52 protein-coding genes and 1 riboswitch (1 of these 53 running past the window's edge) are annotated in these 56,324 nt (G+C 72.1%); of the genes, 33 read left to right on the top strand and 19 right to left on the bottom strand.

The genetic code is table 11. The annotated features are described in order from the left end of the window. From glmS to ABD841_RS29350, 5 genes are all read left to right on the top strand, one after another. A protein-coding gene (gene glmS / locus ABD841_RS29370) for a glutamine--fructose-6-phosphate transaminase (isomerizing) (protein WP_344978566.1) crosses the window boundary here: on the top strand, positions 1-1,168 show its 3' portion. Its footprint begins 653 nt before the window's first position; the window shows 1,168 of its 1,821 coding nt (coding positions 654-1,821); the start codon falls outside the window, past its left edge; it ends in the stop codon at positions 1,166-1,168. A 149-nt stretch (positions 1,169-1,317) separates the two neighbouring features. Continuing rightward, positions 1,318-2,322: a tripartite tricarboxylate transporter substrate-binding protein gene (locus tag ABD841_RS29365; RefSeq protein ID WP_344978564.1), complete on the top strand. Its 1,005-nt coding sequence runs from the start codon at positions 1,318-1,320 to the stop codon at positions 2,320-2,322. A gap of 4 nt (positions 2,323-2,326) precedes the next feature. Next, positions 2,327-2,527, top strand: a riboswitch (cobalamin riboswitch). A 116-nt stretch (positions 2,528-2,643) separates the two neighbouring features. Then, a complete protein-coding gene (locus ABD841_RS29360) occupies positions 2,644-4,953 on the top strand; it encodes a ribonucleoside-diphosphate reductase subunit alpha (protein ID WP_344978562.1) in 2,310 nt (769 codons plus the stop codon). Between the two features lie 38 nt (positions 4,954-4,991). Continuing rightward, positions 4,992-5,987: a ribonucleotide-diphosphate reductase subunit beta gene (locus tag ABD841_RS29355; RefSeq protein WP_344978560.1), complete on the top strand. Its 996-nt coding sequence runs from the start codon at positions 4,992-4,994 to the stop codon at positions 5,985-5,987. A 78-nt stretch (positions 5,988-6,065) separates the two neighbouring features. Continuing rightward, a complete protein-coding gene (locus ABD841_RS29350; protein WP_344978558.1) occupies positions 6,066-7,190 on the top strand; it encodes a mechanosensitive ion channel family protein in 1,125 nt (374 codons plus the stop codon). 39 nt (positions 7,191-7,229) lie between these two features. Here the strand turns inward: ABD841_RS29350 and ABD841_RS29345 are convergent, their stop codons facing one another. Both ABD841_RS29345 and glgC read right to left on the bottom strand, forming a co-directional pair. Further along, on the bottom strand, positions 7,230-8,249 hold the full coding sequence (locus tag ABD841_RS29345; protein WP_344978556.1) for a DUF5685 family protein: 1,020 nt from the start codon (positions 8,247-8,249) through the stop codon (positions 7,230-7,232). Positions 8,250-8,575: 326 nt separating this feature from the next. Then, positions 8,576-9,802 (bottom strand): glucose-1-phosphate adenylyltransferase, encoded by a 1,227-nt coding sequence (gene glgC, locus ABD841_RS29340; protein ID WP_344978554.1) that lies wholly within the window; start codon positions 9,800-9,802, stop codon positions 8,576-8,578. A gap of 48 nt (positions 9,803-9,850) precedes the next feature. On the opposite strand from glgC, the gene glgA reads away from it, so the two are divergent. After that, positions 9,851-11,044 (top strand): glycogen synthase, encoded by a 1,194-nt coding sequence (glgA, locus tag ABD841_RS29335; RefSeq protein WP_344978552.1) that lies wholly within the window; start codon positions 9,851-9,853, stop codon positions 11,042-11,044. 44 nt (positions 11,045-11,088) lie between these two features. Here the strand turns inward: glgA and ABD841_RS29330 are convergent, their stop codons facing one another. Further along, positions 11,089-11,454 carry a PH domain-containing protein gene (locus tag ABD841_RS29330; RefSeq protein ID WP_344978550.1) on the bottom strand — a complete coding sequence of 122 codons (366 nt, stop codon included), beginning with the start codon at positions 11,452-11,454 and terminating at the stop codon, positions 11,089-11,091. A gap of 96 nt (positions 11,455-11,550) precedes the next feature. On the opposite strand from ABD841_RS29330, the gene pgeF reads away from it, so the two are divergent. Next, the gene (pgeF, locus tag ABD841_RS29325) at positions 11,551-12,237 is read left to right on the top strand and encodes a peptidoglycan editing factor PgeF (protein ID WP_344978574.1); all 687 of its coding nucleotides are present in this window, start codon (positions 11,551-11,553) and stop codon (positions 12,235-12,237) included. 22 nt (positions 12,238-12,259) lie between these two features. Here the strand turns inward: pgeF and ABD841_RS29320 are convergent, their stop codons facing one another. The 3 genes from ABD841_RS29320 to ABD841_RS29310 all read right to left on the bottom strand — a co-directional run bounded on the left by ABD841_RS29320 (position 12,260) and on the right by ABD841_RS29310 (position 14,455). Further along, positions 12,260-12,667 carry a nitroreductase family deazaflavin-dependent oxidoreductase gene (locus ABD841_RS29320; RefSeq protein WP_344978548.1) on the bottom strand — a complete coding sequence of 136 codons (408 nt, stop codon included), beginning with the start codon at positions 12,665-12,667 and terminating at the stop codon, positions 12,260-12,262. A 147-nt stretch (positions 12,668-12,814) separates the two neighbouring features. Further along, positions 12,815-13,630, bottom strand: coding sequence for a sirohydrochlorin chelatase (locus ABD841_RS29315; RefSeq protein ID WP_344978546.1), 816 nt, complete (start codon positions 13,628-13,630; stop codon positions 12,815-12,817). Between the two features lie 267 nt (positions 13,631-13,897). Next, positions 13,898-14,455: a GNAT family N-acetyltransferase gene (locus ABD841_RS29310; RefSeq protein WP_344978544.1), complete on the bottom strand. Its 558-nt coding sequence runs from the start codon at positions 14,453-14,455 to the stop codon at positions 13,898-13,900. 175 nt (positions 14,456-14,630) lie between these two features. Here ABD841_RS29310 and ABD841_RS29305 point away from each other — a divergent pair, with 175 nt between their 5' ends. Then, positions 14,631-15,710, top strand: a complete 1,080-nt coding sequence (locus ABD841_RS29305; RefSeq protein ID WP_344978542.1) for an alpha/beta hydrolase fold domain-containing protein — start codon at positions 14,631-14,633, stop codon at positions 15,708-15,710. A gap of 44 nt (positions 15,711-15,754) precedes the next feature. On the opposite strand, the gene ABD841_RS29300 is transcribed toward ABD841_RS29305, so the two are convergent. After that, positions 15,755-16,180 (bottom strand): Lrp/AsnC family transcriptional regulator, encoded by a 426-nt coding sequence (locus tag ABD841_RS29300; RefSeq protein WP_344978572.1) that lies wholly within the window; start codon positions 16,178-16,180, stop codon positions 15,755-15,757. Between the two features lie 150 nt (positions 16,181-16,330). On the opposite strand from ABD841_RS29300, the gene ABD841_RS29295 reads away from it, so the two are divergent. Further along, the gene (locus ABD841_RS29295; RefSeq protein WP_344978541.1) at positions 16,331-17,185 is read left to right on the top strand and encodes a tryptophan 2,3-dioxygenase; all 855 of its coding nucleotides are present in this window, start codon (positions 16,331-16,333) and stop codon (positions 17,183-17,185) included. Positions 17,186-17,289: 104 nt separating this feature from the next. On the opposite strand, the gene ABD841_RS29290 is transcribed toward ABD841_RS29295, so the two are convergent. Beyond that, a complete protein-coding gene (locus ABD841_RS29290; RefSeq protein ID WP_344978539.1) occupies positions 17,290-18,099 on the bottom strand; it encodes an Fpg/Nei family DNA glycosylase in 810 nt (269 codons plus the stop codon). 50 nt (positions 18,100-18,149) lie between these two features. Next, positions 18,150-18,569 carry a ribosomal maturation YjgA family protein gene (locus ABD841_RS29285; protein WP_344978537.1) on the bottom strand — a complete coding sequence of 140 codons (420 nt, stop codon included), beginning with the start codon at positions 18,567-18,569 and terminating at the stop codon, positions 18,150-18,152. Between the two features lie 135 nt (positions 18,570-18,704). On the opposite strand from ABD841_RS29285, the gene ABD841_RS29280 reads away from it, so the two are divergent. From ABD841_RS29280 to ABD841_RS29255, 6 genes are all read left to right on the top strand, one after another. Beyond that, positions 18,705-20,192, top strand: coding sequence for a mannitol dehydrogenase family protein (locus ABD841_RS29280; protein ID WP_344978535.1), 1,488 nt, complete (start codon positions 18,705-18,707; stop codon positions 20,190-20,192). 168 nt (positions 20,193-20,360) lie between these two features. Beyond that, positions 20,361-21,824, top strand: a complete 1,464-nt coding sequence (locus ABD841_RS29275) for an extracellular solute-binding protein (protein WP_344978534.1) — start codon at positions 20,361-20,363, stop codon at positions 21,822-21,824. Next, positions 21,825-22,757 (top strand): carbohydrate ABC transporter permease, encoded by a 933-nt coding sequence (locus ABD841_RS29270; protein ID WP_344978532.1) that lies wholly within the window; start codon positions 21,825-21,827, stop codon positions 22,755-22,757. Next, positions 22,754-23,704 (top strand): carbohydrate ABC transporter permease, encoded by a 951-nt coding sequence (locus ABD841_RS29265; RefSeq protein WP_344978530.1) that lies wholly within the window; start codon positions 22,754-22,756, stop codon positions 23,702-23,704. The genes ABD841_RS29270 and ABD841_RS29265 overlap by 4 nt, the downstream gene beginning before the upstream one ends. 11 nt (positions 23,705-23,715) lie before the next feature. Next, complete coding sequence (locus tag ABD841_RS29260) at positions 23,716-24,744, top strand: NAD(P)-dependent alcohol dehydrogenase (RefSeq protein ID WP_344978529.1); 1,029 nt, start codon at positions 23,716-23,718, stop codon at positions 24,742-24,744. Between the two features lie 92 nt (positions 24,745-24,836). After that, positions 24,837-25,952 carry an ABC transporter ATP-binding protein gene (locus ABD841_RS29255; RefSeq protein WP_344978527.1) on the top strand — a complete coding sequence of 372 codons (1,116 nt, stop codon included), beginning with the start codon at positions 24,837-24,839 and terminating at the stop codon, positions 25,950-25,952. A gap of 110 nt (positions 25,953-26,062) precedes the next feature. Here the strand turns inward: ABD841_RS29255 and ABD841_RS29250 are convergent, their stop codons facing one another. From ABD841_RS29250 to ABD841_RS29235, 4 genes are all read right to left on the bottom strand, one after another. Further along, positions 26,063-26,398 carry an L-rhamnose mutarotase gene (locus tag ABD841_RS29250; protein ID WP_344978525.1) on the bottom strand — a complete coding sequence of 112 codons (336 nt, stop codon included), beginning with the start codon at positions 26,396-26,398 and terminating at the stop codon, positions 26,063-26,065. 74 nt (positions 26,399-26,472) lie between these two features. Then, positions 26,473-27,174: a Mut7-C RNAse domain-containing protein gene (locus ABD841_RS29245; protein WP_344978524.1), complete on the bottom strand. Its 702-nt coding sequence runs from the start codon at positions 27,172-27,174 to the stop codon at positions 26,473-26,475. Positions 27,175-27,326: 152 nt separating this feature from the next. Next, complete coding sequence (locus ABD841_RS29240; protein ID WP_344978522.1) at positions 27,327-28,124, bottom strand: class I SAM-dependent methyltransferase; 798 nt, start codon at positions 28,122-28,124, stop codon at positions 27,327-27,329. A 192-nt stretch (positions 28,125-28,316) separates the two neighbouring features. Further along, complete coding sequence (locus ABD841_RS29235; protein ID WP_344978570.1) at positions 28,317-29,303, bottom strand: helix-turn-helix transcriptional regulator; 987 nt, start codon at positions 29,301-29,303, stop codon at positions 28,317-28,319. A gap of 259 nt (positions 29,304-29,562) precedes the next feature. On the opposite strand from ABD841_RS29235, the gene ABD841_RS29230 reads away from it, so the two are divergent. From ABD841_RS29230 to ABD841_RS29170, 13 genes are all read left to right on the top strand, one after another. Further along, positions 29,563-29,931 carry a hypothetical protein gene (locus ABD841_RS29230; protein WP_344978520.1) on the top strand — a complete coding sequence of 123 codons (369 nt, stop codon included), beginning with the start codon at positions 29,563-29,565 and terminating at the stop codon, positions 29,929-29,931. 157 nt (positions 29,932-30,088) lie between these two features. Further along, entirely contained in the window at positions 30,089-30,250 is a 162-nt protein-coding gene (locus ABD841_RS29225) for a hypothetical protein (protein ID WP_344978518.1), read from the top strand. A 67-nt stretch (positions 30,251-30,317) separates the two neighbouring features. Continuing rightward, on the top strand, positions 30,318-31,616 hold the full coding sequence (locus ABD841_RS29220; RefSeq protein WP_344978516.1) for a lysine N(6)-hydroxylase/L-ornithine N(5)-oxygenase family protein: 1,299 nt from the start codon (positions 30,318-30,320) through the stop codon (positions 31,614-31,616). Positions 31,617-31,670: 54 nt separating this feature from the next. Then, positions 31,671-32,036 carry a cupin domain-containing protein gene (locus ABD841_RS29215; RefSeq protein WP_344978514.1) on the top strand — a complete coding sequence of 122 codons (366 nt, stop codon included), beginning with the start codon at positions 31,671-31,673 and terminating at the stop codon, positions 32,034-32,036. After that, positions 32,033-33,568: a class I tRNA ligase family protein gene (locus tag ABD841_RS29210; protein ID WP_344978512.1), complete on the top strand. Its 1,536-nt coding sequence runs from the start codon at positions 32,033-32,035 to the stop codon at positions 33,566-33,568. Before ABD841_RS29215 ends, ABD841_RS29210 begins: the two co-directional genes overlap by 4 nt. Further along, complete coding sequence (locus ABD841_RS29205) at positions 33,565-34,824, top strand: ATP-grasp domain-containing protein (RefSeq protein ID WP_344978510.1); 1,260 nt, start codon at positions 33,565-33,567, stop codon at positions 34,822-34,824. Before ABD841_RS29210 ends, ABD841_RS29205 begins: the two co-directional genes overlap by 4 nt. Beyond that, positions 34,821-35,669: a dimethylargininase gene (ddaH, locus tag ABD841_RS29200; protein WP_344978508.1), complete on the top strand. Its 849-nt coding sequence runs from the start codon at positions 34,821-34,823 to the stop codon at positions 35,667-35,669. Before ABD841_RS29205 ends, ddaH begins: the two co-directional genes overlap by 4 nt. Continuing rightward, positions 35,666-36,019, top strand: a complete 354-nt coding sequence (locus ABD841_RS29195; protein WP_344978507.1) for an avidin-fold protein — start codon at positions 35,666-35,668, stop codon at positions 36,017-36,019. The genes ddaH and ABD841_RS29195 overlap by 4 nt, the downstream gene beginning before the upstream one ends. Then, positions 36,016-37,821, top strand: a complete 1,806-nt coding sequence (locus tag ABD841_RS29190; RefSeq protein ID WP_344978505.1) for an ABC transporter substrate-binding protein — start codon at positions 36,016-36,018, stop codon at positions 37,819-37,821. The genes ABD841_RS29195 and ABD841_RS29190 overlap by 4 nt, the downstream gene beginning before the upstream one ends. Before the next feature lie 3 nt (positions 37,822-37,824). Then, a complete protein-coding gene (locus ABD841_RS29185) occupies positions 37,825-39,177 on the top strand; it encodes a cation:proton antiporter (protein WP_344978503.1) in 1,353 nt (450 codons plus the stop codon). A 1-nt stretch (position 39,178) separates the two neighbouring features. Further along, positions 39,179-40,414: an ATP-grasp domain-containing protein gene (locus ABD841_RS29180; RefSeq protein WP_344978501.1), complete on the top strand. Its 1,236-nt coding sequence runs from the start codon at positions 39,179-39,181 to the stop codon at positions 40,412-40,414. Continuing rightward, positions 40,411-41,700, top strand: a complete 1,290-nt coding sequence (locus ABD841_RS29175) for an MFS transporter (RefSeq protein ID WP_344978499.1) — start codon at positions 40,411-40,413, stop codon at positions 41,698-41,700. The genes ABD841_RS29180 and ABD841_RS29175 overlap by 4 nt, the downstream gene beginning before the upstream one ends. A 1-nt stretch (position 41,701) precedes the next feature. Then, positions 41,702-42,748: an NAD(P)/FAD-dependent oxidoreductase gene (locus ABD841_RS29170; protein ID WP_344978497.1), complete on the top strand. Its 1,047-nt coding sequence runs from the start codon at positions 41,702-41,704 to the stop codon at positions 42,746-42,748. Here the strand turns inward: ABD841_RS29170 and ABD841_RS29165 are convergent. Genes ABD841_RS29165 through ABD841_RS29155 form a run of 3 tightly spaced genes read right to left on the bottom strand, consistent with a single transcriptional unit; the run spans position 42,732 to position 44,589 of the window. Further along, positions 42,732-43,385 (bottom strand): hypothetical protein, encoded by a 654-nt coding sequence (locus ABD841_RS29165; RefSeq protein WP_344978495.1) that lies wholly within the window; start codon positions 43,383-43,385, stop codon positions 42,732-42,734. The genes ABD841_RS29170 and ABD841_RS29165 overlap by 17 nt on opposite strands. After that, positions 43,382-44,221 carry an AfsR/SARP family transcriptional regulator gene (locus ABD841_RS29160; RefSeq protein ID WP_344978493.1) on the bottom strand — a complete coding sequence of 280 codons (840 nt, stop codon included), beginning with the start codon at positions 44,219-44,221 and terminating at the stop codon, positions 43,382-43,384. The genes ABD841_RS29165 and ABD841_RS29160 overlap by 4 nt, the downstream gene beginning before the upstream one ends. A gap of 29 nt (positions 44,222-44,250) precedes the next feature. Continuing rightward, positions 44,251-44,589 carry a hydroxyisourate hydrolase gene (locus ABD841_RS29155; RefSeq protein ID WP_344978491.1) on the bottom strand — a complete coding sequence of 113 codons (339 nt, stop codon included), beginning with the start codon at positions 44,587-44,589 and terminating at the stop codon, positions 44,251-44,253. A 261-nt stretch (positions 44,590-44,850) separates the two neighbouring features. On the opposite strand from ABD841_RS29155, the gene ABD841_RS29150 reads away from it, so the two are divergent. Both ABD841_RS29150 and ABD841_RS29145 read left to right on the top strand, forming a co-directional pair. Then, positions 44,851-44,994: a hypothetical protein gene (locus ABD841_RS29150; protein ID WP_344978489.1), complete on the top strand. Its 144-nt coding sequence runs from the start codon at positions 44,851-44,853 to the stop codon at positions 44,992-44,994. Between the two features lie 361 nt (positions 44,995-45,355). Continuing rightward, positions 45,356-48,523, top strand: a complete 3,168-nt coding sequence (locus ABD841_RS29145; protein ID WP_344978487.1) for an AfsR/SARP family transcriptional regulator — start codon at positions 45,356-45,358, stop codon at positions 48,521-48,523. Between the two features lie 50 nt (positions 48,524-48,573). Here the strand turns inward: ABD841_RS29145 and ABD841_RS29140 are convergent, their stop codons facing one another. Beyond that, positions 48,574-50,214: a DUF885 domain-containing protein gene (locus tag ABD841_RS29140; RefSeq protein WP_344978485.1), complete on the bottom strand. Its 1,641-nt coding sequence runs from the start codon at positions 50,212-50,214 to the stop codon at positions 48,574-48,576. A gap of 177 nt (positions 50,215-50,391) precedes the next feature. Next, positions 50,392-52,287: a heparinase II/III domain-containing protein gene (locus ABD841_RS29135; protein WP_344978483.1), complete on the bottom strand. Its 1,896-nt coding sequence runs from the start codon at positions 52,285-52,287 to the stop codon at positions 50,392-50,394. A gap of 375 nt (positions 52,288-52,662) precedes the next feature. On the opposite strand from ABD841_RS29135, the gene ABD841_RS29130 reads away from it, so the two are divergent. The 3 genes from ABD841_RS29130 to ABD841_RS29120 all read left to right on the top strand — a co-directional run bounded on the left by ABD841_RS29130 (position 52,663) and on the right by ABD841_RS29120 (position 55,813). Beyond that, positions 52,663-53,739 (top strand): helix-turn-helix transcriptional regulator, encoded by a 1,077-nt coding sequence (locus tag ABD841_RS29130; protein WP_344978481.1) that lies wholly within the window; start codon positions 52,663-52,665, stop codon positions 53,737-53,739. A 440-nt stretch (positions 53,740-54,179) separates the two neighbouring features. After that, the gene (locus tag ABD841_RS29125; protein ID WP_344978479.1) at positions 54,180-54,989 is read left to right on the top strand and encodes a hypothetical protein; all 810 of its coding nucleotides are present in this window, start codon (positions 54,180-54,182) and stop codon (positions 54,987-54,989) included. Between the two features lie 194 nt (positions 54,990-55,183). Beyond that, positions 55,184-55,813, top strand: coding sequence for a hypothetical protein (locus ABD841_RS29120; RefSeq protein WP_344978477.1), 630 nt, complete (start codon positions 55,184-55,186; stop codon positions 55,811-55,813). A 76-nt stretch (positions 55,814-55,889) separates the two neighbouring features. Here the strand turns inward: ABD841_RS29120 and ABD841_RS29115 are convergent, their stop codons facing one another. Further along, positions 55,890-56,180: a VOC family protein gene (locus ABD841_RS29115; protein ID WP_344978475.1), complete on the bottom strand. Its 291-nt coding sequence runs from the start codon at positions 56,178-56,180 to the stop codon at positions 55,890-55,892. Between the last annotated feature and the right edge of the window lie 144 nt (positions 56,181-56,324).

Below are 56,324 nucleotides of genomic sequence, written 5' to 3'. Positions count from 1 at the left end.
GTTCAACACCTTCGCCAGCGACGCCCGGGAGACGGCCAAGGAGCCGCTGACCGTCGACTGGGAGGCCGGCCACTACGACACCGGCGGCTACGAGCACTACCTGCTCAAGGAGATCTCCGAGCAGCCCGAGACCGTGGCCAGGACGTTGCGCGGGCGCCTGGACGACCGTTTCCACATCGCCCACCTCGGCGGTCTCAACATGGACGCGCGGGAGACCCGCTCGTTCCGCCGGGTCAAGATCATCGGCTGCGGGTCCGCGTACTATTCGGGGCAGATCGGCGCCCAGCTCATCGAGGAGCTGGCGCGCATCCCGGCCGACGCCGAGCCGGCCAGCGAGTTCCGCTACCGCAGCCCGGTGGTGGAGGCCGACACCCTCTATGTGGCGATCAGCCAGTCGGGGGAGACCTACGACACCCTCGCCGCGGTCCAGGAGCTCAAGCGCAAGGGCGGCCGGGTGCTCGGCATCGTCAACACCGTCGGCAGCGCGATCGCCCGTGAGTGCGACGGCGGCGTCTACCTGCACGCCGGACCCGAGGTCTCGGTGGCGAGCACGAAGGCGTTCACCTCGACCGCCGTGGCCTTCGCCCTGCTCGCGCTCCACCTGGGCCGGGTGCGCGACCTGTCCCCGGCCGACGGCCGCCGCATCTGCGAGGGCCTGCGCAGGCTGCCCGACCAGATCAAGGAGATCCTCGCGCTGGAGCCGCGGATCGAGGAGCTGGCGCGGAAGTACGCCGAGGCGCCGAGCATGATGTTCGTCGGACGGGTCCGGGGCTACCCGGTGGCCCGTGAGGGCGCGCAGAAGCTCAAGGAGATCTCCTACGTCCACGCCGAGGCCTACCCGGCCAGCGAGCTCAAGCACGGGCCGCTGGCGCTGATCGGCCCGGAGATGCCGACCGTGGCGATCGTCCCCGACGACGAGCTGCTCGACAAGAATCTCACCACGCTGGGTGAGATCCGCGCCCGGGGCGGGCGGGTGCTCATGGTCGGGCACCGCGTCGCCGACCCCAAGCTGGCCGACGACTGCGTCGTGGTGCCCAGGAACGAGACCGAGCTGGACCCGATCCTGCTGACGATCCCGCTCCAGCTCTTCGCCTACCACGCGGCCGTGGCGCTGGACCGGGACGTCGACAAGCCCCGTAACCTGGCCAAGAGCGTCACGGTGGAGTAGATCCACCCACCCCGGATCCTCCAGGTGGGACCTTCCCGGTAAGACCTCTCCGATAAGACACCCTCGCGTGTGACAGGAGGTGTCAGGAGGGTAATTCGAGTTATAGGGGGTATTGGGGGGAAGGGGCGCTTATGCGCCGTAGGGGGTTTTTGGCGCTTGTTGCGGGGATGATGGCCGCCGCGGGCTGTGGCTCGACGAGCGGCTCGGCCGGCGCGGCGGTGGACCGGCTTTCCGTCGTCGCGCCCGTCTCCCGCGGTCAGAGCTGGGAGGCGGTCCCCCGCACGCTGGCCGCGGTCCTGACCCGGTCGCGCCTCGCCCGGACCGTCCAGGTCGTCGACCGCCCGTCCGGGGCGGGCTCCGCCGCCACGGACGGGCTCGGCCCCCTCCGCGGCCCCTTCGTGCGCGAAGGCAGGGTGCTCGTCGCCGGGATGTCACTGGTGGCCGGCGCGGAGATCGCCGGCTCCGTCCCCCTGGTGAACGCCACCACCCCCCTCGCCCGCCTCGTCGGCGACTGGGCCTCCCTCGTCGTCCCGGACGACTCCCGCCTGCGCTCCTTCGACGACTTCGCCGCCGAGCTCCGTCGCGACCCGGCCGCGCTCTCGGTCGGCGGCCGGCTGGAGGGGGGCTCCGACCACGTGCTCTACGGCATGATCGGCAAGTGCCTGGGGGTCGACGCCCGGCTGCTCGACTACGCCGGGTACCTCACCGCCGCCGACGCCGTGGAGGCGCTCCACCTCGGCCGGGTGGCCGCGCTCCTCGGCTCGGTCCGGTCCTTCCGGGCCGGGATCGCCGCGGGCCGCCTGCGGCCCCTGGTGGTCTCCTCCGGAGAGCGCGTCGACGGGGTCGACGCGCCGACGCTCCTGGAGCTGGACGTCCGCCTCGAGTACAGCGACTGGTGCGGCCTGCTCGGGTCGGCGCGCATGGCGGAGGAGGACCGGGACGCGGCGCTCGCCCTGTGCGACGGGATCGACGCCGACCCCGCCTGGCGCGCCCGGTGCGCGGCCAACGGCTGGAGCCGGGTCTACCTCGGCGGCGACGGCTTCCGCCAGTGGCTGTCCACGGAGACGGCGCGCACCCGCGAGGTCCTTCGCGATCTCGGCCTGCTGAAGTCTTCCGACACAACCTGTTGGGGCGGTTGCGTCGGGCGGTACTAGATGTAGGATCCTGCTCGTTGCTGGTTCGCCTCGGGAGAGGCGAGGAAAGAGGGAACCCGGTGCGATTCCGGGACTGCCCCGCAGCGGTGAACGGGAACGAAAGCCGTCATTGAGCACTGGGTGAACCATGCCCGGGAAGCGACGGCCGGTAGGCGTGTGCGCGGTGCCCGTGAGTCCGAAGACCTGCCGGTGACGTGAGTGTCCAGGGCCTCGTGGGAGGGTCCGCGGACGAAGCGGTCCGGCGTGCCCGGAATCGCTCGCTGCCGCGTGCCCGTCCCCGGAGAGGCGTACGGGGAAGTTCGAGCGAGCGAGGGGCAGGACGTGACACAGACCGTGGTCGGCGCCACCGGGAAGACCGCAGGGGAGAGCATCGGGCAGGACGCGGGCGCTCCGGGTCCTTCCGGCGGCGCGCGGGGCCCGGGTGAGGCGCGCGGGCAGGACGCGGCGCGGACCGGTGCGGCATCGGCCGATCGCCGGCTGGCCATCGACGAGGCCGCCGCCCGGGTGATCACCGACCCGGAGAACTCCAAGGTCGCCGCCGGGCTGCTGGCCGAGCTGATCGCCGAGGAGGCCGCCGGGCACGGCGTCCGGAGCTTCTCCGACTCCGTCGCCGCCACCCACGCGGCCGGGCTGGTCGCCGACCGGCTGGCGGAGTTCGTGGCCGCCGACGCCGGGACGCTGGACGCGCTGATCGACCCGGAGGCCGACGCCCGGTTCGAGTACTTCGGGCTGCGCACGGTCTACGACCGCTACCTGCTGCGCCACCCGGAGACCCGCAAGGTCCTGGAGCGCCCGCAGCATTTCCTCCTGCGGGTCGCCTGCGGCCTGTCGGAGACGGTCGAGGAGGCCGCCGAGCTCTACGGGCTCATGGCCGCCCTGGCCTACCTGCCCAGCTCGCCCACCCTGTTCAACGCCGGGTCACGCAGGCCGCAGCTGTCGTCCTGTTTCCTGCTCGACTCCCCGCGCGACGAGCTGGAGGCCGTCTACGAGCGCTACGGCCAGGTCGCGCGCCTGTCGAAGTACGCCGGGGGGATCGGGATCTCCTGGAGCAGGATCCGCTCCCGGGGCTCGCTGATCCGGGGCACCAACGGCCACTCCAACGGCATCGTGCCGTGGCTGCGCACACTCGACGCCAGCGTCGCGGCGGTCAACCAGGGCGGCCGGCGCAAGGGCGCGGCCTGCGTCTACCTGGAGACGTGGCACGCCGACATCGAGGAGTTCCTGGAACTGCGCGACAACACCGGCGAGGAGGCCCGCCGCACGCACAACCTGAACCTGGCGAACTGGATCCCGGACGAGTTCATGCGCCGGGTGGAGGCCGACGGCGTGTGGTCGCTGTTCGACCCCAAGGAGGTCCCGCACCTGGTCGACCTGTACGGCGCCGCGTTCGACGAGGCCTACCGCGCCGCCGAGGCCGAGGGCCGCTTCACCAGGCAGATCCCCGCCCGCACCCTGTACGGCCGGATGATGCGCACCCTCGCCCAGACGGGCAACGGCTGGATGACGTTCAAGGACGCCGCCAACCGCACCTCCAACCAGACGGCGCGCCCGGAGAACGTCATCCATCTGTCGAACCTCTGCACCGAGATCCTGGAGGTCACCGGTGACGCCGAGACCGCCGTCTGCAACCTCGGCTCGATCAACCTCGCCGCGCACCTGACCGCCTCCGGCGACGACGTCGACTGGCCGCGGCTGCGCGCCACCGTCCGCACCGCGGTGCGTTTCCTCGACCGCACCATCGACCTGGGCTTCTACCCGACCCCCGAGGCCGAGGCCGCCAACCGGCGCTGGCGCCCGATCGGGCTCGGCATGATGGGCCTGGCCGACGTGCTGTTCGCGCTGCGCCTGCCCTTCGACGGCCCCGAGGCCCTGGCGCTGTCCACCCGGATCTCCGAGGAGATCGCGCTCGCCGCGTACGCCACCTCCGCGGACCTGGCGGTCGAGCGGGGCCGCCACCCCTCCTACGAGGAGACCAGGGCCGCCGCCGGGGTGCTCCACCCCGACCACTACGGGGCGGCGACCTCCGCGGAGTGGACCGCGCTCCGCGAGCGGATCGCGGTGACCGGCCTGCGCAACTCGCTGATGATCGCGATCGCCCCCACGGCCACCATCGCCTCCATCGCGGGCTGCTACGAGTGCATCGAGCCCCAGGTCTCCAACGTCTTCAAGCGCGAGACCCTGTCCGGGGAGTTCCTCCAGGTCAACCGTTACCTGGTCCGGGACCTGGCGGCCCGGGGGCTGTGGACCCCGCGGATCCGCGACGCGATCAAGCGCGCGGACGGGTCCGTCCAGGACATCCCGGAGATCCCCGCCGACCTGAAGCTGCTCTACCGGACCGCCTGGGAGCTGCCGCAGAAGGCGCTGATCGACCTGGCCGCCGCGCGCACCCCGTACATCGACCAGTCGCAGTCGCTGAACCTCTTCATGGCCACGCCGACCATCGGCAAGCTCTCCTCGATGTACGCCTACGCGTGGCGGTCGGGCCTGAAGACCACCTACTACCTGCGCTCGCGCCCGGCCACCCGGATCGCGCAGGCCACCGTGGCGGCGCCCGCGGCGCGGACCGCGCCCGATCCCGAGGCCGTCGCCTGCTCCCTGGAGAACCCCGAGTACTGCGACGCCTGCCAGTAGGCGACCCGGTAGCGACCCCTTCGAAAGGCCCTCACCTGATGCTGCTCGACCCCGGCATGGACCTGACCCTGCGGCCGATGCGCTACCCGGAGTTCTACGAACGCTTCCGGGCCGCGATCCGCAACACCTGGACCGTGGAGGAGGTGGACCTCGCCTCCGACCTGGCGGACCTGGCGAAGATGACGCCCGAGGAGCGCCACCTGATCAACCGCCTCGTCGCCTTCTTCGCCACCGGCGACTCGATCGTGGCCAACAACCTGGTCCTCAACCTCTACCAGCACCTCAACGCGCCCGAGGCGCGCCTGTACCTCAGCAGGCAGCTCTTCGAGGAGGCGGTGCACGTCCAGTTCTACCTGACCCTGCTCGACACCTACCTGCCCGACCCGGACGAGCGGGTCAAGGCGTTCGCCGCGGTCGAGCACATCCCCTCGATCCGCGACAAGGCGGAGTTCTGCTTCCGGTGGATCGACTCGCTCGGCGGGCTGACCCGGCTGGAGACCCGCGAGGACCGGCGGGCCTTCCTGCTCAACCTGATCTGCTTCGCCGCGTGCATCGAGGGGTTGTTCTTCTACGGCGCCTTCGCCTACGTCTACTGGTTCCGCTCCCGCGGCCTGCTCGGCGGCCTGGCCACCGGGACGAACTGGGTGTTCCGCGACGAGTCCCTGCACATGGAGTTCGCCTTCGGCGTCGTGGACACCGTACGGGCCGAGGAGCCGGACCTGTTCGACGGCAGGCTCACCGAGCAGGTCACCCGGATGATGGAGGAGGCGGTGGCGGCCGAGCTGGCCTTCGCCGAGGACCTGTGCGGGGACGGGCTGCTCGGCATGAGCGTGGACCGGATGCGGGAGTACCTCGAGTACGTCGCCGACCAGCGGCTGGTCCGGCTCGGGATGCCCGTCCGGTACGGCACGGCCAACCCGTTCGCGTTCATGGAGCTGCAGGACGTGCAGGAGCTGGCGAACTTCTTCGAAAGGAGGGTCTCCGCCTACCAGGTAGCGGTTGAGGGAAATGTGACGTTTGATGAGTCCTTCTGATTAGCTGGTCGTTCAGGGGAAACCCTCTCCTCTGCAGAGAACCGGTCAAGGATAGAGACGACGAGGGGGACGCCGTCAGTGTCCGAATGGCTCATCATGATCATCTCCGTGCTCGCCGCCGTCGTGGCCGTGGAGGTGGTACGCCGGATCCTGCGGTCGCGGCTGATCGGCGAGAGATGGGCTCTCGCCGGTCCGCTCGTCCGCCGCTGCACGTGGCCCGGGTTCGCCTCGGCCACCGTGGCGACCGCCTACACGGTCTACGAGCCGGGCATGGCGGAGGGCTCCATCAGCGTGATGATCGAGCGGATTCTCAGCCTGCTGATGATCGGGTGCGTCACCTGGCTGTTCATCCAGGCCGCCTACGCGGTCACCGACGTGGTCCTGGAACGGCTGATCACCATCGAGGGGGAGGGCAACCGCAAGGCCCGGCGGATCCGCACCCAGATCGCCCTGGTCCGCCGGGTCGCCTCGGCCGTCATCATCGTGGTGGCGCTGGGCGCGATGCTCTTCACCTTCCCGCAGGTGCGCGCCCTCGGCGCCGGGCTCCTGGCCTCGGCCGGGATCGCCGGCGTCGTCGTCGGCATCGCCGCGCAGTCCACCCTCGGCAACATGCTCGCGGGCCTGCAGCTCGCCTTCAGCGACGCGCTCCGCCTGGACGACGTCGTCGTGGTGAAGGGCGAGTGGGGGCGCATCGAGGAGCTCAGCCTCACCTACGTGGTGCTGCGGCTCTGGGACGAGCGCCGGCTGGTCCTGCCGGTCTCCCACTTCGCGTCCAACCCGTTCGAGAACTGGACCCGGCACAGCAGCCGGGTGATCGGTCACGTGTACCTCCGGGTCGACTGGTCGGTGCCGGTAGAGGAGTTGCGCACCGAGCTCTACCGGGTGCTGCGCGAGCACCCGCTCTGGGACCAGAAGGACTGGACCCTGCAGGTCACCGACACCCTCCCCAACGGGCTGCTGGAGCTGCGCGCCCTGATGAGCGCCGCCGACTCCGCCAGCGCCTGGGACCTCAAGTGCGACATCCGCGAGCACATGGTGACGTTCGTCCGCGAGAAGTATCCCGAGGCGCTGCCCCGCTTCCGGGTCGAGACCGAGCCGCCCCCCGGGACCGTGCCCGAGCTGCTCGCCGGGCGGGGCGGCGGCCGGGGAACGGGGCACCGGGACGGCACCTCCGGCGCGGACGGCGACCCGGACCCCTCCTGAGGGCCGCGTCCGGGCCCCGCCCGCCCGGGGTTCCCGCGTTCAGGAGCCGCAGTCGCAGCAACTGCAGCAGTCGCAGCAGTCACAGCACTGGTCCAGGATGCACCGGTTCTTGCACGGCCTGTTCCGCTTGGAACTCCATCGAGGCCGCCAGAGACCGCAGGTGAGCAGGGTCCCGACCCCGGCGGCGGTCCTGCGGAACACCCCCGGCCGCTCGTACGACATGCCGAACGTCCGCTCCACGGCCCGGCGCACCTCGGTGCCGAGCAGCACGTCCACCAGGTGCCGGTCGGCGAGCTCCAGTTCGCGCAGCGCCAGCTCCAGGCCGTGCGCGGCGTCCTCGCAGAGCCGTCGCGCCTCCCGGAGCGGGGTGCCGGTCGCGGTGAGCGGGTTGAACGCCCCGCGGGCGGCGTCGTCCTCCAGGTCCTCCACGGCGTCCAGCAGGTGGGCGATCCGGCCGAAGAACCGGCCCGCCTCGGCCAGGGCCGCCGCGTTGCCGGGCACGCCCGCGAGGGCGGCGGTGTGCGCGAACGCGGCGGCGACGGCCTCCTCGGTGGGGCCGGTCAGCTCCAGCAGGGCCGCCCCGGGGCGGCCCTCCAGGTCGAGCTGGCGCTCGACCGTCGAGGTCAGCACGGCGGTGTCGAACCCGATCCCGGCGCCCATCCTGGCCCCCGCCGCCTCCCAGCGGGCCGCCAGCCGCCCGCGGGCCGACGCGGTACCGCGGGCGGAGTCGCCGTCGGCCACGTGGTCGCGCAGCCTGCCCGCGGCGAGGACCAGCGAGACCGTGGCGGCCAGCCGCGCCCCCTCCGCCCGCGCGTCCACCACGTCCGCCGAGCGGAACCCGCGCAGCGCGCAGGGTCCGGCGGTCCGGTGCGGGGACGTCGCGGGGCTCTGCGCCTCGGTCAGCACCGAGAGGATCAGCCCGTCGTAGTTGGTGGCCAGCCGCGCCCCGTGTCCCTGCCCGTCACGGAGGGTCAGGCACAGCCCGCACAGGTGCGCCAGCCAGGCGCGCTGCAGGCTCGGACAGGAATGGGCGCTACACGGGCGAATTATGCCGAACATCCGGTCTCTCAGGCTTCGATGTGGCCTTGCCACAAATTGGGGGAGTGACCGGGAAAATCTATCCGGTAGGGATCTCCTGAGGTTTCGAGCCCCTCGTCGATGGCCGGGTCGCCACCCTGCGGTCGACCGCCCCGGCAGGCGCGACGCGACGAGCGCCGCCATGCGCCCGCCGCGCGCCCGGGGCTGCCGAGCGGCGCCGCCCGGCCGCCACACCGGCCGGCGGGCCCGCGGGTGAGGCGCCGAGCCCGGCGTCGGGTACGGAACCGGACCGGTGATCCGGGCCCGTACCCGACGCCGGGACCCCGCGGCGGGCCGGATGACCCGGGTCAGCGCTCCACGATCTCGTTCTTGCCGATGACCACGACGCCGCTGTTGGTCACCGCGAAGCGGCTGCGGTCGTACTCGGGATCGAAGCCGATCCGGGCGCCGTCCGGGATGATCACGTTCTTGTCGATGATGGCCCGGCGGACGATCGCGCCCCGGCCCACCTTCACGTTGCCCATCAGGACCGAGTCCTCGACCTGGGAGTGGGAGTGCAGCACCACGCCCGGGGAGAGGACGGACCGCTGGGCCAGGCCACCGGAGACGATCACGCCCGCGGAGACCAGGGAGTCGATCGCCCGGCCCACCCGGTCGCCTTCGTTGTGCACGAACTTGGCCGGCGGGAGCGGGTCGTGGCCGGTGTAGATGGGCCACTGGCCGTTGTACAGGTTGAAGACCGGGTGCGCCGAGATGAGGTCCATGTGGGCCTCGTAGTAGGCGTCCAGGGTTCCCACGTCGCGCCAGTAGCCCCGGTCACGCTCGGTGGAGCCGGGCACGACGTTGTTGGCGAAGTCGTAGACCTCCGCGCTGCCGGACTTCACCATCATCGGGATGATGTTCCCGCCGAGGTCGTGCTTGCTCGTCGGGTCGAGCGCGTCCTCCCTCAGCGCGTCGATCATGGCCTGGGTCTTGAAGACGTAGTTGCCCATCGACGCGTAGATCTGGTCGGGCGCGTCGGCCAGGCCCACGGCGTCCTTGGGCTTCTCCCGGAAGGCGACGATGCGCCGCCCCGCCGGGTCCGTCTCGATCACCCCGAACTGGTCGGCCAGGGAGAGCGGCTGCCGGATCGCCGCGACGGTGACGTCGGCACCGGTCTCCACATGCTGCTGCACCATCTGCCGGGGGTCCATCCGGTAGATGTGGTCGGCGCCGAACACGATCACGTGGTCCGGCATCTCGTCATAGATCAGGTTCAGGTTCTGGAACAGCGCGTCGGCCGAACCGGAGAACCAGTGCGGTCCGAGGCGCTGCTGGGCGGGTACCGGCGTCACGTAGTTGCCGAGCATCGCCGACAGGCGCCATGTCCGGGAGATGTGCCGGTCCAAGCTGTGGTTCTTGTACTGCGTCAGCACGACGATCTGCAGGTAGTGACCGTTGGCGAGATTCGACAGCACGAAGTCGATGAGCCGGTATATCCCCCCGAACGGCACCGCCGGCTTGGCCCGATCGGCCGTCAGAGGCATGAGCCTCTTCCCTTCACCACCGGCGAGCACAATCGCGAGGACTCTCATACCTGGACCTTAACCTGACGAACAGGGCTGAAACACTAGGCTGATCGTATGCGAGTGGATCTGCTGACCCGTGAATATCCCCCCGACGTCTACGGAGGGGCCGGTGTTCACGTCGAGTACCTCGCCCGGGAGCTGCGCAGGCTCGCCGACACCCGGGTCCGCTGCTTCGGGGCCCCGCGCGCGGAGGAGGGCGTGGAGGCCTACCGGGTGCCCGGCGGGCTGGAGACGGCCAACGCCGCGCTCCAGGTGCTCGGCGTCGACCTGGAGATGGCCGCCGCGTGCGACGGCGCGGACCTGGTCCACAGCCACACGTGGTACGCCAACTTCGCCGGCCACGTGGCCAAGATGCTGTACGGCACGCCGCACGTGGTGACCACGCACAGCCTGGAGCCGCTGCGGCCATGGAAGGCCGAGCAGCTCGGCGGCGGGTACACGCTGTCGTCGTGGGCCGAGCGCGGCGCGCTGGCCACCGCCGACGCGATCATCGCGGTCTCCGAGGGCATGCGGCGCGACGTGCTCGCCGCCTATCCCGAGATCCCGCCGGAGAAGGTCACCGTGATCCACAACGGGATCGACACCGGCGAGTACGCCCCGGACCACGGCACCGACGTCCTGGCCCGGCACGGCATCGACCCCGCCAGGCCGTACGTCGTCTTCGTCGGCCGGATCACCCGGCAGAAGGGCCTGGTGCACCTGCTGCACGCGGCCCGCGACTTCCACCCCGACGCCCAGCTGGTGCTGTGCGCCGGCGCGCCGGACACCCCGGAGATCGCCGCCGAGGTGACCGGGCTCGTGCGCGGGCTCGACCGCGAGGGCGTCGTCTGGATCTCGGAGATGCTCCCCCGGCCCGAGGTGATCCAGATCCTCACCCACGCGACGGTGTTCGTCTGCCCCTCGGTCTACGAGCCGATGGGCATCGTGAACCTGGAGGCGATGGCCTGTGAGACGGCGGTCGTGGCGACCGCCACCGGCGGCATCCCCGAGGTCGTGGCCGACGGCGAGACCGGGCTGCTGGTCCCGATCGACCAGGGCGCCGACGGCACCCCGCACGATCCCGGCCGGTTCGCCGCCGACCTCGCCGAGCGGGTGAACCGGCTGCTGGCCGACCCGGACCTCGCCGCCCGGATGGGCCGGGCCGGGCGGGTCCGCGCCGTGGAGCACTTCTCCTGGGAGCGGATCGCCGAGCGCACCACGGACCTCTACCTGCGGGTCGTCGGCAAGGAGCCCCCGGCGGCCTCCTGAACCGCCCGCGGGCGACCGGCCCGGCCCCGGCGACGGTGGGGTTCCTAGGCGGAGATGAAGTGCAGGATCACGTTGTGCACGTGATGCGCCTTCTCGTCGCCCCGGAACTCCACCTCGTAGGTGTGGGTGCCCACGTGGATGGCGATGGCCCCGGAGGAGAAGAACGACCCCCCGATCGACTTGTTGCTCACCACGCTGACCGCCGAGACCTTGCCGTACGGGATGCTCGTGATGGCGGTCTTCTTGCCGACGAAGGACTTGTCCTGCACGATCACGCGCTTGTCGGTGAGGCCCAGGAAGCCCGTGCCCGCCCCGATGGCGTCGTAGACGGCGATGATCTGCTCGCCGGGCAGCAGACCGCTCTCGATCTGCTTGAACTGCTCCTTGCGGTCGTACACAACCTGCGCCATGACGCTCGCAATCTCTTGGGGATGTGCGTACCCGTGTAACGAACCCCCGGTGAACGCGGTTCCACGGGCGAGTATGGTCGGGCCGTGAACTTTCAGATGAGGATCACCGACCGCCACGGGGGCGTGAGCGCCGAGCCGTACGGCACCCGCAACCTCGGAGGCATGTGCGGGGACGACCCGGAGGCGGTCGCCGTCAACCGCGCCAGGACCGCCGCCGAGTTCGGCCTGGACCGGGTCGTGTTCATGCGGCAGGTCCACAGCGCCGACGTCCGCTACGTCACCGAGCCGTTCGGGGCCGAACCGCCGCCGCTGGACGGGGTCTGCACGGACGTGCCCGGTCTCGGCCTGGCCGCGCTGTGCGCCGACTGCGCGCCCGTCCTGCTCGCCGACCCCGGGGCCGGGCTGGTCGGGGCCGCGCACTCCGGGCGGGTCGGCACCGTCGCCGGCGTCGTCCCCGCCCTCGTGGCGGAGATGGCCGGGCGCGGCGCGGACCCGGCGCGGATGACCGCCCTGATCGGCCCGATGGCCTGCGGCTCCTGCTACGAGGTCCCCGCCGGGCTGCGCGAGGAGGTCACCGCGGTGCTGCCCGCGGCCTGGTCGATCACCCGTCACGACACCCCGGCCCTCGACCTGCGGGCCGCGATCACCGAGCAGCTCGGCAAGGCGGGTGTCGCCGAGGTCCTCCACGACACTCGCTGCACCATCGAGACCGCCGACCTGTTCTCCCACCGGCGGGAGGGCCGGACCGGGAGGTTCGCCGGCTACGTCTGGCTGGAGCCCTGACGGCCGGAGCGGAGGGCACCGTTCACGGCGACGTGCGCTCCAGCACGATCACCGGGATCTCCCGGTCGGTCTTCGTCTGGTACTCGTCGTAGGCGGGCCAGGCCGCGGTCATGATCTGCCACAGCTCCGGCTTCTCCTCGGGGGTGGCGGTGCGCGCCGTGGCCTGGAAGCGGTCGCCCAGCACCTGGACCTCCACCTCGGGGTCGGCCTGCAGGTTGAGGTACCAGGAGGGCGGGGCGTCGGCGCCGCCCTTGGAGGCCACCACGAGGTAGTCGTCCCCGTGGCGCTGGTAGATGAGCGGCGTGTCGTGCCGTCGGCCGGTCTTGCGGCCCTTGGTGGTCAGGATCAGGGCCGTGGTGCCCTGCCACTCGTGTCCCTCGGCGCCGTCGGTCGCCCGGTAGCGCTCGACGTGCTCTTTCCCGAACAGCATGATCGATCTCCTCTGGTGACTGCGCATGAGTCATTACCCGTCAGGGGGGATCGCTCACCTCAGGCGTCCCGGACGCCCCGGGGAGGGCGTCCGCGCCTTCCGGGGACGGGGCCGGCTCCGGAGGGGGCCGGCCCCGCAGGCGGGCTGTCAGCCCGCCGAGAGGATGCTCCCGTAGGCGCGGGCCGCCAGGTCCGCGACGAGACCGTGGGCCCCGAGGACGTCGGCGCACTCGGCCCCGACCGCCCCGGCCGCGTCGTCCGCCAGTCCGGGGGGCGCCTCCGGGCCCACGACGCACGGGGACAGGGCGATCCGCTGGGCGCCGATGCCGCGCAGCCGCTCGGCCGCGTCGGCGACCGAGGGGCCGCTGTCGAGGGAGGCGACCAGCACGGGGAGCGTCAGCCGCGAGGCCAGCAGCACCGCCGTCGGCTGAGCCTCCGCCGCCGCCTTCTCGCCGCCGACGGTGGCCAGGATGACCGCGTCGACCGGGCTGGAGACGTTGAGCAGCCGCATCCGGTCGGCCCGCGCCAGGCCCTTCTCCGCCAGGCGGATGTGCAGGGCCTCGGCCAGCAGCGGGTGCGGCCCGAGCGGGTCGGTGACCGTCACGGAGACCCCGCTCGCCGCGACCGCGGTGGAGACCAGCCGGTCCGCGGCCGGGTGAGGGCCGGTCAGCAGCGGGACCACGATGGCGGCGGCGGCATCTTCCGGCCGCTCCCGGGCGGCGGCCTCCAGCTCGGAGGTCAGCTGCTTGCCGTCCTCGCCGAGGCCGGCCAGGCGGACCTGGATCTGCGGGTTGTCGACCCGTATCAGGGCCGCGACCTCCGCGGCGACCCCGGAGGCGTCACCGAGCACGGCCAGCACCAGCGCTGGAGCCTCGGGCGGAAGCTGGGAGGGCACGGGCCTGCGGTGCCTGCCGGAGGGCCGGGCGGCACGTCCTCGTACGGGAAGGGTGGGACTGTCACTCACATGCGCGGACTTTAGGGCCATTCGCCGCTTCGCGTACTCGGAAACGGCGGCAATTCCATCACAACCCGGTGAAAGGGTAAACCTCATCGGTCGTTTCGGGACGTCCGGAACCGCCGGCGACATCACGCGGTCACGGTCCGGTACGGCCCGCGCCGCCGATCGACGGCGCGGAGGTCGATCGGCGGCGCGGTGGTCGGGGTGGACCGGCCCGGTGGGGACCGGACCGGCTGCGGCGGGTGGTCGCCCGCCACCGCCGGGACCGCGGGGTCAGGCGTCGCGATGGCCCTCCCACTCGTCTTCCAGCGCCGAGTGCACGATGGAGTCGCGCCACACGCCGCGGGCGCGGACGTGGTGCCTGATCCTGCCCTCCTCGACCATCCCGGCGACCAGCATCGCGAGCTGGGCGGCGGTGTTGGCCGGGGAGCGGGCGCCCCAGATGCGGTGGAGCCGCAGATGCCGGAAGCCGAACGTCAGGATCAGCCGGATGAGGTCGGTGCCGAGGCCCCGGCCCCAGTAGTCGGGGCGGAGCCCGAGGCCGATCTCCGCGCTGTGCGGGTGGTCGGCCTCGATGTGCAGCCGGGCGACGCCGAAGGCCTCGTCGCCGTCGACGTCGGTGACCGCGAGCACGTACAGCCGGCGGGGCTCGGTCTCGGCGGACTTCATGGCCTCGATGACGCTCTCCTCGACCTCCTCGCGGGTGCGGGGGTCGAACGGCAGGTGCTCGGTGGCCGCGGGATCGCCGTAGACCGCGTGCAGGGCGTCCACGTCGTCGAGGGTGACCTCCCTCAGCCGGAGTCTCGTGCCGGAGATCTCAACGTGGCGCATGCGCGGACGCTACCGTCTCGGAGGTGCCAGGACTGGAGGTCATCCCGGAAGGCGGACATACCATCACGTTGGTGATCTTATACACAGATTTGGCGCAGACCCAGGATTTCGGGTGTGTCGTACGGTCGCCGTCCCATGACCGTGAGCATGGTCTGGTATGGAGCACAATAAGCGGATGATCCCTCCGAATCCCACGGTGCTCGTGGTCACCGGTCCCGGCCTCGTCGCCGACCTGCGGCTCCTCACCGAGGTGGCCGACCGGGAGTTCGCGGCCCTCGGCGTCAGCGGGACGGTGACGCCGGCCCCCGACCTCGCCGGCTTCCGGGCCGCGCTCGGCTTCCCCGGCGCGCTGGTCGCCCTGCCCGGCCCCGACCCCGAGGCCAGGAGCCTCGCCGCCGAGCATCCCGGCGCGGTCTGGCTCGACGTCGCCAGATCCGCGGCCCCGCTCCCCGCGCCCGTGGACGGCACGGTGGCCACCCACCTGCACGGGCGGGGGATCTGGGGGCTGACCTGGGCGATCAGGCACGCCGTGCACCGGTCGCGGTGGCCCGCGCGCCGGGTCGCCTACGGCGAGCACCCCGACCAGTGGGCCGAGGTGCGCCCGCCGCGCGAGACCGCCGGGCGGGCACCGGCCGCGGTGCTGCTGCACGGCGGCTTCTGGCGCTCGATCTGGGGCGCCGACCTGATGGACGCCCTCTGCGTCGACCTGGCCGGGCGGGGGTTCGCCGCCTGGAACCTCGAGTATCGCCGCCCCGACCTGCACGGCTGGACCGCGACCACCGAGGACGTCGCCCGGGGGATCGCCCTGGTGGCCGAAGAGGCCACCGGCCCGGTCGTCGTGATCGGCCACTCGGCGGGCGGGCAGCTGGCCCTGCATGCCGCGGCCGACGACCCCCGCGTCACCCTGGCCGTCTCCCTGGCGGGGGTGCTCGACCTGGTCGAAGGCGACCTGCGGCAGATGAGCTCGGGCGCGGTCGCCGCCGCCCTCGGCGGGTCCGCCGCCGAGGTGCCCGAGGTCTACCGGCGGTCGGGGCCGCTGGAGCGCCTCCCCCTGGGGGTGCCGCAGCTCATCGTGCAGGGCGGCGGGGACGACCTCGACCTGGTCGACTTCGGCCGCCGTTACGCGCGGGCCGCCCAGGCCGCCGGAGACGAGGTGACGTACCTGGAGATGTCAGGCGACCACTTCGACGTCATCGACCCCGCCTCGCCGATCTGGCGCGCCACCGCCGGGGTGATCGCCGACAGGTCCTGCTGATCGCCGCGCGCCCACCGGGTGGCGGGCCGCGCTCGCCGGGCCGCTCAGGCGGGGGAGAGCGGGCGCCACTCGACGGGGCTGGAGAGCACCATCATGCTCGACGGATGGCCGTACGGGGCGAGCCGGTCGATCATCTCCTCGAAGGCCGTCATCGAGGGCGCGGCCACCCGCAGCAGGCAGCAGGTGTCGCCGGTCACCCGGTGCACCTCCAGGATCTCCGGCCAGGCCAGCGCCTGCTCGTCGCGGAGCACGCAGCGCGGTCCGTAGCACGACATCCTGATCAGGGCGGCCACCGCGCGCCCGGCCCGCGCCGGGTCGACCCTGGCGTGGTAGCCGGTGATCACGCCGGTCTCCTCCAGCCGCCGCACCCGCTCGGCCACCGCCGGAGCGGACAGGTGCACCCGCCGGGAGAGCTCGCTGTACGACAGCCGCGCGTCGGCCTGCAGTTCGGCCAGCAACGCCCAGTCCATCGCGTCCACTGTCACGCTCCGTCACATCGTAACCTGATCGGCTCCGTGGCCTTCCGTTCCGAAGGCGGAAGCCGTTAATCGCCTTTCCTCCATTATTTCGGTATTGACGGCTACCGGCCACCATGGAAACGAACACATGGAGGAGGAACGATGACCGCCATCAGGCAGCTCACCGAGCAGGACCGCAGGGCGCGGGCCGAGGCGAACGAAGGACTGCCCACGCTGGCGTTCGACGCCACCACTCCCTACGACGACTACGTGGGCACCGACGTCCTGCACCGGCTCCAGCGCACCGTCACCGACGTCCCCGAGGAACTGCCGTTCCTGGTGACCACCCAGGTGATGGAGCTGTACTTCGGGCTGCTCCGCTCGGAGTGGCTGCTCGCCCAGCGGCAGCTCGACGATGACGACGACGCCGCCGCGATCCAGACGATCCGCCGCACGGTCCGCCACTTCCAGGCGCTCAACGCCGCCTGGGCGTCGCTGAGCTGGCTGACCCCGGCCCAGTTCAACGCCTTCCGCGACGCTCTCGGCGAGGGGTCCGGCTTCCAGTCGGCGCTCTACCGGCACGTGGAGTTCCTGCTGGGCAACAAGTCGGAGGCGCTCATCCGGCCGCACCGCCGCAACCCCCGGGCCCACCGGGAGCTCGTGGCGGCGCTGCACCGGCCGAGCCTGTACGACTCGGTCCTCGCCTTCCTCGCCCGCGCCGGGTACCCGATCCCCCGGGCCGTGCTGGAACGCGACCTCGCCGCCGAGTACGAGCCCGACGCCGGGGTCGAGGCGGCCTGGGCCGAGGTGTACGCCGGGCCGCTGGCGCCGCTGGCCGAGACGCTGACCGACCTGGCCGAGCAGTTCTCCGACTGGCGCTACCGTCACGTGATGGCGGTGCGCCGCTCGATGGGCGCCAAGCCGGGGTCCGGCGGATCGAGCGGGCTGAGCTGGCTGGAGCGGAGCATGCGACGGGACGTCTTCCCCGAGCTCTGGACGGCGCGAACCCTGATCTGAGGGCGGAGGCGCGGGTGAGCGCCCCCCGGGGCGGCCTCCGGCCTTCCGGCCTCACCGGCGCCGGCGCCGGGATCCACCGGCCCCGGGGCGGACGGCGCGACCGGTCAGCGGGTCTGGCAGGCCGGGCACCAGAAGAGGTTGCGCCCGGAGAGCACCTCGGTGCGGACCTCGGTGCCGCACAGGAAGCACGGCATGCCGGAACGCCGGTAGACGTAGACCTCGCCGCCGTGGTCGTCGACGCGGGGCGGGCGGCCCATCGCCTCCGGTGTGTGCTCCGGCCGGACCGTGTCGATCCGGCCCGCCCGCACGCCCTCGGCCATCAGCGTCACCAGGTCCGTCCAGATCGCCGTCCACTGCTCGCGGGTCAGGTCGCGCCCGGGACGCGACGGGTCGATGCCCTGCCGGAACAGCGCCTCGGCGCGGTAGATGTTGCCCACCCCCGCGACGACCGACTGGTCCATCAGCAGCACGCCGATCGAGGTGCGGCTGCGGCCGATCCGTCGCCAGGCGAGCTCCGGGTCGGCGTCCGCACGCAGCGGGTCGGGCCCCAGCCTGGCGTGCAGCGCCTTCTTCTCGGCCGGGTCGAGCAGCTCGCAGACGTTGGGCCCGCGCAGGTCGGCGTACTCCTCGGCGCCCTTCAGGCGCAGCCGGACGGCGCCCGTCGGCGCGGGCGCGGGCACGGGGCCGAAGGCGTACTTGCCGTAGATGCCCAGGTGGATGTGGAGCCACCGCTCGTCGTCGAAGCCCAGCAGCAGATGCTTGCCGTGGGCGTCGGCCTCCGTGAGCACCCGGCCGTCGATCTGCAGGGCCCCGGCGGCGAACCTGCCCTGCGGGCTCTCGGCGTGCACGGCCCGGCCGGCGAACGCCCGCCGGTGCTCCCCGGCGAGGCGGTGGATGGTGTGTCCTTCAGGCATGGCTCGGCAATCATACGGTGCGCCCACCGGTGCTCAGGGGACACGGCCGTTCAGGGGCCGGGCCGCTCGGCGGCCACGACCCGCCCGGCCGGTGAGCGGTGCCGGAGCAGGGCGTGGGCCCCGGCGGCGAGGGCCGCCCCGGCGGCGTACGCCACGAGGTCGGCCGCGCCGAACGTGCTGCCGAGCACCAGCCGGGCGGCGACGCTGACCTCGGACAGCGCCGCGGGCACCGGCGTGAGCTGGGCGAACTCGACCGCCCAGCTGAAGGCGAGGGCGCCGAGCGCGGCCCGCGCGGGGGACAGACGGGGCAGCAGCAGCACGATCAGCGTATAGACCAGCACGGTGTAGAGGGCGTCGCCCGCGTACTTGCCGAACCAGCCGCCGGTGACCGCGCGGACCGTCAGCCCGGCGGCGACGGTCAGGCACGCCGTGAGCGCGGCGAGCAGGCGGGTGCGGAGAACAGATGACACCCGCCCACGATAACGATCACCGTCCCCGCCTCCGACGCGACGTTATACCAACAGTTTAAATTTTGAAGCTGTCGGAGTTGGCCGTGCCGAGCGTAGAGACGAAGGAGGGACGCCGCCGCAGGGGGATCGATGGCAATGACCACGCTGACGCAGGGGACCGTGGGAGCCCTCGCCCCGGAGGTGGCGGTCCCCTCCTACGACCGGTCGAGGCTCACGGTCGGCATCGTCCACTTCGGGGTGGGCGGATTCCACCGGGCGCATCAGGCGATGTATCTGGACCGGCTGATGAACGACGGCAGGGCGCACGACTGGGCGATCTGCGGCGTCGGGGTCCTCCCCGGCGACGCGCGGATGCGGGACGCGCTGACCGCGCAGGACGGCCTCTACACGATGGTGCTGAAGCACCCCGACGGGACGCGCGAGGCCCGTGTCATCGGGTCGATCACCGAGTATCTCTTCGCGCCCGACGATCCGGAGGCGGTCGTCGAGAAGATGGCCGACCCGGCGGTGCGGATCGTGTCCCTCACCGTCACGGAGGGCGGCTACAACATCCACCCCGTCACCGGGGAGTTCGACGCGGAGGCTCCCGCGATCCGCGCCGACCTGGCGCCCGGCGCGGTCCCGGCCACGGTGTTCGGGCTCGTCACCGAGGCCCTGCGCCGCCGCCGCGACCGCGGGGCCGCGCCGTTCACCGTCATGTCGTGCGACAACATCCAGGGGAACGGCCACGTCGCGCGCCGCACCTTCACGGCGTTCGCCCGGCTCGCCGACCCCGCTCTCGCCGCCTGGATCGAGGACGCCGTCGCGTTCCCCGACTCCATGGTCGACCGCATCACCCCCGTCACCACCGACGAGGACCGCGAGGACCTGGTCCGGCGCTTCGGCGTCGAGGACGCCTGGCCGGTCGTCTGCGAGCCGTTCACGCAGTGGGTGCTCGAGGACCGTTTCTCCAGCGGGCGTCCTCCCTGGGAGGAGGCCGGAGTCCAGGTCGTCGCGGACGTGGAGCCGTACGAGCTGATGAAGCTGCGGCTGCTGAACGCCGGTCACCAGTCGCTCTGCTATTTCGGCTACCTCGCCGGGTACCGGTACGCGCACGAGGCGACCGCCGACCCCGCGATCGCGACGTTCCTCCTCGGCTACATGGACGCCGAGGCCACGCCGACGCTCCGGCCGGTGCCGGGCATCGATCTGGCCGCCTACAAACGGACCCTCATCGAGCGGTTCTCCAATCCCGAGGTGCGGGACACGCTCGCGAGACTGTGCGCCGAGTCGTCGGACCGGATCCCGAAATGGCTGCTTCCCGTCGTGCGCGAGCAACTGGCCCGCGGCGGCGAGGTCGCCCGCGCGGCCGCCGTGGTGGCCAGCTGGGCGCGCTACGCCGAGGGAGCCGACGAGTCCGGTGAGCCGATCGAGATCGTCGACCGGCTGCGGGACCGGCTGACGGCCGCGGCGAGAACGCAGCGCGAGCACCCCACGGCCTTCATCGAGGACCGGGACCTCTTCGGCGACCTCGCCGACGACAAACGGTTTGTCGAGCCGTATCTGCGCGCGCTCGAATCGCTGCACACGAAAGGCGCCCGCGCGACGGTGCGGGAGCTCGCGGAACGCGGGACATGCGCGTGAGCGCGCCGCGCCCGAGGGGAACCGCGGCGGCTTGCCTTCCCAGGAGAAAACCCAAAATCTCATATTATTTATGAGAAAATCTCATATATGTGTGTTTACGTGCACGTTTGTATGAGATAAACCTGTCGTCGTTGCCCTTGCCTGCAATGTCAGGAGGTGCAGTGGACAGTGGATCGCAACTCGTCCCAGCCCAGCAGGCGTGACGTTCTCCGGGGTGCCCTGGCCGCCGGGGCGTCGCTGGCTCTGGGGGGAAGCCTGAGCGCGTGCGGCTCCCGCAGTGACGCGCCGTGGACCGCCAGCGATGACCAGTGGCGCCAGTTCCAGGGCGCCACCTTGAATTTCATCTCGGAGAACACCGCTCCCACCGCCGCCATCGCCGCGAACACCCGGCCGTTCACCGACCTGACGGGGATCAACGTCAACATCGTGACGCTGGAGCTGACCGCGCTGGTCCAGCGGGTCGCCCTGGACCTGGCCTCGGGCCGGGCCCAGTACCAGGTGATCTATGCCGACCCCTACCAGGTGCTCGCGCCGTACCAGCGAGGACTGGTGGACCTGCGCTCGCTGCAGGCCGACCCCAACCTGCCGGACCTGCCCGGCGGGGTCGAGGACTTCATCCCCGCCCAGATGGACGCCGCCGGCCGGTTCGTCGACCGCGAGGCGGTCTACGCCCTGCCGTACGACGCGCCGACGATGATCTGGCAGTACCGGCGCGACCTGTTCGAGAAGTACCACGACCGCATGGCGGACGACCTCGGGTTCGACCCCGTCCCGGGTGGCGAGCGGACGTGGGAGGAGTACCTCCAGATCGCCCAGTGGTTCGGCAAGAACGCGACGTCGGACGTCAGATACGGCACCGGGCACCAGGCCCGCCAGCACGACTCCCTGATGAACGACTTCAGCAACGTGCTGTGGTCCTACGGCGGCGACTACTTCGACAACGGCAAGGAAGTGGGGCGCCTGGGGAAACGGGACCCCGGCCCGTGCCGGCTCGACTCCGACGCCGCCATCGCGGGCGCGGCGTTCTACAACCGGCTGCTCGGCGTCGCCGACCCCGCCTCGAAGACGTGGGACTGGGACGGCGTGGGCGCCGCGTTCCGCGCGGGCCGGCTGGCGATGTGCCCGAACTGGCACGAGTTCGCGGCCAGCAACGAGCAGGTGATGCCCGGCAAGGTCGGTTACGCGGCACTGCCCAAGGGCCCGGCCGGCACGGCCAACATGTACGGGGGCACGGGAGTGGGGATCAGCGCGAACACGCTGCCCCACGAGCGCGGCGCCGCCTGGCTCTTCCTCGTGTGGGCCACCTCGCCCGAGACGCAGCTCGCCAACCTCAAGAGCAAGGCGGGCGGAGGCACCCCCACCCGCACCTCCGTGTACGAGCTGCCGGAGGTGCGCGCGGCCGAGCGGCGGCCCTCGCCGATGCCCAACATGCTCACCGCCGCCGCGGTGCGCCAGGCCTGGCGGGCCGAGAACATCGGCCTCCGGCCCAAGATCCCGATGTGGAACGAGTGCAACACCGCGATCTTCACACAGCTGTCCCGGATGCTCAGCGGGGCGGCGACACCGGAGGAAGCGATGCGTTCGATCAAATCCCGGGTGGACCAGATCGTGGCGCGAGGGTGGGTGGCCTAGATGACGCACGTCGCGGACTCCTCGCCGGTCTTCCGGCCCGCCCGGCCCGAACCCGCCACCCTGAAGGAGCCGAGAGTCGGCTTCGAGGGCAGGATGATGACACCCGGCCTGATCCTGCTGGCCGCGCTCTCGATCGTGCCCTTCCTCGCCCTGGTCGCGATGAGCTTCTCCCTCGTCCGGCTGCTGGGCGGGGTCCGGCTCGACATCGTGGGCTTCAGGAACTGGGCGCGCTTCTTCACCGACGGCGACCTGTGGCTGTCGTGGCTCCGCACGGTCGTCTACTTCGTGCTCACCGTCGGGCTGGAGATGGTCCTGGGGGTGGCCATCGCGCTGTGCCTGTACCGCGTGCTGCGCGGCCGCAACATCATGCTCAGCCTGCTGCTGCTCCCGATGTTCGCCGCGCCCTCGATCGTCGGCCTGCTGGGCCGCTACCTCACCGACTCCACCTTCGGGCTCTACGCGTGGGTGCTGCGCTCCCTCGGGTACACCGGTGACATCCTCGGCAGCCCGGTCAGCGCCTTCGCCGCCGTCGTGCTGATGGACGTGTGGGAGTGGACCCCGCTGATCGCCCTGATCACCCTCGCCGGCCTGTCGAGCGTGCCCCAGTCGGTGCGGGAGGCCGCGGCCGTCGACGGCGCCCGGGGATGGATGACGCTGCGGTACATCCTCTTCCCGGCGATCTCGAACGTGCTGCTCGTCGCGCTGCTCATCCGCTCGATGGACGCCATCCGCTACTTCGACATCATCTGGGTCACCACCAACGGCGGCCCCGCGGACGCGACCAAGATCATTCCGGTCCGGCTGTACGAGACCGCGTTCCGCTTCTTCGACCTCGGCTACGCCGCGGCCATCGGCCTGGCGATGCTGGTCTTCTCGATCATCATCGCCCGCACCTTCGTCCGACTGCTGGACGTCAGGGGGTTGACCCGATGAGCACTTCGATGACGCCACCGTCGTCCACCCGCCAGCGGACCGGTGCCGGTCCGGCCGTGCAGACAGGGGAACGGGTGATCACCCCCGCCCCGCCGGGGGTGCCGCAGTCCCCGCTGGAGGAGAGCAGCCGGCGCTCCCGCTGGGGGGTGGTGATCCTCCTCGCCCTGGCTCTGGTCTGGACGCTGGTCCCCCTGCTCTGGATGCTGCTCTCGTCGTTCAAGAGCCGCGCGGACGTGACCGCGGCCACCCCGCAGATCTTGTTCACGCCGACCGTGGAGAACTACGTCAACCTGTTCACCGGCCCCAACAACCTCGGACCCTACATCTGGCACAGCGTGCTCGCCGCCGGGATCTCCGCGCTGCTCGCGGTCTGCCTGGGCGCGCTCGCGGGCTACGGCCTGGCGCGGACCCAGATGCGCGGGAAGAGACACCTGGCCTTCTGGATCATCTCGACGCGTATGGCGCCCATCGCGGCGGTCGTGGTCCCGCTCTTCCTCATCTTCCGCGGGCTCGGCCTGATCGACACGATCCCCGGCCTGGTGCTGGCCTACCTGACCTTCAACCTGCCGTTCGCCATCTGGCTGATGAGCGCGTTCTTCGCCGAGGTGCCGCCCTCCCTGGAGGAGTCCGCGCTCGTCGCCGGCTGCACCCGCTGGCAGGCCTTCTACACGGTCATCCTGCCGCTGACCAAGTCGGGACTGGTCACCACCTTCGTGCTGTGCCTGGTCTTCGCCTGGAACGACTACGCCTTCGCCGTGGTCTTCTCCGGGCCGAACTCCCAGACGCTGCCCATCGCCGCCTCCCAGCTGGTCACCCAGACGGGCATCGACTGGGGCCAGCTCACCGCCATCGGCACGATCGTGGTCGTGCCGATGATGCTCGCCGGGCTCGCCGTGCGCCGCTGGCTGGTCACCGGCCTCACCCTCGGCGCCGTCACCGGGGAGTAGGGGCGAAGACCATGGCCGGACACACCATGCGCGCCGCCGTCCTGCAGGGCATAGGAAAGATCACGCTGGAGGAGCGGCCCCGGCCCGAGCCCGGCCCCCGGGACGTGCTCGTGCGGGTGGCCTCGGTCGGGACGTGCGGTTCCGACGTGCACTACTACGAACACGGGCGCATCGGCGACTTCGTGGTGGAGGCCCCGCTGGTGCTCGGCCACGAGCCGTCCGGGACCGTGGCCGGCGCCGGCTCCGAGGCCGGCCGCCACCGTACGGGCCTGCGCGTCTCGCTGGAGCCGGGCGTGCCCGACTTCACCTGCCCGCACTGCCGGGCCGGCCGGTACAACCTCTGCCCGCGGATGCGGTTCTTCGGCACCCCGCCGATCGACGGCGCCTTCTGCGAGTACGTCGTCGTGCACGAGGAGTTCGCCCACCCCGTCCCGGACACCCTCTCCGACGACGCCGCCGCTCTCATCGAGCCGCTCTCGGTGGGCGTGTGGGCCTGCCGGAAGGCGCGGGTCGGCCCCGGCACCCGGGTGCTCGTCACCGGCGCGGGCCCGGTCGGGCTGCTCTGCCTGCAGACCGCGCTGGCCTTCGGCGCCACCGACGTCATGATCACCGACGTCAACCCCGTCCGGCTCGGGCTCGCCCGCGACCTGGGCGCGAGCGTGACCCTCGACGTGCGTGAGGACCGGCTGGCCGACGCCGCGTTCGGCCCCGACGTGCTGCTCGAATGCTCGGGTCACCCCGCCGTCGTCGGGGAGGCCGTCCGCGTGGTGGGCCGGGCCGGGCGGGTCGTCCTCGTCGGCATGGGCGGGGACGAGATCCCGCTGCCGCTCTCCCACGTGCAGACGCGCGAGATCGAGGTGACCGGCACCTTCCGCTACGCCAACACCTGGCCGGCGGCCATCGCGCTGGCCGCCTCGGGCCGCGTCCAGCTGGACCCCCTGGTCACCGGGCACTACGGCCTGGCCGAGGTGGAGCAGGCGCTCACGGCCGGAGCCCGCGATCCCGGCCTGGTCAAGGCAGTCGTACGGCCGGGCGAATGACGGTGCGGCCGGAACCGGGACCACGACCGCCGGTCCGCGGGACGGCGGGCGGGCTGCCGGGCGGACCGTTTCCAGTGACATAGGAGGAACCGATGGCCAGAGTCCTTTACGAGGAGGCGACCCGGGTCTACCCCGGGACCGAGCGGCCCGCGGTGGACGCCCTGAACCTCGACATCAGCGATGGCGAGTTCCTGGTTCTCGTCGGCCCGTCCGGCTGCGGGAAGTCCACCTCCCTGCGCATGCTCGCCGGGCTGGAAAGGGTCGACGGCGGGCGCATCGCCATCGGCGACCGCGACGTCACCCACCTGGCGCCGCGCGACCGGGACATCGCGATGGTGTTCCAGAACTACGCGCTCTACCCGCACATGTCGGTGGCCGACAACATGGGCTTCGCGCTGCGGGTGATGAAGATCCCCAAGGACGAGCGCGACCGCCGGGTCCGCGACGCCGCCCGCCTGCTCGACCTGGAGGAGTTCCTCGACCGCAAGCCCAAGGCGCTCTCCGGCGGCCAGCGGCAGCGCGTGGCCATGGGCCGGGCGATCGTGCGCGAGCCGAAGGCGTTCCTCATGGACGAGCCGCTGTCCAACCTGGACGCCAAGCTGCGCGTGCAGACCCGCACCCAGATCGCCGCCCTGCAGCGCCGGCTCGGGGTGACGACGGTCTACGTGACCCACGACCAGGTCGAGGCCATGACGATGGGCGACCGGGTCGCCGTCCTCAAGGACGGGGTGCTCCAGCAGGTCGACACGCCGTTGCGCCTCTACCAGCATCCGGCCAACGTCTTCGTCGCCGGCTTCATCGGCTCGCCGTCGATGAACCTGGCCGAGTTCCGCGTCGAGGGCGAGGAGGCGGTCCTCGGCGGGACACGGGTGCCGCTGACCCGCGAGACGCTCAAGGCGCTCAAGGACGAGAGCGCCGACCGGGTCATCCTCGGCTTCCGGCCCGAGGACGTCGACACGACCGGCGGGGCCGACGCGGAGCACAGGGCCTTCCCCGTCACCGTCACCGTCGTCGAGGAACTCGGTTCGGACGCCTTCCTCTACGGCCAGTACGCCGACCCGGCCTACCCGGAGCTCCTCGACCAGACCGTCATCGCCCGGGTCGACCCCAACGCGCCGCCGGCCAAGGGCGACCGGGTCCGGCTGCGGATCGTCCCGGGCAAGGAGCGGCTCTTCTCCGCGGTCACCGGCCGGCGGCTGCCCATCTGACCGCCGGGTCCTCGGACGTCCCGGCGGTCAGGCCGGGGGAGGGGGTGGCCCGGGGCTCCTCCCCTCCCCGCCCGCGGCGGATCCCGGCGGGGCGGCCCGCCGGGATCGGATCACTCCGCGGGCGCGTCCAGCGGGGGCAGGTGCCAGGCCACCGGCAGGCCCTTGCCCGCGCCCTCCTCGGAGTAGTCGTGCGTGACCTCCAGCAGCTCCGCCATCCGGGCCTGCCAGGCGATGTTCACCGGCAGCCCGGCCAGCGAGGAGAGCAGCGCCTCGTAGTCGTCGCAGTCGATCACGTGGAACAGGTCCTGGCCGCTGCGCCAGATCGTCCACTCGTGCGCACCGCCCTTCCTGATCGCCTCGACCAGCTCGGCGGGCACCTCCCGGTGCGCCTGCTCGTATTCCGACTCCGTGCCCGGCTTGAGCCGGGTGTGCAACGCGACGCGCATGCCGTACCTCCATCGATCGGAGACCGTTATAGCAGTCAGAGGTCCGATCTCTGCGGCCGGGAGGGGGTGGGTGGTCACCCGCGGGCGCGGTCCACGATCGTCTCCAGATGCCGTCCGTGCGCGCCGCGCCAGTACGGCCGGCCGCACGACCGGCAGCGCACGAAGGTGTCGTAGGTGCGGCGGGTGCCCGGCCGCAGCAGGTGTTCCACCTCCTCCTTGGCGACCGGCGCGAGCAGCCCGTTGCACGCGACGCAGCGTGTCCACGGGGACAGCGGCGGCGCGAACCGGTCGAGGACGTCGGCCAGCTGCTCGTCCGGCCGGGATCCGCGCACGTACGCCCCCGACCAGAGCGTCCTGCGCCGCAGCAGGCCGCGGTCGCGGGTCAGCAGCACACGGTGTTCCGCGTTCGCCTGCTCGATCAGCTCGTCGTCGTCGCGGTCGTTGCGGTAGGCCGCGTCGACTCCCAGCAGGCGCAACCGCCGCGCGAGCGTGCCGAGATGCACGTCGAGCACGAACGCGACGGCGCCGTGGGCGTCCACCCGCTGCGGCCGCCGCACCGCGAGGACGTCCACGGTGTCACCGGTCCCCGGCCGGTAGGACGGCGGCTCCGGTCGCCCGCCGACCACCAGGGCCCCGACCTCGGTGAGCGGCACGCCCACCGACTCGACCAGGTGGCCCAGCGAGGAGGTGCCGTCCTGCGCCACCCGCACCCGGCCGTCCCGCCGGCCGCGGGCGAGGAACATCCTGAGCTCGTCCGCGAAAAGCAACCAGACCACACCTCAAGCATCCCCCACGCGCCGGGGCGGGAGCGCCGGCCCGGTACGAGGCCGTCCCGCCACGGCCGGGCCTGCCGCGGTGCGGACCGGCGCCGCGAACAGGGGCAGGCCCGGCCGCCGGGGCCTCGCCGTCCGGAGGGCTCCGGACGGGGTCAGCGGCGTCGCACCCCGATGACGACGAGGTACGGCCGGGACTGGTGAACGCCGTCCTTCGTGCGGTAACCCTCGTAGAACTCGACGAACGCGCGGCGCAGCTCCTCGCGCCGGCCGGGTTCGAGCGACTCGGCGAGCGTTCTCGTCGGCCCGTAGACCGTGGCGAAGAGCTCCCAGACCTCCTCGCCGGACTCGCCGGTCTGCGGCGCGTCGCCCTCCTCGTAGCGGAGCTCGAAGGCCCCGCCCAGCCGCTGCCCGGCGTACTCGCGGTCTCCCCACCGGAACGGCGAGCCGGCCCCGGGCGGCGGCGGGGACATGAAGGGCGCCATCACCTTGAACATGTCCACGACACCCCGCTCGTGGCTCCAGTGCCCGAGCACCAGCCGGCCCCCGGGCCGGCAGACCCGCGCCAGCTCCCGGGCGACGGCGTCGTGGTCGGGGGCGAACATCGAGCCGATGCTGGACGCGACGACGTCGAAGCTCGCGTCCTCGTACGGCAGGTTCTCCGCGTCCCCGACCTCGTAGCGGATGTCGAGCCCCTCGTCGGCGGCGAGCCGCTTCGCGGTCTCGATCAGCCCGGGTGCGAGATCGACGCCGGTGACCTCCGCGCCGGACCGGGCCAACCGCGCCGCGAGCGCGCCGGTCCCGGTCGCGACGTCGAGCACACGCTCCCCGGGACGGACGTCGAGCGCCCGCACCAGGTGGTCGAGCAACGGCTGATAGTGCTGCGGCAACCGCTCGTACGGCCCCGTGCCCCAGACGACGCTCTGCCGTTTCTTGAACTCTTCGAATCCCATGCCCCCGCTCCCATCGGCGCGTCCCCGGACGCGGCCGGCCAGGGCCCGTGCCGGGGGCGACGCCATTGCGCGGGGTGCCGCGGGATCCCCCCCGGAACCCGCCACGACGGCTCCCCCGCTTCACCGACGATAGGCACCTCCCCGCCGCACGCGACAGGAAAACCCGCCGCCGCGACCGGGGACGGCGGCCCGTCAGGGGTGCTCCGGCAGCCATCCCCGGGCGGCCGCGAGGTAGCCGGCCTGGAACCGGCTCCGGGCGCCGAGCCGCTCCATCAGGTCGGCGGTGGCGCGCCGCAGGGTGCGGACCGAGACGTCGAGCCTGCGGGCCACCACCTCGTCGGTCAGTCCCAGCGAGAGCAGGCGGAGGATCTCGCGCTCCTGGCTGCTGAGCCCCTTCTCGTCACGCCGGGGTTCCCCGCCGAGGGGGGTGGCGGCCTCCCAGGTCCGCTCGAACAGCGCGACCAGGGCGGCGACGACGCCCGCTCCGCGCAGCAGGACCGCTCCCGCGCCGCTGTCCTCGGGGTTCATCGGCACGAGGGCCGCCTGCCGATCGAAGACGATCATGCGGAGCGGGAGGCTGGGCGCCGTGCGCACCCGGCCGCCGCGCCCGGTGAGCCAGAACGCGTACCTGGTGGTCGACTGGTCGTTGCGGACGCTGTCCAGGTAGACGATGCGGAGGGCGGCGCCGCGGTCGAGCAGCGCCTCGTCCAGCGGGCGGCTCGCCTCGATGTTGTCCGGGGTCTGGGCGCCCTGCGGTTCGAACCCGAGGAGCTCGTGCCGGCATCCGGCGACCAGTTCCTCGATCCTGGCGCGGATCGTGTCGATGCCGACGAGCGTTTCGGAGTCCTCGCTGGGCTGCGCCGGGTTCCGGTCCGCGTAGGTCGCGATCATCTGGGCGACGGTTGTCCGGCTCCGCTCGATCTCCTGCTGCCGGGCCAGCAGCGCGGCCTCCTCGCGGGCCAGCAGCGCGGCCAGTCCCACCTCCGGGCTGACCAGGCGCAGCACGTCCGGCTCCTCCCAGGAGGGGCGCAGGAGCGACAGCCTGGCCAGCTCGTCCAGCGTGCTGCGGATCCGGTGGACCGGCCAGCCCAGCTTCACGCTCAGCTCCGCCACTCCGTACGAGGGGTTCTCCAGGATGGTCCGGTAGACGGTTTCCTCGGCGGAGCCGAGACCAAGCATCGTGAGCACGTGCCCTCCACGGTGCGAGCATGATCGAGACGCGACCGTGCGGGCAGGCCTCACGGTGGTCGAGACCCGACGCTAGCCCGGCGGAGTGATGATCCGGTTACGTGGCCGTCTCCGGGTCTCTGACCTGCCGGAATCCCGGCTTCCCGTGCCACGCGGGCCGTTCCCGGCGCCCTGGCAGGTCTCTGCCGGGCAGGCTCATGCCAGGACGGGAGCCTGGCCTGTCCGCCGCAGGGGAGGCCAGGGTCGATTCATGTACCTCATCCACGCGCGGCTGCGCGCACCCGAGATCGACGGCCACCCGGTCTCGCCCGAGGAGCGGACCTCCGCCCGCGAGATCCGCCGCCTGCTCACGGTGCTGGCCGAGCCCGAGGACCGGCTGGAGCACGCCTACAGCGAGGCGCGTCCCGACGGCGTCGCCCTCGGCCTGTTCTTCCGCCAGCCCACCCTCGACGTCGCCGAGAGCGCCGCGGACCGGCTGTGTCGCCGCTGTCTCGACACGGTGCCCGGGCTCGCCGGCTGGTCGCTGGCGGGCTGCGGCGCCGACCTCACCCTGGCGCTCGCCCCTCTTGGCACGCTCGGCGGGCAGGCCTGGCAGCGACCTGCCATTGCAGCGCGCTGACAGCCCGGAGGCCTTCCGGAGTCCGACTCGCCGACCAAGAATCAAAGCGTCAGAACAAATCAGGAAATGTCCGGAGAAATCCATCGGGGGTATCCGGGCCGCGAAAAGCAGAAAGCGCCGAGAAACACCGGCTGAAAGGAAGGAAACGATGAACACCATGATCCGTTCAGTCCCCACCGTGCTCGGCGCCCTCCCGCTCGCCGTCACCCCCGTGGCCGCCAGGGCGGCCACGGTCGCGGCCGGCGAGGCGGCCGGTGACGACCCGGCTCTCGCGGCCACGCCGGCCTCGGCCCTGACCGACGGGGCCGGCTGGCAGTGACCCCGAGCAGGAGAGACCCACTCACTCCGGGCACCGCGCCCGAGAAGTCGTCCAGGAGGCGACCACTGTGAAGCACCAGGAAGCCGAGCTGCTCGCCCTCGGCGCGGGGCCGTCCAACCTCGCCCTCGCCGTGGCTCTCGAAGAGCTCGAACCGGAACTGGCGACCAGAACACTGATCGTCGAGCAGCACGAGAACGTGGCCTGGCAGCGCGGAATGCTGCTGCCGTGGACGCAGAGCCAGGTCTCCTTCCTCAAGGACCTGGTCACCCTGAGAAACCCGCAGAGCAGATTCTCCTTCGTGAACTACCTGCACTCCGTGGGAAGGCTTCACGAATTCGTGAACCTGGGCAGTTTCACCCCCTACCGGATGGAGATATCGAACTATCTCCTCTGGGTGGCGGAATCACTGACGCGGGTCCGCATCCAGTACGGCCGGCGCTGCGTGGCGGTCGATCCGGTGCTGTCCCCCGGCGGCCGGATCGAGCGGTGGACCGTCCGGCTCGCCGACGGCTCGACCATCTCCTGCCGCACCCTGATGATCGGCGCGGGCCGCGACCCGCACGTCCCCGAGGTCTTCGGGACGCTCCCGAGAGAGCGGGTCATCCACAGCACCGAGTACAGCCGGGGAATCGCCCGGCTCGACCACGACGCCCCGCACCGGGTCGTGGTGATCGGCGGCGCGCAGAGCGCGGCCGAGATGCTGTGGGCCACCCACCAGAGCATGCCCAACGCCCGATGCACCATGGTCATGCGCTCCATCGGCCTCAACGGCTACGAGAGCAGCAAGTTCACCAACGAGCTCTTCTACGCCTCCTTCGTCGACGAGTTCTACCGGTCCGGCCCCGAGGCGCGCCGCCAGCTCCTCGGCGAGATGCACCGCACCAACTACGCGGGCCTGTCCCCGGGCATGCTCGAAACCCTCTACCGGCAGATCTACCTGGAGCGCCTCACCGGGCAGGAGCGGATCAGGATGATCACCATGGCCGACGTCTCCGCGGCCAGGACCGAGGGCGACGAGATCGTCCTCACCCTGACCGACCGGAAGAGCGGCCGCCGCGACGAGCTCCGGTGCGACGTGCTGCTGCTCGGCACCGGCTTCGACCGCCGGATGCCCTCGCTGGTGCGCGGCCTGGCCGCGAAGGCCGGTCTCGACGAGATCGATGTCGGCCGTTTCTACAAGCTGGCCCTGCCCGCCGGCTCCGACGCCGCCTGCTACCTCCAGGGCGTCAACGAGGACACCCACGGCATCGCCGACTCCCTGCTCAGCACCCTGGCCAACCGCGCGGAGGAGATCGTCGGCGACCTCCGGGAGAGCCACGGCACCGCCGAGCTCCTGCCGTCGTTCAGCCTGCCGGTCGCCTCCTGACCCCGCAGCGCCCCTCCGCCCCCTCCGCCGAAGCGATCCGAGGAGACACCCCCCGTGGACCTTCGTTCCTATGACCCTGCCCAGCTCCGCCCGGACAACGGCCTGCTCGCCAAGCGGCTGCTCCCGTGGAACACGCTGAACGCCCCGTTCGAGGGGGCCTGGTGCGTCATCCGGCCCGGAACCGCCTCGACCCGGCACGCCCACCACGAGTACGAGATCTTCATCGCGGTCTCCGGTGAGGCGGTCCTGGAGAGCGAGGGCGAGCACGCCCCCTTCTCCGCCGGGGACATCGCCTACTTCCCACCCGGCACCGACCACCGGGTCGTCAACGACGGCACCGCCGACTTCGAGATGTACGGCATCTGGTGGGACCACGACATGACCCGCGCTTTCGAGACCCGCCACCTGGAGGAGAAATGACGGGGACGATCGTCATCGCCGCGACCCCCACCCCCAACGGGGACCTGCACGTCGGCCACCTGGCGGGCCCGTACCTCGCCGGTGACGTCCACGCCCGCTACCTGCGCGCCGACGGGCGTCCCGTGACGTACGCGACCTGCACCGACGACAGCCAGTCCTACATGATCTCGACCGCGCGCAAGCACGGCACGACACCCGCGGAGCTGTGCGCGACGTCCACCGCCCGCATCCAGCGGTCGATCGAGGCCATGGGCGTCTCCCTCGCCCCGCTGCCCCCCGTCGACGACGTCTACCGGCGGACCGTGCTCGACTTCGTCACCGCCCTGCACGAGGCGGGCCGCTTCGAGCTGCGCACGGTGCGCATGCCGTACGCCGGCAACGCGGGGACCTACCTGTTCGACGGGCTGGTCAAGGGCGAGTGCCCGGCCTGCCTGACCGAGAGCTGCGGCGGGTCCTGCGAGGGCTGCGGCCATCCCAACCACTTCGACGACCTCGGCGACCCGCGCTCGGTCCTCGACCCCGGCGACCCGGTGACCTCACGCGAGGTCGACGTCCTGGTCCTGCCCCTGGAGAACCACCGGCGGGAGCTCACCGCCTACTACACCGCCCGCGAGGGGGGCTGGCGGCGGCACAGCGCCCAGCTCATCCGGGAGATCCTGGCCCGGCCGCTCCCCGAGATCCCGATCACGGTGCCGTCGCCGGGGTGGGGGATCGACGCGCCGTTCGCCGAGACCCCCGGCCAGATCCTCTACCCCTGGATCGAGGCGATGCCCGCCTCGATCTACAGCACCTGGAAGGCGGCCGGCGAGCCCGAGGGCCCCGTCGACGAGCTCTGGCGCGCCGGCAGCGGCAACCGCCTGGTCTACTTCCACGGCTTCGACAACGTCTACTTCTGGGGAATGGTCGACCTGGTGATGCTGCTCGCCCACGGCGACCGCTACATCACCCCCGACGTCAACGTCTGCAACGAGTTCTACGAGCTGGAGAACGAGAAGTTCTCCACCAGCCGCAACCACCTGATCCGCGGCGCCGACCTGGTCGCCGAGGTGCCACGCGACCTCGTCCGCTTCTACCTCGCGCTCACCTGCCCGGAGGACCAGCGGGCCAACTTCACCAGGGAGGGGCTCGACAAGGTCACCGACCGGCGGCTGCGCGAACCGTGGAACGCCCTGGCCGCCCGTGTCGAGGCCGCCGTCACCGACCCGGGGGAGGAGCTCAAGGTCACCGACGCCGGCCGCCGGCGGGCGGCGGTGATGGTCGAGAGGTTCCGCCTCTGCTACGACCTCGCCACCTTCAGCCTGACCCGGGCGGCGGACGGCATCGTCACTCAGCTCGGCAGACTGCTGACCGCCGAGCACGCCGAGACCGGCGACCTCCTGCTCCAGGTGCGCACCCTCCTGGCCTGCGCCGCCCCCATCCTGATCGACGTCGCGGCGGAAGCCGAGGCGGCGGGCGTCGAGCTCACCCTCGACACCGGCGCCGAGACGATCGACGCCTTCCTCCTTCCCCGTCTCCCCGGGAGCCCCCGATGAAACTCCTCGCCCTGGAGGCCAGGCAGAACGCCACCTACTACCAGTCCCGCTACCAGCAGGTCCAGGACTTCGGCGCCGAGCTCTACGTGCTCAACGGGATCGGCACCCCGGACTTCTGGCCGGCCGGCCGCTACCGCCTCGCGGGCTCCCAGCGGATCGACGACCTCATCACCGAGGCCAAGGTCTGGCACGAGCAGGAGCGCTTCGACGGGGTCATCACCTTCTCCGAGTCGGCCGTGACCGCGGTCGCGGCCGTCGCGGAGGCGCTCGGCCTGCCGGGCGTGGGCGTCGAGGCGGCCAGGACCAGCCGGAACAAGCTGCTGATGCGCGAGGCGCACCGCGCGCACGGCGCGCCGCACCCGGACTTCCGCTTCGTCACCGACCTCGCGGAGGCGCTCGGAGCCGCCGAGGACTTCGGCTACCCGGTCATCCTCAAGCCCACCCTGGGCGCCGCGAGCAACTTCGTCTTCAAGATCGACGACCGGGAGGAGATGGCGGAGCTGTTCCCGCGGGCCCTCGCCGGCATCGAGGGCATGTCGTGGTTCGCCATGGAGGCGCACGGCCTCGACCTCGGCCCGCACGGCCTGCTGGTGGAGTCGTTCCTGGACGGCGAGGAGTTCCTGATCGAGGCGGTGGCCTGGGACGGCGAGGTCTACCTCGGCTCGATCGTGGACCGCATCACCGTCGAGGGCGGCACCTTCGACGACGACGTGCACCACGCGCCGACCTCGCTCACCCCCGAGCAGGTGGCAGCGGTCCACCGGGTCGTCCGGGCCGGCGCGCACGCCCAGGGGCTGCGGCGCAGCGTGCTGCACGCCGAGGTCCGCTTCCACCGGGGCGAGCCGTACCTGCTGGAGATCGCGATCCGGCCCGGCGGCGGCGGGCTGGACCTCATCGCCAGGATCACCGCCGACCACTGCCCGATCCGGGCGGTGATGGACGTGGCGCGCGGCGCCGCGCCACGAGTGCGGCACTACCGGCCGAACGGCGTGCACGTCACCGCGATGTGCCTGCTCTGCGACGCCGGCACGATCGCCTCGGTCGACGTGCCCGCCGAGGTCGCCGAGTCGGACCGGGTCTTCTTCCTCAAGATCACGGCCAAGCCCGGGGACGTCGTCCGGCGCCCGCCGGAGGGCAACAGCATCCTCGGCTTCCTCGGCACCACCGGCACCTCCCTGGAGGACGCCCGGGAGGCGATGCTCGACCACGCCTCCAAGATCACCGTCCGCTTCGTCCAGGACGGAGAGCCGTCATGACCCAGCTGGCCACCGAGGCGCCGCAGCGCGTCCAGCGCGTCGCCCGCCCCCGCCGCTACCTGATGTGCCCGCCCACCCACTTCGACGTGGTCTACTCCATCAACCCGTGGATGGACCCCGGCAAGCCGGTCGACGGCTCCCTCGCCCGGCTCCAGTGGGAAGGCCTGCTGCACGCCTTCCGGGCGCTCGGCCACCGGGTGGAGTTCATCGACCCGCTGCCCGGCTCCCCCGACATGGTCTTCGCCGCCAACGGCGCGACCGTCATCGACGGGAAGGTGCTGTCCGCCCGGTTCCGGCACCCGGAGCGGGCCGCGGAGGGCCCCGCCTACCTGGAGTGGTTCCGCGCCCGGGGCTACGAGACCCGCGAGGCGGTCCACGTCAACGAGGGCGAGGGCGACTACCTCCTCGCCGGCCGGTACCTGCTGGCCGGCACCGGCTTCCGCACCGACACCCGCTCGCACCGCGAGGCGGAGCGGTTCTTCGGGCGGCCCGTGGCCGGGCTCCGCCTGGTGGACCCGCGCTTCTACCACCTCGACACCGCGCTGGCCGTGCTGGACGACGAGCAGATCATGTACTACCCCGGAGCCTTCGCCCGGGAGAGCCAGGGCGTCCTGCGCGTCCTGTACCCCGACGCGATCATCGCCACCGAGGCCGACGCGGAGGTGTTCGGGCTGAACGCCGTCTCCGACGGCCGCCACGTCCTGCTGCCGCCCGCGGCCACCCACCTGATGGACGAGCTGCGCGAGCGCGGCTACGAACCGATCGGGGTCGAGCTCTCCGAGCTGCTGAAGTCCGGCGGGAGCGCCAAGTGCTGCACCCTCGAACTGCGGGGGGCCCGGCGATGATCGACTACAACGGGCGCCGCTTCACCACCGGCGGCGTGCCCCCCGAGGAGAAGCACCCGGTCGCCCTGTACCGCCAGGACGGCGACCTGCTGTGGGGCGAGTTCGCCGGCGGGCACGCCCGCCGGGGCACCCTGACCGGGGTCTGCGCCCCCGACGGCAGCCTCGACTTCGCCTACTGCATGGTCCTCGACGACGGCGCCGTCGTGTCGGGCCACTGCCACAGCGTCCCCGAGATGCTCCCCGACGGCCGCGTGCGGCTCCACGAGACGTGGGAGCGCTACGGCGACCACGCGGACAGCGGCACCTCCCTGCTCGAAGAGATCGACCCGAACACCGAGGGACAGTCATGACTCTGAACACCATCGCCCGGCCCGGCGCGGAGAAGCCGGTCAAGGGCGGCACCGTGACCTGGGCGTGCGCGCCCGGCTTCCCCCCGTCCATCATCTTCCCCTTCACCCCGCCGGAGCGCTTCGGCACCCGCAACCTGCTCGAGTTCCAGATCCTGATGTACCGGCCCCTCTACTTCTTCGGCACCAAGGGCACCCCGGACGTCGACTACGACCTCAGCATCGGCGAGCCGCCGGAGTGGAGCGAGGACGGCCGGACCGTCACCGTCACCGTCAAGCCCTGGAAGTGGTCCAACGGCGAGACGATCTGCGCGGACAACGTCCTGTTCTGGGTGAACATGATGGCGGTCAAGGGGGAGCGGTACGGGGAGTACGTCCCCGGCTGCTTCCCCGACAACCTGGTCTCCTACGGCAAGCTCGCCGAGGACAAGGTCTACTTCACCTTCGACAAGGTCTACTCCAAGCGCTGGGTGCTGATGAACCAGCTCAGCACCATCACCCCGATGCCCAAGGCGTGGGACCGCACCGCCGACGGGCCGTCCGACGCCTCCTCCAGCCTGGAGAACGTGGCCGCGGTCTACGACTTCCTGATGGGGGAGAACGGCGGCGTCATCGAGGAGGACAACTCCGACCGCGTGCACTGGGCCGACAGCCCGATCTGGAGCGTGGTCAGCGGCCCGTGGCGGCTGAAGAGCTACACCATGGAAGGCGTCGTCACGTTCGTCCCCAACGAGCACTACTCCGGCCCGAACAAGCCGCACCTGGACGAGTTCCGGCAGATCCCCTTCATGTCCGACGGGGAGGAGTACCAGAGGCTGCTCCGGGGGCCCGACGGCCCCGACGGCATCCAGGTCGGCTACCTGCCGCTGAGCTTCAGCACCGAGCCGACCGACGACCCCACCAAGGGCGGGCCCAACCCGCTGGGCGAGCACTACACCCTCGTCCCGCAGGCGGCCTTCTGCATCCGCTACATCCCGCTCAACTACAACAACCCGACCGTCGCCGGGAAGATGCTCGCCCAGACCTACATCAGGCAGGCGATGCAGCACACCCTCGACCAGGACCGGGCGGCCCGCGACATCTACCACGGCTACGCCTACCGCCAGGACGGCCCGGTGCCCCGCTACCCGGTGAGCGACCTGGTCTCGCCCTCCCTGCAGGGCGCGCCGATCCTGCCCTACGACCCCGACCGGGCCCGCAAGCTCCTGGAGGAGAACGGCTGGGACACCAGCACGACGCCGGCGGTCTGCGTCAACCCCGGCGAGGGCCCCGGCCAGGCCGGCGCGGGCATCCCCGCGGGCACCAAGCTCAGCTTCTCCCTCCGCTACGCCGAGGGCCGCCCCGCGCTCACCCGGCTGATGGAGCAGTTCCGCGACGACGCCGCCAAGGCCGGCATCGAGATGCGGCTGCAGGAGGTCTACGGCTCGGTCCTGGTGGCGGAGGACGCCCCGTGCGTCCCCGGGCCCGACAGCCCCTGCCTGTGGGAGCTGAGCACCTGGGGCGGCGGCTGGGTGTACCACTACCCGAGCGGCGAGATCCTGTTCAAGACCGACGCCGGCGGCAACTTCGGCCACTACACCGACCCGAAGGCCGACGAGCTCATCGCCCGCACCGTGACCAGCGACGACCCGGCCGCGCTCTACGAGTACCAGGACTACATCGCCGAGCAGGTCCCGGTCATCTTCATCCCCAACTTCTCACTGCGGCTGTTCGAGGTGGCCAACAACCTGCGGGGCTTCGAGCCGATCAACCCCTTCGGGATGATCAGCCCGGAGAACTGGTACTACGTCGAGAAGGGCGACTGAGCCGTGGCGTTCGCCACGGCGCCGGTCGCTGTCATCCCCGCGCACAACCTCCTCGTCCTCCTCCTCCAGCTCGGGCTGCTCCTCGGCCTGGCCACCCTCCTGGGCCGGCTCGCGGCCCGCCTCGGACTGCCCCCGCTGCTCGGCGAGCTCTGCGCGGGCATCCTGATCGGGCCCTCGCTGCTGGCCAACGCCGCACCCGACCTCTCCGCGTGGCTGTTCCCCACGGACCCGGCCAGATTCCACATGATCGACGCCATCGGCCAGCTCGGCGTGTTGCTGCTGGTGGGCCTGACCGGCGTGCATCTCGACCTCGGCTTCATCCGGCGCCAGGGCCGGAGCGCCGCCTGGATCAGCGGCGCCGGACTGATCGTCCCGCTGGTCCTCGGCGTCGGGATCGGGTTCCTGGCCCCCGCCGAGCTGATCGCCGACGGCGTCGACCAGACGGTCTTCGCCCTCTTCCTGGGCGTCGCGCTCTGCGTCAGCGCCATCCCCGTCATCGCCAAGGTGCTGACGGAGATGCGCCTGCTCCACCGGGACATCGGCCAGCTCATCCTCAGCACGGCCATCATCGACGACGTGGTGGGCTGGCTGCTCCTGTCGGTGGTCTCCGCGCTCGCCACCGCCGGGGCCCGCACCGGGCAGGCCGCGCTGACCGCGATCGCGCTGCTCGCCGTGCTCGTGCTGGTCGCCGTCGTCCTCGGCCGCCGCGTGGTCGACACGGTGCTGCGCGTCGCCGGCCGCGGCGAGGGAGGCATCCCCACCGTCGCCGCGGTGACCGTCATGATCCTGCTCTCGGCCGCGGCCACGCACGCGATGGGGTTCGAGGCCATCCTCGGCGCCCTCGTCTGCGGCGCGCTCGTCGGCTCCTCGCCGCACCTGAGCCCCGCCAGGCTGGCCCCCCTGCAGATGATCGTCGCCGCGGTGCTCGCGCCGATCTTCTTCGCGACGGCGGGCCTGCGGATGGACCTGACCGAGCTGGCCAAGCCGTCCGTGCTCGGGGCCGGGATCCTGGTGCTGACCGTCGCCATCGCCGCCAAGTTCGCCGGCGCCTACCTCGGGGCGCTCATCGCGCGGCGCAACCGCTGGGAGGCCCTCGCGCTGGGGGCCGGTCTCAACTCCCGGGGCGTGATCGAAGTGATCATCGCGATGGTGGGGCTCCGCCTGGGCGTGCTCACCACGGCGTCCTACACCGTCATCGTCCTGGTCGCGGTGGTGACCTCGATGATGGCCCCGCCCCTGCTCCGCCTCGCGGCCTCCCGGATCGCCCCGACCGAGGAGGAACCCGCCCGCGAGGAGTTCTTCGACACCCTGCAGACCCCTGGCAGGGAACTCGTGACCACCGCCAAGGAGGCGTGACATGACCGCAGACACCAGGCCGCTGATCCTGGTGGTCGCGACGGGGATGCGGCACTACCGCGAATACCTGTTGCGCTCGATCTCCACCGAGTACCGCGTCCACCTCTTCGTGACCGCCGAGCCCGGCTGGGAGCGGGAGTACGTCACCGGCTGGACCGTGGTGGACGACACGACCGACGGCCCCGCGATGGCGGCCGCCGCGCGGGAACTGGCCGCCCGCGATCCGGTGCACGGGGTGCTGTGCTGGGACGAGGCCAGGATCCTGGCCGCCTCGTACGTCTCCGAGGCCCTCGGCCTGCCGGGCGGCGACCCCGAGATGGTGCGGCGCTGCCGCGACAAGCACCGCACCCGCGTCGCGCTCGACGCGCTCGGCGTGCCGCAGCCCAGGTCGGCGGCGGTCTCCACGGTCGAGGAGGCCCTGCGCGCCGCCGGGGAGGTCGGCTACCCGGTCGTCCTCAAGCCGCGGGGCCTCGGCGGCAGCCTCGGCGTCATCAAGGTCGAGGACCCGCGGGAGCTGGAGGACAGGTTCGCCTTCGTCCGCGACCTGACCGTCCCCGACGGGGCGACGTTCGACGTCCCCGTCCTGGTCGAGGAGTTCGCCGACGGCCCGGAGGTGAGCGTCGACGCCGTCGTCCAGGGCGGCGTGGTCACCCCCCTCTTCGTCGGCAGGAAGGTCCTCGGCTACGAGCCGTACTGCGAGGAGGTGGGCCACTACGTCGACGCCCGGGACGAGCTCCTGGACGACCCGGAGTTCTGCCGGGTCCTGCAGGACACGCACACCGCGCTCGGGTTCACCGACGGGTTCACCCACACCGAGATCAAGCTCTCCTCCAAGGGCCTGCGCGTCATCGAGGTGAACGGCCGCCTGGGCGGGGACATGATCCCCTACCTCGGGCTGCTCACCACCGGGATCGACCCCGGCCTGGCCGCCGCCGCGGTGGCCTGCGGACGCCCGCCCGCGCTCGTCCCCGAGCGCAAGCTCGTCGGCGGGGTGCGCTTCTTCTACGTCGCCGAGGACGACACCACGATCGAGTCGATCGAGTTCGACGAGGCGGGCCTGCCCCCGGAGATCGACCGGGCCGCCCCGGTCGTCGCCCCGGGCGCGACCGTCTCACCACCGCCCAAGGGCACCCTGTGGGGGCGTATCGCCTACGCCACCGCGCTCTCCCCGACCGTCGACGAGTGCCGGGCCGCGCTGGACGCCGCCGAGGCCAACCTGAAGGTGAAGGCAGTATGACCGCCATTGTCGAGAACGAGAAGACCACCCCCGTGAAAGAGCCGGACGCCGGCGTGTTCGTCACCCTGAGGGAGGCCCCGGTCGCCGTCCGGGCGCTGCTCCTCGGGGGCTTCATCAGCAGGCTCGCCGCGTTCATCCAGATCTACCTGGTGCTGTTCCTGACCGACCGCGGCTTCTCCGCCACGCAGGCCGGGCTCGCGCTGGGCGTGTACGGCGGCGGCGCGGTGGCGGGCTCGCTGGTCGGCGGCTCGCTCTCCGACCGCCTCGGCGCCCGGACGGTCACGCTGGTCAGCATGGCCGGCTCGGCCGCGCTGATCGTGTCCATCCTCTACGCCCCCACCTACGCGCTGCTGCTCGCCGCCGTCTTCGCGGTCAGCGCGGTCGGCCAGTTCTACCGGCCGGCGGCCCAGACGATGATCACCGAGCTGACGCCGAAGCACCGGCTGGTGATGATCACGGCGATGTACCGGCTGGGGCTGAACCTGGGGATGACCGCGGCCCCGCTGATCGGCGCCGCGCTGCTCACCGTCTCCTACAACGCGCTCTTCTGGGGTGAGGCCTTCGCGGCGCTGGCCTTCGGCGCCATCGCGATGTTCGCGCTGCCCCGCGGCGGCGTCCGGGCCCGGAAGGAGGCCGCGGCGGCGGCCGGCCCGGAGCCGCGGGGCCGCTCCGGGTACCTCGCGGTGCTCGCCGACTGGCGCTACAGCGTCTACCTGCTCGCGATGCTGCTCACCTCCGCCGTCTACTGCCAGTACACGGCCACGCTCCCGCTGGACATCGCCGCCGCCGGGATCAGCCTGTGGTGGTACGGCGCGGCCGTCTCGCTGAACGGCTTCATCGTCATCACCTGCGAGCTGGCGATGACGAAGGTCGTGCAGAAGTGGCCGATCCGGCTGACCGCGCTGCTCGGCCTCGGCCTGGTCTCGGTCGGCTACGCGATCTACGCGATCTCCCCGCTCCCGATCTGGTTCATGATCGGCACCCTGGTCTGGACGCTCTCGGAGATCATCGGCGGGCCCACCGTCTTCGCCTACCCGGCGATGGCGGGGCCGGAGCGGCTGCGCGGCCGGTACATCGGCGCCATGCAGAGCGTCTTCGGCCTCGGCACCGCGATCGGGCCGGTGATCGGCACCCTGGTCTGGTTCCAGGTCGGCCGCTCCGTCTGGCTGTGGGCCGCACTGGTCTCCGCGGTGGCGACCGTGGCCGGGCTGATCGGCATGCACACCCCCGACCGGGCCGAGGAATCGCGGCACGCGGCGGCCCCGGCGGCGGGAACGGAGGAATGAGATGCCCAGAATCGCCGTCGTGGGCGGCGGGATCGCGGGGGCCATGCTGGCCTGGCGCCTGTGCGAGGTCATCCGGGGGACCGCCGTCCACCTGTTCACCGGGGAGCCGCACCGGTGGGCCGACGCCAGCGCCGCCTCCGGCGGGCTGACCAGGGCCTTCGAACCCGACCCCGCCCTGTGCCTGGAGGCCGCCGACAGCCTGGTCGAGCTCCAGGCGAGCCCGGTGCTGCGGGAGTGGGCGTCCTACCGGCAGACCGGCTCGGTGTACCTGCTGCCCGCCCTGGGATCGGGCACCGCCGGCCTGGTGGACCTGGTGCACAGCCGCATCCCGGGCTCGATCTCCGTGCTCACCGCCGCGGAGCTCGGCGCCCGCGGCCCCTTCCGCGGGCTGCCGGAGGGCAGTGTGGCCGTCGTCGAGAAGCGCGCCGGGTACGTCTCCCCGAACGGGCTGCGCGACCGGCTCCTGGTCGAGCTCGCCCGGTCGGGCGCGTTCGTCACCGACGGGCAGGTCGACGCTGTCACCCGCGACGGCGAGGTCCGGCCGGCCGGGGGCAGCCCGGTCAGGTTCGACGCCGTCGTGGTGGCGGCCGGAGCCTGGACCCAGAACCTCCTGGCGCGCACCGGCCTGGTGGACGGGGGACTGCGCACCAAGGTGATCCAGTACGTGCTCGGGCCGTCCGCCGGGGCGGGTCCGAGCGCGTTCGTCGACGAGACGTCCGGTCTGTACGGCAGGGCGTACGCGCAGGGCAGGGTCCTGCTCGGGCTGCCCACCGACAGGTGGGACGTCACCCCGGGGAGCGTGGCGGCCGACCCGGCTCTCACGACCAGGATCCTGGACGTCGCCGAGTCGCGGATCGGGTACCGGCCGCCCCGCGGGAAGGTCAGGAGCGTCGCGGCGGTCGAGTGCTACCACCCCACGGGCGGCCTGTCGCTGCGCCCGCTGGCCAGGGGCGTCTACACCTTCACCGGGGGGAGCGGGGGCGCCGGGAAGACCGTGCTGGCCGCGAGCCGCACGGCCGCCCGGAGCCTGGTCAGGCTCCTGCGGTGAACGCCAGGTAGCAGTAGTCGTCCAGCATCTTCGCCAGCGGCCGCCCCGGCCGGCCCAGCTCCGCCGCCAGCGCCTCCCCGCCGAGACCGGACTCGGCGAGGAGGCGCCGCGCCCATTCCCGGCCCAGCCGCAGGTGCGCGCGGTAGGCGGCGGCCGTACGCGCCCCGTGCAGGGCGTCGGCGATGGCCGCGTCCCAGGGCATCAGCGCCCGCGGGCGGAGCGCGTGCAGCATCTTCGTCGCCGCGGTCGGCCCCAGCGAGCGGGGTCGTGCCCCCGGTGCCGCCGGCATCGCCGCGAGCTCCGCGTAGCACTCTCCCAGCAGGTCGATCTCGGCGTCGGCCAGGCCCGCCAGCGCGGCGTCCGGGCCGGGCAGGTGCCCGCCCCAGCGGGCCCACCACGCGGCGGTCTCCGCGCAGAAGACGTCGCGCTCGCCGTCGCGCGGGTACCGCAACCGGCAGCCCCAGGCGTTCAGCCAGGCCAGCAGCGCCCGGCGGTGGGCCGGGAGCGCCGGATCGATCCGCGGCCCGGTCGCCAGGAGCAGCCGCTCCCAGGACCTGTCGGCCGCGGTGTAGCGGGCGAAGTCGCCGACCGCCGCGCGCAGGCGCGCCAGGTCGGGTCCCCGGTCGTGAGGCGTCATGGCCGCAAGCCTGGCACAGGCGGCCGGCTTCGGCCCCGCATCAGCGCGGCGAGCAGCCGCTCGGTCCGTTCGTCCGGCTCGATGCCCAGGTCGTTGCGGAGCCGGTGGCGGTACAGCTCGTACCAGCTCAGGACGCGGCCGAGTTCGCCGAGTTCGCCGTGCATCATCATCAGGGTCTGGTAGGCGGCCTCGTGGTAGGGGTCGACCTCGATGGTCCGCCGGCACCAGTGCATCGCGGCCGGCCAGTCCTCGCGCTCCAGCGACTCGCTGCGCAGCACCGAGAGGGCGCGCAGCGCGGTGTCCCGCATCCACTGCCGCTGCTCGTCGATCCAGTCGCCGGTCTCGCCGGCGAGGAAGTCGCCGGCGTACAGGTCGGCGGCGCGCTGGAAGCACGCGAGGGCGCTGTCGTGGTCCTTGGCCACCCACGCCCTCCGGCCGCGGTCGAAGGCCCGCTCGAACTCCTCGATGTCCACCCACGCGCCGTTCGTCCGCAGCAGGTAGCCGCGGTCCTGGTGGAGCAGGGTGAACCCGTCCCTGTCCTCGAACTCGGTGAGCACCCGCCGTACGGCGTGCACGGCCACCTTGAGCGAGCTGGAGTTGCGGTCGCCCCTTTCCGGCCACAGCACCTCGTAGAGCCGGTCGCGGTGGACGGGCCGGTCGCGGTTGACCAGGAGGTACTGGAACAGCGCCCTGGCCTTGCCGGCGCGCCAGTGCGACACGGACCGCCCGTCGACCTCCAGGCGGAACTGGCTCAGGCAGCGGGCCACGACCGGAGGAGTGGCCCCGTCCTGGCCGGGGTGCCGGAGCCCGGGCTCCGCCGATTGCTGAACAAGCATGATCGCTTCCCTTGGGAGAACGGACTCCGTCAGCCGTGTACGCCGAAATACGTCGAATAGGAGTGAGGCGTCAGCACGACCTGGATGTGGTGGGGCGTGTGGTCGTCGTGCATCCGGAACAGGACCGTGATCTCGGGGTAGGAGGCGGTCATCCCGAGTCCGGCGAAATAGAGGTCGGTGACGAACACGAGGCGGTAGAGCCCGCGTTCCATGTGCTTTTCCGTCCATTCCTCCACGTTTCCATTGATGTCGGTCTCCGCTTCGGAGACCGGCTGCCAGTCCGTGCCCACGGCTCGCTCCAGGCGAGCTCGGACACCGGCCGCGGATCGGCCGTAGACGCCGTCAAGTGCCTGCGTGGCGATGCTCATGGTGAGAAGACCCATCTGTCCGGTCCGGGGCCCCGGCCTGTGCTGTCCGGCCCCGGGTCCCATCAGGGTCCACCGGCGTGTTATCGGCCCGCCTTCGCCCGGCTATCCATCGACCGCGCCGGCCGGCCCGCCGCGGCGGGCCGGCCGGATAAGGGGTCGGAAGGAATCAGATAAAGCGCGGATGGCGGCCCTCAATACGTTTTCCATGCAACCAGGCGAACGGCGGTCAACGGCCACCGGGAAAACAAAGAGGTGTATGAAATGCGGAACTCCGACATCATCCGTCGCATCGTCACCATCGCTGCCATCTTCGGGTGCGCCGCGCTCGTTCCCGGCCTCGCGCCGACCGTGGCCGCGGGGAGCCCGCAGACCGTCGTGCTCGCCAGCAACACCCCCTGGGGCTGATCCAGTGCCCCCGGCGCTCGCCGGGGGGTGGGGTGGTCCGCTGAAGCGGTCGGAGCCGTCCGAGGCTTCCGGCCGCTTTTTCGCGTATCAAACCCGCCGTGTCTCCGTGATTCGGGTCAGACCATTACAAACCCCCCTGGTTCTCCCCCGGGGGACGCTGTATGATCCCCGGTCAGATAGTGATTCATTCATATAAGGTCGCTTCTCATGATCAATGGGTCATATGTTCAGGATGGTGAGAGGTCGGCCCACGGACGTGTTTCCGTATAACTCCATGCAAAGATTGGACGCCTGACGCGTCTCTTACACCAAAACATGCGGTTAATTCCCGGCGGGCCGCGCTTTCTGTGAGGAGATGCGGGTGGAGTATCGGATTCTCGGTCCGCTGGAGGTCGCCGCCGACGCCCAACGGCTGGACCTGGGAGCGCCCCGGCAGCAGGTCGTCCTCGCCTGCCTCCTGCTGGAGGCCAATCGCATGGTCACCATCGGGCGCCTGACCGACGCGATCTACGGCGAGGACCTCCCCTCCACCTCGCGCGCGCAGGTGCAGATCTGCATCTCCTCGCTGCGGCGGCTGTTCACCGCCCACGGCAGCCCCGACGTCATCGCGACCCACCCCCAGGGCTACACGCTGCGGGTCGCCGACGGCGAGCTCGACGCCCAGAGCTTCGAGAACCTGATCAGGCAGGCCCGCCTGGCCAAGGACGAGCGCCGCCCGGAAGAGGCCGTCGAGCACTACCGGGCCGGGCTCTCCCTCTGGCGGGGCCCCGCCCTCGACGGCCAGGAGAGCCGGCTCGTGCAGGCGGCGGTGAGCAGGCTGACCGAGCGCCGGATCACCGCGACCGAGGACTGCGTCGAGCTGGAGCTCGAACTCGGCAGGCACCACGAGCTGGTCGGCGAACTCGGCGAGCTCGTCGAGGAGCACCCGCTCCGGGAACGGCTGCGCGGCCAGCTGATGCTCGCGCTCTACCGGTCGGGGCGCCAGGCGGAGGCGCTGACGGTGTACCGCCGCGCCCGCCAGACGATGATCGACGAGCTGGGCATCGAGCCCAACGAGAGCCTGCAGCAACTGGAATACGCGATCCTCACCTCCGACGAGAGCCTCGACCTGCCGCGGCGGCAGCCACAGCGCCAGGAAGAGGCGGTGGTGACGGCCCAGGCCCCGCCCGCCCGCCGGACCGTCCCCCGCCTGCTCCCCACCGACATCGCGGACTTCACCGGCCGGATCAAGCTGGTCGAAGCCATCCGCCGGCAGCTCGCGTTCGCCGCGGAGGACCCGCAGCGGCTCGCCGTACCGGTCATCGCCGTCGTCGGCAAACCGGGGATCGGCAAGTCCACGATCGCGGTGCACGTCTCGCACAGCGTCGCCGGCCGCTACGAGGACGGCCAGCTCTTCGCCAACCTGCACGGCGGAGAGTCGCATCCGCTCGGCTCCGGGCAGGTGCTGGAACGCTTCCTCCGGGCGCTGGGCGTGCCGGGCACCGCGATCCCCGACGGGGTGGAGGAGCGGGCGGAGATGTACCGGGCGCTGCTCGCCGGCCGGAAGATGCTGATCGTCCTGGACGACGCCAGGAGCGAGAGCCAGGTGCTGCCCCTGCTGCCGGGCAACTCCGAGGCCGCCGTGATCATCACCAGCCGCGGCCGGCTCGCCGGCCTGCCCGGCGCGGTCCACCTCGACGTGGACCTCTTCGACTCCAGGCAGTCGGTGGACCTGCTCTCCCGCATCGCGGGCGTCGAACGGGTGCAGGCCGAGCGGGAGTCCGCGGCCGCCCTGGCGGAGCTCTGCGGGCACCTCCCGCTGGCGCTGCGCATCGCGGGCGCCAGGCTCGCCGCCCGCCCGCACTGGACGGTCGACCAGCTGGTCGGCCGGCTGGAGGACGAGACCCGCAGGCTCGACGAGCTCAAACACGGCGACCTGGGGATCCGGGCGAGCATCTCACTGACCTACGAGAGCGTCAGCGAGGACGCCCGGCGGCTGTTCCGGCGGCTGGCCATCCTGGAGTTCCGGCACTTCTCCGGCTGGGTCGCCGCCGCGCTGCTCGACCGCGACCCCGCCGACGCGCAGGACCTGCTCGACGACCTGGCCGACACCCAGCTGATCGAGGCGGTGGACGCCGGGTACGGCGTGCACGGCCAGTACCGCTTCCACGACCTGATCCGCGTGTTCGCCCGCGAGCGCCTCGCCGCCGAGGAGGCGGCCGCGGACCGCAACGCCGCGCTGGAGAGAGTGCTCGGCGGGCTGCTCTTCCTCACCGCGGAGGCGCACCGCCGCGAGTACGGCGGCGACTACGTGCAGGTCCACAGCGACGCCCCGCGCTGGCCGCTCCCCGAGCGGCTGGTCGAGCGGCTCGTCACGGCCCCCCTGCCCTGGTACGAGCGCGAGCGGCTGACGCTGGTCGCGGGCATCCGCCAGGCGGCGCAGGCGGGATTCGTCGAGCTCTGCTGGGATCTCGCGCTCAGCGCCGTGACACTGTTCGAATCGAGGATCTACTTCGACGACTGGCGGGAGACCCACCAGGTCGCCCTGGCCGCCGCCCGGCGGGCCGGCGACCGTCGCGGGCAGGCGGCGATGCTCTACTCGATCGGCTCGCTGTACATCGCCGAGCAGCGGTTCGGCGACGCGCGCCGCGACTTCGAGGCGGCGGCGCAGCTGTTCCAGGACGCGGGGGACGAGCTGGGGGTGGCCCTGGTCATCCGCAACATCGCCTTCCTGGACCGGATGAGCGGCCGCCTCGACGACGCCGTGGAACGGTACCGGCGCGCGCTGGCCATCTTCCGCGGGACCGGCGACCAGGTCGCCTCCGCCTACGTGCTCCACAGCATGGCGCAGATCAGGCTGGACTGCGACGACCTCGACGAGGCCAAGCGGCTGCTGGTCGAGGCGCTGGAGCTCAGCAGGACCGGCGGCAGCCGGCGGGTGGAGGCGCAGGTCCTGCACCGGCTGGGCGAGGCCCGTCTCCGCTCGGGGGAGCTCTCGCTGGCGGCCGAGGCGTTCGACCAGACACTGACGACCGTGCGCGCCGTCGGCGACCCGACCGGGGAGGTGTACGCCCTGCACGGCCTGGGCGTCGCGCGGCTGCGCGCGGGCGAGCTCGACGAGGCCGCCGGCACGCTCCGCCGGGCCCTGGAACTGGCGAGCACCGCGGGGGAACGGCTCGCCGAGGCGAGGGTCGTGTTCGCGCTCGGCGAGCTCGCGCTGGCCTCCGGCCAGACCGAGCAGGCCATCGGCCGCCTCCACCAGGCCCTCGGCCTGTTCCGCACGATCGACGCGCCGCTCTACGAGGTCCGCGTCCTGGTGATGCTCAGCGAGGCGTACGGCGCCGTCGGCGAGCCGGAGGCCGCGCGGAGCGCCTCGGAGGAGGCGCTCCAGCTGGTCGGCACGATGCCGCCCGCGGTCGCCGACCGGGTACGCGCGCAACTGGCCGGTTCCCCGCCGTACGACCCGGGCGGTGACCGTCCTCCCACGGCCCGGGTGGTGACGTCCTTCCACGAACCGGGCGGTGACGGCGTGGCCATGGCCGGCAGGTGAAGACGGGCCGGCCGGGGGCGTCCGGGCGCCCCCGGCCGGCGGCGCCGGGGTCAGCCGATCCGGCGCAGGGCGTCGGCCAGGCTGGACAGGCCGACCGGTCCCAGCTCCAGCGCGGCGGTGTGCCAGGCACGCAGGTCGAAGGCGGCACCCAGGCGTCGCCTGGCCTCCTCGCGGGCCTCCACCCAGGCCCGCTCGCCCAGCTTGTAGGCGATGGCCTGGGCGGGCCAGCCGAAGTAGCGCACGACCTCGGCCTCCACCCGGTGCGGCTCGCAGCGGCCGCGCTCGCGCAGCACCTCGCAGGCCTTCTCGAAGGTCCATCGGGAGCCGTCGGGGAGCGGCAGGTCGAGGTGGACGCCGAGGTCGATGACCACCCGGGCGGCGCGCAGGGCCGACCAGTTGAGCATGCCCAGCCGGGTGCCGGGATCGGTGAACCAGCCCAGCTCGTCGGCGAGCCGCTCGGCGTACAGGCCCCAGCCCTCGCCGTGGCCGTCCACCCACGAGACCCTGGCGAACCTGGACAGGCCGTCCCCGGCCATGCGCATGGCGCCGAACTGCAGGTGGTGGCCGGGCACGCCCTCGTGGAAGATCGTGGTCAGCTCGCTCCAGGTGGCGAACCGCGTCCGCCCCCCGACCGGCCACAGGGTGCGGCCCGGCCGGGACAGGTCCTCACTGGGCGAGTTGTAGGAGGCCGCGCCGGAGGTGGAGCTCACGTCGACCTCGGCCACGATGACCTGCAACGGCTCGGGGATGTCGAAGTGGGTGCCGTGCAGTTGCTTGATCGCCCAGTCGTGGCGCTCCTGAAGCCACGCCTGGTACTCCTCCAGGGAGTCGACGGCCTGGGTCCGGTTGAGGATCTCGGTCGCCTCCTCGACGGTGGCGCCCGGCTTGATCCGCTCGACCTCGGCGGCCATCTCGGCCCCGATGCGCTCCAGCTCGGCCCAGCCCCACTCGTACGCCTCACGCAGGTCGATGTCGGCGCCCAGGCTGATCCTGGCCGCGACCGCGTAGCGCTCCGGCCCCACCGCGTCGACCTCGGTCGCCCCGGGCGCGTACTCCTCACGCATGTAGCGCGCGACCTCCGCGTAGGCGGCGTGGGCCGCGGCCGCCGCCCGGACCAGTTCCTCCTTGACCGGCCCGTCGCCGTAGGTGGCCACGAAGGCGTCGTGCGCCGGAGGGGTGTCGCCCTCCCCGGCGAACTGCGCGGCCTGGTCGGCCATCGCCAGGGCCTGCCTGCGCGCGCCCCGCAGGCCCGCGGCCAGGCCCGCCTCCAGGCTCTCCCGCCAGCCGGCGAGCATCGCCGGGATCGCCGCGAGACGGGCGGCGACGTCACGCCACTCGTCGTCGTTCCCGTGGGGGAGGAGGACGACACTGGAGCGCACCCGGTAGGGCAGCCCGTAGGGCGCCGCCACCCAGCGCAGCGGCTCGCCCAGGTCGTGCCAGGCGAGCTCGGCCTCCAGCCGCTCCCGCAGGTGGGTGGCCGCCCGGACATCCGGCTCCCCGGTCGGGACCAGGGCGTCGAGGCGCTTCAGGGTCGAGCGGATCAGCTCGGCGCGGGCGGCGCTCCCCGCCGGGCTGTGGTCGGTGGCGGCGACGAACTCGGACACGATCCCCTCGGCACCTGCCGCGATCGGGTCGAGGGCCGCCCAGCGGGTGACGTACTCATCGCAAAGCGCAAAGATCGGAGTGGTCATGTCCGAAACCTAAGACGGCCCGGCATCCGTTCCCCATCGCTCTTCTATCGGTGCCGCCGGGAGGGCGGGCCCGGGGGGATGGGCGGCGGCGCGGGGAGCCCGCCGGGCGCCGGCCGGGGCCGCGAACCGCCCGGCCCCGGCAGGGAACCCCGGTCCGTCACGGGCCGGAGGACGACGTCAGGACGTGGGCAGCCGGAACCTCGCGCGGAACCGGGCCTGCCGGTCGTACCCGCGCAGGAGAAGCACGCCGAGGGGGCGGCCGGTCGGGTTGCCGTCGGCGACGGCCGTGTAGACCTCGAACCCGTCGGGCACGGTCAGCACCAGGCGCGGGGAGCCGTCCACGCTCCACGCGCCGCGGAGCCGCCGGTCCGGCGGGATCTCGAGGCGGCACGCGTCGCGCAGCCAGTCGTGGCCGACGTCGCCGCGCAGGCGCACGGGCTCCCCCGCGCCGGCGCCCTCCGGCGTGAACGCGCCGTCCCCGTGGAAAACCCATTCGATGCCGCCGGGCCCGGCGAGCGCGGCGGTGTGCTCGTCCGTCCAGCCGTCCTCGTCGACCGAGACGGCGCGGCGGAGGACGTGGCCGTCCCAGGCGGACTCGGCCACGAGGTGACGCTCCGACGATTCGAGGAGCCGGCCCGCGTGCTCGGGCTGCCGCCTCCCGTCGACGATGACGAGGTTGTGCGCGACGGGTGAGCGCATCCACGTCGTGAACTCCGACCCGTAGCCGCTCGTCCCGAGATCGAGGCTCGACCACCCGGTGGCCGTCTCCACGTCGACGTTGAGCTTGTCCCGGTGGTCGTGCCAGCCGCTGTCGGGGCCGAACCGCATCGCGAGCCGCACGCGCGTGGAACGGAGGAGGCCGATTCCGGCGTGCGGCCACACGAACGAGCCCCCGTTCCCGGCGACCGCCGCCGGGGCGATGTCGTCGGGGCCGAAGACCAGGGCGGCGACCGATGACCGGCCGGTCAGTTCCGCCGGCGCCGCCGAGGGTGACTGGGCGCCGGACCACAGCCGCACCGGCGCGGGACGCGGGCGCGTGTAGTACGGCGCGAGATCGACGGGCTCCTCCGGCACGATCGTCCAGGCCGCCTCGGCCTGCGGGGCGAAGTCGCCGACGTAGCACTCCGGCCAGCCGTCGCCGTACGCGGGCAGCCGGGTGTCGGAGTAGGCGAGGTGCGGCGGGGCGGTGATGGCGCGGGAGAGCCGCAGGGCCGACTCCGCGGAGAGCCCGGCCGGTCCCGCCGCCTCACGGTAGGAGAGCAGTGCCGAGACGGCGTAGTAGTGGTAGTGCGGGTTGATCTCGTACCAGAGGCCCTCGGGGTGGAAGCCCTCCCGGATCTGCGCCTCCGCGCCGAACTCGCTGTCGCGGCACCACGCCAGCAGTTCCTCGTCGCGCAGCCGGGCGGCGCATTCGGCGAGGGCCGCGACGAGCCAGCAGCGGATGTTGTGGATGAGGCCGAACTGGGGGCGGAGCAGGTCGGAGATCACCCGGGCCGTGTCGTCCACGGCGGCCGACGTCGCGGGCGTCAGCACGTCGCCGGCCCAGCGCAGGGCCCGGAGCAGCCCGACGGCCCAGACCGCCTCGTCGAGGCACTGGGGCTGCACGCGGCCCTGACCGGCGTTGGCGCCGTGCGGCTCGTAGGAGAGGTAGTCGCGGGAGTAGGTCGCGAAGATGCGTTCGAGTTCGCCGCGGGCGGCCGCAGTCTCCCGGGGGTCCTCAGACAGGCGCACCAGCAGGGCGGCCCGCTGCGCCTGCGCCGCCACCGCGTTGTGCATCTTCGTGCGCCACGCCCCGTCCCAGGGGTCACCGGTGTAGGTCCTGCCGCACTGGGGGCAGACGTGCCGCTCCGGGGTTGTCACCCCGAAGGTGAGCGGCGCGCCGTCAGCGTCGCAGAAGTAGGTGTGGGCCCACGCGGACTGCCCGTCCGGCCCGGGGATGACGAGGTCGCGCGCCCAGCGGGAGAAATCCTCCCGGACCGCGGCGAGAACGCCCGCCGCCCACGGTCTCGTCGCGACGCGACGCCGGACCCGCGCCCAGTCGGGGGAGTAGGGCGCGTTGCCCCGGTCGGTCATGGCATCTCCTTCGCGCGCGAGGCCGGGGGAAACCGCGTGCCCGCACCGATCCCGCGGGGCCGACGAGGGGAACGGGGCTCCGTCACGGTGGGCCGCGCGGAGAACCGGTGCCTGGAAAGCGATTTCCATACCTTACGGCATGCCCCTGGGGCGGTGATGGCGGGCCTCGCCGGGGTCCGCCGCGGAGCGCGGTGGGCGGCACAAGCGGACCTCAGGAATCGGCCAAGTGCCGTCCAAGCGCTCCTCGTCATGCTGCTGTCGGTCGGCAGACGACAATCCCGGCGACCGGCACCGGCCGGCCGGTCCCGTCATGATCAGGGCTGCGCGGGCCGGGCTCCCGAGCCGGCCGCGGCGCTCTTGGACCGAGGAGCACAGGTGAAGGAAACCGAGAACTCCCTCCCTCAGGAGCATGGACTTTCCCCGGCGGCGATCGATCTGTACCAGTGGGTCGTCCGGCGGGGAAGGATGCGTTCGTCGCAGATCGGCGAAGCGGCTCAGGACCTGTCGCTGGATGTCGCCGACGTCGAGTCGGGACTCAGGGACCTGGAGAGGCTGCACCTGCTGCGCCCCGCGCCGGGACAGGCCTCGGTGCTGGTCCCGTCGAGTCCGGAGGCGGCGATCGCGGGGCTCGTGACCCCGATCGAGATGAAGATCATGGAATGGGAGAAGCGCACCGAGGGCCTCAAATCCCAGCTGCTCGCGCTCAACCCCGCCTATTTCGAGAGCCGCCAGGCCCGGAACGGGCGTGAGGCCATCGACGTCCTCACCGACGCGGACGAGGTCCGCGCGGTCCTGACCCGGGCCGGGCGGAAATGCTCCGCCGAGGTGTTCAGCGCCCACCCCGGGAGTTTCTCCGGAGAGGCGATCGGGAATTCGCTCCCCCACGATGTGGAACTGCTGGCCTGCGGGGTGAAGGTGAGGTCGCTCTATCAGCATCCGGTGCGCGTCAATCCCGTGATGCGTGATTTCCTGGCGCGGAGGACCGAGGCCGGCTGCGAGGTGCGCACGTGCGGGGAGATCCCCGACAGCATCGTCATCTTCGACCGTGAGGTCGCCTTCATCCCCGGCGGCTCCGAGCCCGGCGGCGCGCTCCTGCTGCGTGAGCCCTCCGTGGTGGGTTTCCTGCATCGCGGACTGGAACTGCTCTGGTCGTCGGCGGCGCCGTTCGTCCCGGACGCCCGGGTCGATCCCGGATACGGCGTCGCCAGAGGCGGGCTCAAACGGACCATCCTCCGGCTGCTGGCGAGCGGCGCGAAGGACGAGCTGATCGCACGGCGATTAAGCATGTCGCTGCGGACCTGCCGCCGGCACGTCGCGGAGATCATGGAAGAGCTGCAGGCGACGAGCCGTTTCCAGGCCGGAGTCCTGGCGGCGCGCGGCGGGCTGCTGGAGCGGCGGACGCCCGAGGAGCGGGACGAGGCGGCGTTCTGGGAGTCGGAGGCCACCGCGTGACCGCCGGGAGCCGATCGCCCCGTGGACGGAGCGCGGGTGAGACCCCGCGCGATCGGCCCGAACGGGCGGGATCCCCGGGAAACGGCCCGGGACCACCGGAGGACGGGGCTCCCCTCGCAAGGCTCCGGGAACGCGCCGCCGCACGATGGAGCGATCCGCCGGGGAACGTCGGGGGCCGTCGGGGAATGTCGGGGAATGTCGAGGAACGTCGAGGAACAAGGTGCCATGCAGTTTGCTGACGGGGCACCGCCGTTGTCCCGCGCCCGCCCGGTTCATCAGACTCCGGAGTGCACGGCCGGTCCGGAGGGACGGCTCCAGCCGTCCGGCGAGGGGCGCGAACCGGCCGGCGCGTCGCCGCCGGGCTGCCGGCCGGACCGGGGCCCTCGGGAACACCCGGGAGCTCGGCCGAGGCGAATACCGGGAACCATGGGGGAGGATCTGTGAACGCGCCAGGGACCGGACATCCGTCCCCCTATCACTTTCGCGAGGACCGACGGTACGAACCTGAGGACGTAAGCGCGTTTGGACTCCTCCCGGCGGACAACGGAACCCGCTTCACGGTTCTTCTGGCCGGTCCCTTCGGACCCCTGCCCGACGCGTGCCGGCGTCTGGAGTCGGTCGTCTTCAGCGAGACGTACGGCGATCATCGTGATCTGCTGGCGGCGGAATACGCCGCGCACGAGGAGAGCAGCACCTTCCTCGCGGTCGTCGATCGCCGGCAGGGCCGTCTCGCCGCATGCATCAGGCTGCTCAGCGGCGTACGTCCCGGCGATCTGATCACGGTGAGGGCGGTCCTGGGAGACGCCGCGACGGACGACGACATCCGGGCCCACCACGAAGGGTTCCGGGCGACGAAATGCTGGGACCTGCGCCTGCTGGCCGTGACCCCCGGATATCGCGGGCGGACGTACGGATCCCCCGACGTCCCGGGAGACCTGACGCCTTACACCGGCGTGGGAATGATGCTGTACCACGCCGCCTACGCTCTGGCGCGGCACCGCGGCATAGAGCACTGCGTCACGATGATCGATCAGCACGCTCACCGGGTCATCCGGGCGATCGGCATGCCGATGGAACCGTTCTGCGGCCGGCCGCCACGCCCCTACCAAGGGTCCGCCCAGGCATACCCGAGCTACATCCACGTCCCGTCCGTTCCCGTGGTCATGTGCGAGAAGGCCCCCGCCGCCAAGCGGGTGATGTGCGACGGCGAAGGCCTGCGCGGTCTCTGCGGCTTTCCCGAGCTCGACTGAGGCGCGCCTGTTCCAGGGCAGATCGGGTGCCGCCGTGCGCCGTGGAGAGGGCCGTACGCCCCGGAGAGGGAGGGACTCTTGACGGCGGACCCCGGACGACCTGCATCGCGTCATTCCTGTGGACTCCCCACCGTATTTCCATGAATCCGTACGAACAAGCGCACGTAGAAAGCCGACCGAAGGGAAAACGGCCCATGTCAGCCCTCGATATGCTGCGGGAAGAAAACGACCGCTACATGAAGACCTTCGGCGAGAGCGCGCTCGTGAAGCTCGTCCGCTCATGCGGAGGCGACGGAGCCGCGACCGTCCGCGCCCGCATCGCCGATCACCTGCAGGTCTGGTCGGACACGTTCCAGCGGGTCATGCTGGTCCGCGCGGCGCTGGAGACGGAGGAATCGCTGAGCCGCCTCGCCTCGGCTCATCTCCTGGAGGAGATCGGGCACAACCGGCTGCTCGCGGAAGGGCGCGACGGCCGGGACGCCGAGTGGGACCCGGTGGTGGCCGCGGCGTCGGCGTGGTTCGTCGACCGGATGACGATCTCGACCGCGGATGAGCGGATCGTGCTCGCCCACCTGGTGCTGGAGGGCAGCGGCCTGGTGTTCCTCGGCACGGCGAGCGCCGTCTACGGTGAGAGCGGATACTTCGGGCTGCACAGCGAGGCTGATCAGGAGCACCTGGAGCTCGGTTACCGCGCGCTGGGAGAACGCGCGGGCTGGCGCCCGGAAGACGTCCGGCGCGTGCTCGACGAGGGCTGGCAGGTCATGACCGCGCTGTGCGACAGAATCGCGGAGAGGGCCGCTCCCGTGACGGGCCGCACGTCGTAGCCCGCGAATCTTCGCGCGGGCCGCACGCCGTGGCCCGCGAATCTCCGTGGCTGGGCGAGGCGCGGTCACGACCGGTTCAGCCGCCGGTGTGCACCTCCACGGCGCGTCCGTCGGGGTCCCGCAGCACGCGGCGCCCGGCGGGACGCCCGGCCGACTCCTCGACGGCGAACCCGAGCCGTAACGCGCCGGTCTCCCGGCCTGCCCCGGCCGGGTAGATCTCGAAGACGGTGCCGTCCGGCAGGACGGCGGCGTGGTGGAGAGGCCCGTCGCCGTGCCGCTCGGGCCGGAAGTCCATACCGAGTGAGGCGTAGAACTCACGGCACTCGTCCACCCGGGTGGTGTAGATCACAAGAAGGTTCGGCCGCATCGGATCATTGTGGGGCGCCCGTGCTCCCGGTGTCGTGGCCGGTGACCCGGGAAACACGAAACCCCAGGTCGTAAGACCTGGGGTGACGGTGAGTGGACGATACTGGGATTGAACCAGTGACCTCTTCCGTGTCAGGGAAGCGCT

Source organism: Streptosporangium fragile (assembly GCF_039534445.1).
GTDB classification, from domain to species: domain Bacteria; phylum Actinomycetota; class Actinomycetes; order Streptosporangiales; family Streptosporangiaceae; genus Streptosporangium; species Streptosporangium fragile.
Note: the sequence above shows the minus strand (reverse complement) of the source record. Positions and strands in the feature narration are given on the sequence as shown.

Coding starts and splice junctions, on each gene's coding strand:
- ABD841_RS29355 (WP_344978560.1), top strand. CDS start 4,992: ATGCTGCTCGACCCCGGCATGGACCTGACCCTGCGGCCGATGCGCTAC.
- ABD841_RS29345 (WP_344978556.1), bottom strand. CDS start 8,249: ATGTTCGGCATAATTCGCCCGTGTAGCGCCCATTCCTGTCCGAGCCTG.
- glgC (WP_344978554.1), bottom strand. CDS start 9,802: ATGAGAGTCCTCGCGATTGTGCTCGCCGGTGGTGAAGGGAAGAGGCTC.
- glgA (WP_344978552.1), top strand. CDS start 9,851: ATGCGAGTGGATCTGCTGACCCGTGAATATCCCCCCGACGTCTACGGA.
- ABD841_RS29330 (WP_344978550.1), bottom strand. CDS start 11,454: ATGGCGCAGGTTGTGTACGACCGCAAGGAGCAGTTCAAGCAGATCGAG.
- pgeF (WP_344978574.1), top strand. CDS start 11,551: ATGAGGATCACCGACCGCCACGGGGGCGTGAGCGCCGAGCCGTACGGC.
- ABD841_RS29320 (WP_344978548.1), bottom strand. CDS start 12,667: ATGCTGTTCGGGAAAGAGCACGTCGAGCGCTACCGGGCGACCGACGGC.
- ABD841_RS29310 (WP_344978544.1), bottom strand. CDS start 14,455: ATGCGCCACGTTGAGATCTCCGGCACGAGACTCCGGCTGAGGGAGGTC.
- ABD841_RS29305 (WP_344978542.1), top strand. CDS start 14,631: ATGATCCCTCCGAATCCCACGGTGCTCGTGGTCACCGGTCCCGGCCTC.
- ABD841_RS29300 (WP_344978572.1), bottom strand. CDS start 16,180: ATGGACTGGGCGTTGCTGGCCGAACTGCAGGCCGACGCGCGGCTGTCG.
- ABD841_RS29295 (WP_344978541.1), top strand. CDS start 16,331: ATGACCGCCATCAGGCAGCTCACCGAGCAGGACCGCAGGGCGCGGGCC.
- ABD841_RS29290 (WP_344978539.1), bottom strand. CDS start 18,099: ATGCCTGAAGGACACACCATCCACCGCCTCGCCGGGGAGCACCGGCGG.
- ABD841_RS29280 (WP_344978535.1), top strand. CDS start 18,705: ATGACCACGCTGACGCAGGGGACCGTGGGAGCCCTCGCCCCGGAGGTG.
- ABD841_RS29270 (WP_344978532.1), top strand. CDS start 21,825: ATGACGCACGTCGCGGACTCCTCGCCGGTCTTCCGGCCCGCCCGGCCC.
- ABD841_RS29265 (WP_344978530.1), top strand. CDS start 22,754: ATGAGCACTTCGATGACGCCACCGTCGTCCACCCGCCAGCGGACCGGT.
- ABD841_RS29260 (WP_344978529.1), top strand. CDS start 23,716: ATGGCCGGACACACCATGCGCGCCGCCGTCCTGCAGGGCATAGGAAAG.
- ABD841_RS29255 (WP_344978527.1), top strand. CDS start 24,837: ATGGCCAGAGTCCTTTACGAGGAGGCGACCCGGGTCTACCCCGGGACC.
- ABD841_RS29250 (WP_344978525.1), bottom strand. CDS start 26,398: ATGCGCGTCGCGTTGCACACCCGGCTCAAGCCGGGCACGGAGTCGGAA.
- ABD841_RS29240 (WP_344978522.1), bottom strand. CDS start 28,124: ATGGGATTCGAAGAGTTCAAGAAACGGCAGAGCGTCGTCTGGGGCACG.
- ABD841_RS29235 (WP_344978570.1), bottom strand. CDS start 29,303: ATGCTTGGTCTCGGCTCCGCCGAGGAAACCGTCTACCGGACCATCCTG.
- ABD841_RS29230 (WP_344978520.1), top strand. CDS start 29,563: ATGTACCTCATCCACGCGCGGCTGCGCGCACCCGAGATCGACGGCCAC.
- ABD841_RS29225 (WP_344978518.1), top strand. CDS start 30,089: ATGATCCGTTCAGTCCCCACCGTGCTCGGCGCCCTCCCGCTCGCCGTC.
- ABD841_RS29210 (WP_344978512.1), top strand. CDS start 32,033: ATGACGGGGACGATCGTCATCGCCGCGACCCCCACCCCCAACGGGGAC.
- ABD841_RS29205 (WP_344978510.1), top strand. CDS start 33,565: ATGAAACTCCTCGCCCTGGAGGCCAGGCAGAACGCCACCTACTACCAG.
- ddaH (WP_344978508.1), top strand. CDS start 34,821: ATGACCCAGCTGGCCACCGAGGCGCCGCAGCGCGTCCAGCGCGTCGCC.
- ABD841_RS29195 (WP_344978507.1), top strand. CDS start 35,666: ATGATCGACTACAACGGGCGCCGCTTCACCACCGGCGGCGTGCCCCCC.
- ABD841_RS29190 (WP_344978505.1), top strand. CDS start 36,016: ATGACTCTGAACACCATCGCCCGGCCCGGCGCGGAGAAGCCGGTCAAG.
- ABD841_RS29180 (WP_344978501.1), top strand. CDS start 39,179: ATGACCGCAGACACCAGGCCGCTGATCCTGGTGGTCGCGACGGGGATG.
- ABD841_RS29175 (WP_344978499.1), top strand. CDS start 40,411: ATGACCGCCATTGTCGAGAACGAGAAGACCACCCCCGTGAAAGAGCCG.
- ABD841_RS29170 (WP_344978497.1), top strand. CDS start 41,702: ATGCCCAGAATCGCCGTCGTGGGCGGCGGGATCGCGGGGGCCATGCTG.
- ABD841_RS29165 (WP_344978495.1), bottom strand. CDS start 43,385: ATGACGCCTCACGACCGGGGACCCGACCTGGCGCGCCTGCGCGCGGCG.
- ABD841_RS29160 (WP_344978493.1), bottom strand. CDS start 44,221: ATGCTTGTTCAGCAATCGGCGGAGCCCGGGCTCCGGCACCCCGGCCAG.
- ABD841_RS29155 (WP_344978491.1), bottom strand. CDS start 44,589: ATGAGCATCGCCACGCAGGCACTTGACGGCGTCTACGGCCGATCCGCG.
- ABD841_RS29150 (WP_344978489.1), top strand. CDS start 44,851: ATGCGGAACTCCGACATCATCCGTCGCATCGTCACCATCGCTGCCATC.
- ABD841_RS29140 (WP_344978485.1), bottom strand. CDS start 50,214: ATGACCACTCCGATCTTTGCGCTTTGCGATGAGTACGTCACCCGCTGG.
- ABD841_RS29135 (WP_344978483.1), bottom strand. CDS start 52,287: ATGACCGACCGGGGCAACGCGCCCTACTCCCCCGACTGGGCGCGGGTC.
- ABD841_RS29120 (WP_344978477.1), top strand. CDS start 55,184: ATGTCAGCCCTCGATATGCTGCGGGAAGAAAACGACCGCTACATGAAG.
- ABD841_RS29115 (WP_344978475.1), bottom strand. CDS start 56,180: ATGCGGCCGAACCTTCTTGTGATCTACACCACCCGGGTGGACGAGTGC.